Here is a 57,671-nt window from a genome sequence, read left to right as displayed (position 1 = left end):
TGCTTGCCCATTTTTTGCCACAGCACTTCGCCGGCGCGCGGATCGTAGCCGGCGCGCGCCGCCAGGTCCATGCCGACCAGGTCGGCCTCGCGCTCGTCGTCGCGCGAATACTTGAGCGCCAGACCCTGCGTCACCACGCTGCTACCCACTTCACCCAGGCGCGGATCGACACCGAAATAGGCCGATAGCCCGGCGCCGGCCAGGCGCGTCAGCGCGGACGTGGTGGCGGTCTTGCCGGCCTGCGCCCGCGCGTGTTCGCGCAGCGCGTGGGCGATTTCGTGGCCCATGACCATGGCCACTTCATCGTCGGTCAGGTTCAGCTTGGTGAGGATGCCGCTGTAGAAGGCGATGCGGCCGCCCGGCATGCAAAAAGCGTTGACGGTGGGCGCGTCCAGCAGGTTGACCTGCCATTTCCAGTTCGCCGCGTCCGGGTTCCAGCGCGTGGCGAAGGGCACGATGCGGCGCGCGATGGCGCGCAGGCGCACCACTTGCGGGTCGCTGTCGGGCACCAGAGCGCCCTTTTTCTGGGCTTCGCTCATCAGCTGCAGGTATTGCTGCCTGGACTGGGCGTCGAACTCCTCCGCGCTGGCCAGGCCGCGCAGCTTGGACATACTGGTGACGGGGATGCCGTCCTGGGCGGCAGCAGGGGCAGGGGCAGCCGCACTGGCCGGCAGGCCAAGGCCGGCGCAGGAGAACACCAGCGCCAGCAGCAAGGGTTTCATGTTCGGGTAGTTCATTGTCTGCTATTCCATGGGGCGATTTTCGGCAGCATCATCATCGCGGGCGCTGCCAGCAAAAAGCACAGTATAAAGAAATTAAACCAGCCGGTCTGTGACACAACGAACCCTACGGAGGCGTTGATGAACGTGCGCGGCACGGCGGCCAGGCTGGAAAACAGTGCGTATTGGGTAGCAGTGTAGCGCGGGTCGGTGGAACGCGAAATGAACGCCACCAGCGCGGCCGAGCCCAGGCCGAGGCTGGCGAACGCTTCAAAGCCGAACACGGCCGCCAGCAGCGTGGTGTCTGGCCCGGCCTTGGCCAGCCAGGCGAAGCCCAGGATGGCCAGCGCCTGCAGCACGCCGAACACCCACAACGCACGGTTTATGCCCAGCTTGACCATCCACACGCCGCCGACGATGCCGCCGGCCAGGCTGGCCCACAGGCCGGTGGCGTTGGCCGCCAAGCCGATTTGCTTGGTGGAAAAGCCCAGGTCGAGGAAGAACTTGGTGGACAGCGCAGTGGCCATGCTGTCGCCGATCTTGTAGAGCAGGATGAAGCCGACGATCAGCAGCGCCTTGCGCCAGCCGTCGCGCTCGATGAATTCGCGGAACGGCAGGATGATGGCTTGCTGCAAGTTGCGCGGCGGTTCGCCGTACACAGCCGGCTCCTTCGCCAGCAGGGTGCATGCCAGGCCCGGCAGCATGAAGGCCGCCACGATCCAGAACACGGTGGCCCAGGGCAGCGTGTCGGCCAGCACCAGGCCGATGGCGCTGGGCACCAGGCTGGCGGCCTTGTAGGCGTTGACGATGACGGCCGCGCCCAGTCCCTGTTCGCTGTCGGACAGGATCTCGCGCCGGTAGGCGTCGATCACCACGTCCTGGCTGGCGGACAGGAAGGCCACCGCCACCACGGCGGCGGCCACCAGCGCCAGCTGTTCGCGCGGGTCCAGCATGCCCATGGCGCCCATGCACAGGAACAGCGCCAGCTGGGTCAGCGCCATCCAGCCGCGCCGCCGCCCCAGGGCGCGCCACAGCGTGTAGCGGTCCATGAAGGGCGCCCACAGGAACTTGAAGGTGTAGGGGAACATCACGACCGCGAACAGGCCGAGTTCCTTCAACCCCAGGCCGGACTTGGCCAGCCAGGCCTGGGTGAGATACAGCAGGGTGTATAGCGGCAGGCCGGAGCTGAAGCCCAGGAACAGCACCGCCAGCACGCGCGCGTTGAAGTACGCGCGCCAGCCGGACGGGCCTTGGAGGTTGGCGCCGGCCTGCGCCATCAGTGCGCCGTCTTCTTACGCAGGCGGAACACTGCCAGCTCGCCGCGCAGGTTGGGCAGCACGGTGACGATCCGGCCTTCGGCCAGCGCCACGCATTCCATCACTTCCAGGCCCACCTCTTCCGCCAGTTCGCGGAAGTCGCTGATGGTGGCGCAGCGCACGTTGGGCGTGTCGTACCACTCGTAGGGCAGCGACTCGGACACCGGCATGCGGCCTTTCAGCAGCGCCACGCGGTGCGGCCAGTAGGCGAAGTTGGGGAAGGAGACGATGGCTTCCTTCCCCACCCGCACGATGTCGCGCAGCAGCGGCTCCACATGCTTCATCATCTGCAGCGAGGACAGGCACAGCACCGTGTCGAAGGAATTGTCGCCGAACAGGCCCAGGCCGTTTTCCATGTCGTGCTGGATCACCTGCACGCCGCGCCGGGTGCTTTCCAGGACCTTGTCGTCGGCGATCTCGATGCCGTAGCCGCTGCAGCGCTTGTCGCTTTGCAGGTAGTCCATCATCACGCCGTCGCCGCAGCCCACGTCCAGCACGTGCGCGCCCTGCCCCACCCAATGGGCGATAAAGGCCAGGTCCGGCCGCGCGCTGCTCAAATCATCGAATGTCATGCCAGTTCCTTCTGCTGTTCTTTCCACACGCGCTCGTAGTAGGCGCGCACCATGCTCATGTAGCGTTCATCTTCCAGCAGGAAGGCGTCGTGGCCGTGCGGCGCGTCGATCTCGGCGTAGGTGACTTCGCGCCGGTTACTGATCAGTGCCTGCACGATTTCACGGCTGCGTTCCGGCGAAAAACGCCAGTCGGTGGTGAAGGAAGCCAGGAAGAACTTGGCCTTGGTGCCGGCCAGCGTCTTGGCCAGGTCGCCGCCATGGCGGCGCGCCGGATCGAAATAGTCCAGCGCCTTGGTAATGAGCAGATAGGTGTTGGCGTCGAAGTACTCGGAGAACTTGTCGCCCTGGTAGCGCAGGTAGGACTCGATCTCGAAATCGATGCCGAAGCCGAACTTGTAGTCCTCCACGCCGCGCAGCTTGCGGCCGAACTTCTCGGCCATGTCGTCGTCCGACAGATAGGTGATGTGGCCTATCATGCGCGCCACCTTCAGGCCGTTCTTCGGCACCACGCCGTGCTCGTAGAAGTCGCCGCCGCGGTAGTCCGGGTCGGTCAGGATGGCGGTGCGCGCCACGTCGTTGAAGGCGATGTTCTGCGCCGACAGCTTGGGCGTGGAGGCGATCACCACGCAGTGGCGCAGGCGGTCCGGATGCATGATGGACCAGGCCAGCGCCTGCATGCCGCCCAGCGAGCCGCCCATGACGGCGGCGAACTGGGTGATCCCGAGCTGGTCGGCCAGGCGCGCCTGCGCGGCCACCCAGTCCTCCACCGTCACCACGGGGAAGGCGGCGCCATAGGGCTTGCCGGTGGCCGGATTGTTGTGCATCGGCCCGGTCGAGCCGAAGCACGAGCCCAGGTTGTTCACGCCGATGACGAAGAAGCGGTCGGTGTCGAGCGGCTTGCCGGGACCGACCATATTGTCCCACCAGCCCACGTTCTTGGGCTGGTCGGCATACACGCCGGCCACGTGATGGGAGGCGTTCAGTGCGTGGCACACCAGGACCGCGTTCGATTTGTCCGCGTTCAGGGTGCCGTAGGTTTCATACATGAGCATATAGTCGCGCAGCTGTGCGCCGCTTTGCAGCTGCAGCGGCTCCGCGAAATGCATGGTTTTCGGCGATACGATTCCTATGGAAGGCATGGGTGGTCAGAATAAATACTGCGCGGCCCCACGGGCCAATGATCAATGCGGAACCGCGAGGATGGGTTCCGCAGGCTTGCGTTATTGTTGTTACATCGCCTGCAGTGCGGCCACGGCGTCGGCAATGGCGCCCGGCTCCATCGAGCGCAGCACCTTGCGGGTTTGCGGCACGATCAGATTCAGGTCGCTGTTGAGGATCTCCTGCTTGACCGACAGCAGCTGCGCCGGATGCATGGAGAACTCGCGCAGCCCCATGCCGAGCAGCAGGCGGGTGAGCTTGACGTCGCCCGCCATTTCGCCGCACACGGCCACGTCGATGCCGGCCTTGTGGCCGGCCGAGATGGTCATGGCGATCAGCTGCAGCACTGCGGGATGCAGAGGATTGTAAAGGTGCGCCACCTCATAATCAACCCGGTCGATCGCCAGCGTATATTGGATCAGGTCGTTGGTGCCGATGGATAGGAAGTCCATGCGCTTGACGAACATCGGCAGCGCCAGGGCGGCGGCCGGGATTTCGATCATGGCCCCCACTTCCACGTCCGGGTCGAACTTCACGCCGGCCTCGCGCAGCTGGTTCTTGGCCTGCTCTATCATCGCCAGCGACTGGTCGATCTCGAAGGCGTGCGCCAGCATGGGGATCAGGATGCGCACCTTGCCGAAGGCGGAGGCGCGCAGGATGGCGCGCAGCTGGCTCAGGAAAATCTGCGGCTCGGCCAGGCAGTAGCGGATGGCGCGCAGGCCCAGCGCCGGATTGAGCGCCGTGTGCTCGGACTGGTCGAGCGGCTTGTCGGCCCCGATGTCCAGCGTGCGGATGGTGACCGGGCGGCCCTTCATGGCCACCACGGCTTTCTTGTACTGCTCGAACTGCTCGTCCTCGGACGGGATGCGCGCATCGCGCCCCATGAACAGGAATTCGGAGCGGAACAGGCCCACGCCGTTGGCGCCGGCCTCCATGGCGGCCGCCGTATCCTCCGGCAGCTCGATATTGGCCAGCAGCGTGATGACGGTGCCGTCCTTGGTCACCGCCGCGGTTTTCTTCAGCTTGTTGAGCTTCTTGCGCGCGCGCGCCTGCGTGGCCTGGCGTTCGCGGTACTGCTCCAGCACCAGCGCGCTCGGATTGGCGATCACCACGCCGGCGTCCCCGTCGATGATGATCCAGTCGTCCTGCTCGATCAGCGTGGAGGCCTGCGACATCCCGACCGCCGCCGGGATGTCCAGGCTGCGCGCCACGATGGCCGTGTGCGAGTTCTGGCCGCCCACGTCGGTGACGAAGCCGATGAAGGAGCGGTCGCGGAACTTGAGCATGTCGGCCGGCGAAATATCGTGCGCCACCACGATCATCTGGGCCTGGAAATCGTCGTCGCCCGCAACGCCCTTGGCCGGCAGCGGCTCGCTGCCCATCAGCACCTTCAGCACGCGCTCGGCCACCTGCTGGATGTCGGCCTTGCGCTCGCGCAGGTAGGGGTCTTCGATTTCGTCGAACTGCGCCGACAGCTCGTCGATCTGGGTCAGCAGCGCCCACTCGGCGTTGTAGTGGCGGGTGCGGATGATGTCCAGCGGCGCTTCGGAGATCAGCGGGTCGGACAGGATCAGCGCGTGCACGTCGATGAAGGCGCCCAGCTCGGTCGGCGCGTCCTTCGGCAGTTCGTTCCACAGCGTTTGCAGCTCGCGGTGCACGGCGGCCAGCGCCTCCTGCAGGCGCACCACTTCGGCCTCCAGGTGCTCTTCCGGCACCAGGTAGTGCTTAACGTCCAGCGCCGCCGGCGCCAGCAGATGCGCGCGGCCGATGGCGATGCCGCGTGAAACAGGAATACCGTGGAGGGTGAACGATGCCATGGGCGGACCTGTCAGAGAGCGGAAATGGCTGCGGTCATCCGGCATTTACTCGCCTTCGCCGAACTTGTCGTTGACCAGCGCGGACAAGGCGGCGATGCAATCGCTCTCGTCGGCGCCGTCGGCCTCCAGCGTCACTTTGGCGCCCTTGCCGGCTGCCAGCATCATCACGCCCATGATGGACTTGGCGTTGATGCGGCGCGCGTTGCGGGTGAGCCAGACGTCGCTTTTGTACTTTGCTGCCAGTTGGGTGAATTTAGCGGATGCGCGCGCATGCAGACCGAGCTTGTTGATAATTTCGAGTTCTTGTTGAATCATTTTTTATAGTCGTCTCAAAATAGGGCTAAACCACCCTGATCCGGTTGTCCACCCTGACGGCGCCGCTCTGCGCGCCGGCCAGGGCCATTTCCACTACCACGTCCAGCGTATCGCGGCGGTAGGTGATGGCGCGCAGCAGCATCGGCAGGCTGATGCCCGCGATCACCTCGACCCGGCCCGCGTCGGCCAGCTTGTTGCAGCAATTGGCGGGCGTGCCGCCTTTCACGTCCGTGATCACCAGCACGCCGTCGCCCTCGTCCAGGCGCTTGATGGCGGAAGCCGCCAGGCCCTGCACCTCCTCCAGGTCCTGGTCCGCCACCACGTCGATCGCTTCCAGCCGTTCCGTCACGCCGCGAAACACGTGGTTGCAGGCCGCGATGAAAGCCTGGCCCAGCGGCGCGTGCGTCATAAGCAGTATGCCTACCATATTCGCCTTCTTATACCTGTGCCGCCTGGCTGTGGGCCTCGACCGCGTCGATGAACATGGCCGCCACCTGGAAACCGGTCTGCTGCGTGATCTCCTGGAAGCAGGTCGGGCTGGTGACGTTCACTTCGGTCAGGTTGTCGCCAATGACATCTAATCCTACCAGCAACAGTCCACGCGCCGCCAGTACCGGGCCAAGGGTTTCGGCAATTTCCAGGTCGCGCGCGGTCAGCGGCTGGGCCACGCCGGTGCCGCCGGCGGCCAGGTTGCCGCGCACTTCGCCCGCCTGCGGGATGCGCGCCAGCGAATACGGCACCGGTTTGCCGTCGATCACCAGGATGCGCTTGTCGCCCTTGACGATCTCGGGGATGTAGCGCTGCGCCATGATGGTGGTCTTGCCATTGGCGGTCAGCGTTTCGATGATGGCGCCCAGGTTCAAGCCGTCGGACTTGACGCGGAACACGCCGGTGCCGCCCATGCCGTCCAGCGGCTTGAGAATCACGTCCTCGTGCTCGGCGTGGAAGGCGCGCAGGCGCGCTTCGCTGGAGGTGACCAGCGTGGGCGCGGTGAACTGAGAAAACTGGGCGATGGACAGCTTTTCGTTATGGTCGCGGATGGCGGACGGCTTGTTGAACACGCGCGCGCCCTGCTTCTCGGCCAGCTGCAGCAGATAGGTGCCGTACACGTATTCCATGTCGAACGGCGGGTCCTTGCGCTGGATGACCGCGTCGAACGCATCCAGGCCGGTCTCCTCCTGCGGCGAGGCGCGGAACCAGTCGTAGGCGTCGCCGGTCAGCGTGATGTGCGACACCAGGGCCGTCACTTTGCCCCCGGTCAGCGCCAGGTCCTTTTGTTCAAAAGCGTACACCGCGTGGCCGCGGCGGGCCGCCTCCACCATCATGGCGTAAGTCGAATCCTTGTAGGTCTTGAAGCCTGCCAGCGGATCGGCAAGGAATGCAATTTTCATGGGCGCGTCCAGTCGAGGTAATGCCTGATTTTAGCCGAGTTTGGCCGGACGCACCGGCAAGCCGGGAGGCCCGTAGGGCGGGTTAGCGTAGCGTAACCCGCCGCGCCTCAATACACTTCCGGATTCGGATCAGTGCGCTCCATCTCCAACGACGCCGCCAGCAGCGCCAGGCGCGCCACCACGCCGTACACATAGAAGCGGTTCGGCGCCGCCGTCCCCGGCTTGGCGCGCAGGTCCGGCACCGCGTGCTGCTGCGCGAAGGCCAGCGGCACGTATTGCGAACCGGGCGCGTTCAGGTTCTGGTCCACGCCGCGCTCGGCGTGCACACGGTAGTAACCGCCCACCACGTAGCGGTCTATCATGTACACCACCGGCTCGGCCACCGCGTCCTTGATGGACTCGAAAGTGGGCACGCCCTCCTGGATATTCAGGTCCGACACCACGCGCCCGTCCTTGATGACTGCCATCTTGTCGCGCTGCGCCGCCGACAGGTCCTTCAGCTCGGCCGCGTCGCGGATCGAGATGATGCCCTTGCCATAGGTGCCCGCGTCCGGCTTGATGATGACGAACGGTTTCTGGTCCTTGATGCCGTATTCCTTGTACTTCTTGCGGATCTTGGCCAGCACCGCGTCCACATTGGAGGCCAGGCAATCAAGGCCCTCGCCGCTGTGGAAATCCACCTCGCCGCACTTGGCGTGGAAAGGATTGAGCATCCACGGGTCGACGCCGATCAGCTTGCCGAACTTCTTGACCACCTCATCATAGGCGGTGAAATGGTTGCTCTTGCGGCGCAGCGCCCAGCCGGCGTGCAGCGGCGGCAGCAGGCTCTGCTCGTGGATGTTCTGCAAAATGTCCGGTATGCCGGCCGACAAGTCATTGTTCACCAAAATGGTGCAGGGGTCGAAATCCTTCAGGCCCAGGCGGCGGCCGTTGCTCGAACGGACCAGCGGCTCGATGACCAGCATATTCCCGTCAGGCAATGCCAGCGGCGTCGGCTGGGTGATCTCCGGGTTCAGCGTCCCGAGGCGTACGTGCAAGCCGGTCTGGCGGAAGATCTGCATCAGGCGCGCCACGTTTTCCAGATAGGTCGGGTGGCGGTCGTGCACTTCCGGGATCAGCAGCAGGTTGCGCGCATCCGGGCAGTATTTGTCGATGGCGGCCATGGCGGCCTGCACGGACAGCGGCAGCATCTCGCTGGCCAGGTGGTTGAAGCCGCCCGGGAACAGATTGGTGTCGACCGGGGCCAGCTTGTAGCCGGCATTGCGCAAGTCCACCGAGCAATAGAACGGCGGCGTATGTTCCTGCCACTCGAGGCGGAACCAGCGCTCAATGGCCGGCGTGGCGGCCAGGATTTTTTCTTCGAGGTCGAGCAGCGGTCCGGTCAGGGCCGTGACGAGGTGGGGAACCATGGCTACATCCTTAACAACTGGGGAAACTGTCTAATCTTACCGTGCGAGCTCCCCAAATCGGGGCAAAAACGCCAATTTAAAGGCCGGGAAATGCAAAAAGGCGCCCCGGAGGGCGCCTTTTGCTGCAAATTCAGCGAAAAACCGGCGTCGTTTATGCGTGATATGCCGATTCGCCGTGGCTGGTGATGTCCAGGCCTTCGCGTTCCTCTTCTTCCGGCACGCGCAGGCCGATGGCGATGTCCACCAGCTTGTAGGCGACGACGGACACGATGGCCGACCAGGCGATGGTGATGCCGACGGCGGTCAGCTGGGTGATCACCTGGCCGCTGATGGAGTAGTCGGCCGATGCCTTGTTGGCAACGTAGTCGAAGATGCCCTGGCCGCCCAGCGATGGCGCAGCGAACACGCCGGTCAGGATGGCGCCCAGGATACCGCCCACGCCGTGCACGCCGAACACGTCCAGCGAGTCGTCGGCGCCGATCAGGCGTTTCAGGCCGTTCACACCCCACAGGCAGACGATGCCGGCCAGCAGGCCGATCACCAGCGCGCCCATCGGGCCGACAAAACCGGCCGCCGGGGTGATGGCCACCAGGCCGGCCACGGCGCCGGACGCGCCGCCCAGCATGGAAGGCTTGCCCTTGGCGATCCATTCGCCGAACACCCACGACACGGTGGCGCAGGCGGTGGCCAGCAGGGTATTGATGAAGGCCAGCGCGGCGATGTCGCCCGCTTCCAGGGCCGAACCGGCGTTGAAGCCGAACCAGCCCACCCACAGCAGCGAGGCGCCGACCATGGTCATGGTCAGCGAGTGCGGGGCCATGGATTCGCGGCCGTAGCCGACGCGCTTGCCGATCATGATGGCGCCCACCAGGCCCGCCACGGCGGCGTTGATGTGCACCACGGTGCCGCCGGCGAAGTCCAGCGCGCCTTTCTGGAAGATGAAGCCGGCTTTCGCGCCTTCAACGGCGGCGGTGGCGGCGTCCTTGATCGCGTCCGGGCCGGTCCAGAACCAGACCATGTGGGCGATAGGCAGATAAGAGAAGGTGAACCACAGCACCATGAAGGCCAGCACGGCGGTGAACTTGGCGCGCTCGGCAAAGGCGCCGACGATCAGACCGCAGGTGATGGCGGCGAAGGTGCCCTGGAAAGCCACATAGATGAACTCGGGGATCACCACGCCCTTGCTGAAGGTGGCGGCGACGCTGAAGGCGCCCTTGACAGGGTCCCAGATGCCGTTCAGGAACAGGCGGTCGAACTTGCCGTACACCGCGTTGCCCTCGGTGAACGCCAGCGAGTAGCCGTAGCAGCACCACAGCACGATGATCAGGGAGAACACCATGAACACCTGCAGCAGCACGGACAGCATGTTTTTCGAGCGTACCAGGCCGCCGTAGAACAGGGCCAGGCCGGGGATGGTCATCAGGATTACCAGCAGGGTGGACACGAACATCCAGGCGGTGTCGCCCTTGTTCGCCACCGGCGCCGGAGCGGCTGGCGCTTCGGCTGGCGCAGCGGCAGCCGGCGCGGCGGCCGGCGCTGCTGCGGGAGCCGCCGCTGCAGCAGCGGCCGGTGCACTGGCGGCGGCCTCGGCAGGCTTGGCGTCTTGCGCGTAGCCCGGCAGAGACGCGCTAAAGGCAAACAGGACAGCTGCCCCAGCCAGCAGTTTTGTTATCGTTTTCTTCATTTCAAAGTTCCCCTTAGGCTTAGAGAGCGTCGTTGCCGGTTTCGCCGGTGCGGATACGGATAACCTGTTCCAGGTTGTAGACAAAAATCTTGCCGTCGCCGATCTTGCCGGTGCGGGCCGCGCCTTCGATGGCTTCGATGGCCTGCTCGACCACGGCATCGTCCACCGCCGCTTCGATCTTGGTCTTGGGCAGGAAGTCGACCACGTATTCAGCGCCGCGATACAACTCGGTGTGTCCCTTCTGGCGGCCGAAACCCTTCACCTCGGTGACGGTAATGCCCTGCACGTTAATCGCCGACAAGGCCTCACGGACCTCATCCAGCTTGAAGGGCTTGATAATGGCGGTAATCAGTTTCATGGGAGCCTCGCTTAGAAAGTTTTCGAAACAGTCAGCACAGCGCCCAGCTTGGCCAGGTCTTTGCCGTTGTGCGCCGAGGTGTAGACGTCGGTGGTGGCCTTGACGGCGGCCAGCGACACGGTGACCACGCCGTAATCCTTGGTCACGCCCACTTTCCAGTCGGTGTAGCTGAAATCGCTGTTGTGTTTCACCTTCTGGTGGCCCACGTGCAGGTTCAGGATGTAGCCGTCGGTGATTTCCTGGTTCACCGAAGCGTCAACATAACCGCTGTTCTTGCTGTCGGCAAAGCCGAACAGATTGGTGGTCGAGTGCGAGTACTTCAGCGTGGCCGGGCCGTAGCTGACCGCGCCGTACACTTCGAAGGTGTTGGCGCTGGGATGCAGGCCATTCGACGGGTAGAAGTAGTACAGGCCGCCCACGTCATAGCTGAAGCCGCCGCCGATGTCGCCGCGCTTGCCGCCGTAGATATCCCATTCCAGGTTCACGTCGCCGCCCGCGTCGTCGATCCACTTGATGCTGGAGGCCCAGGTGCCGACGTAGAAGCCGGTCGGATTGTTCACCCAGTCGGCGCCTGCCTGCAAGGCCGGCTTCAGGCGGGATTGCGAAATGCCGCGATAGCGGTAGTCGCTGGTCAGTGCCGCGTTGAACGACACTTCGTTGTCCGGTTTCGCCGCTGGCGCGTCTTCCGCGCGGGCCACACCGGCTCCCAGACTAGCCATCGCGAGTGTGATTGCTGCTGCAAGAGTCAGGTGCTTGGTCATGTATTTCATGGCGATATCCTTTAGTTTGAACTTTTGTAGCGGTTGCGGTTTAAAATCCAGGCTAAGCCTAAGCGTTCTACACCTCTTTAGCAGAATGCGTGCCAGCTGAGTTCTTGCAAGCTTGCAAGATAGTTAGTGGCAATTGCCTGCATGGCGGCGGGTTGCGGCGATTATCCCGCACCATATTAATGCTTAATTTACAGGCATCGCACCGGAATGGTGCGTGCCAGCCTCACACCTAGGAAATATCATGGACATGAACAACTTCTTCAACGACTTGCAAGGCAAGATCAACCAGGCCATCGAAAATTCGCCGGCCAAGGACATCGAGAAAAACGTGAAATCGATGATGACCCAGGGCTTCGCCAAGCTGGACCTGGTCACGCGCGAGGAATTCGACATCCAGGCGCAGGTGCTGGCCAAGACCCGCGCCAAGCTGGAAGCGCTGGAAACGCGCCTGGCGGAACTGGAAGCGAAGGCCGCCGCACCAAAATAAGCCAGCCTTGCGTGGCGTCAAAACGCCCTCCGGCTTGCGCGCTAAGATGGCTGATCGCGCTTTGCCGCAGGGAGGACGCCATGAGCCTTGCCGTTCTGAGAAGCCGCGCGCTGGCGGGCATGGAAGCCCCGGAAGTCAGCGTGGAAGTCCACCTGGCCAACGGCCTCCCCGCCTTCGCCATGGTGGGCCTGCCGGAAACCGAAGTGAAGGAAGCGCGCGACCGCGTGCGCGCGGCCATCCACAACGCCGGCTACGAAATGCCGGCCCAGCGCATCACCGTCAACCTGGCCCCGGCCGACCTGCCCAAGGAATCCGGCCGCTTCGATCTGCCGATCGCACTCGGCATCCTGGCCGCCTCCGGCCAGATTCCCACCTCCCCCTTGCGCGACTATGAATTCGCCGGCGAACTCTCGCTGTCGGGCGAACTGCGCCCGATACGCGGCGCGCTGGCCATGACTTACGCCATGCACCGCGCCGCGTGCGGCGCAGCCAAAAGCCGGCGCGCCTTCATCCTGCCGCTGGCCAACGCCGACGAGGCGGCGCTGGTGCGCGACGCGCACGTCTATCCCGCCACCACGCTGACGCAGGTGTGCGCCCACTTCGCCTGCCACGACGGTGCCGGCACGCTGCAGCGCCACCTGGGCGCCGCGCCGGAACTCCCGCCCGACTACCCGGACTTCTCCGACGTCAAGGGCCAGGCCACCGTCAAACGCGCGCTGGAAGTGGCGGCGGCCGGTTGCCACAGCGTGCTGCTGGTGGGGCCGCCGGGCACCGGCAAGAGCATGCTGGCGGCGCGCTTCCCCGGCTTGCTGCCCGCCATGACGGACGAGGAAGCGCTGGAGGCAGCCGCCGTGCAGTCGCTCAGCGGGGAATTCAGCGCCGCCAGCTGGAAGACCCGTCCCTTCAGGTCGCCGCACCACACCTCATCCGGCGTGGCGCTGGTGGGTGGCGGCAGCGTGCCGCATCCCGGCGAAATCTCAATGGCGCACCGGGGCGTGCTGTTTCTCGACGAGTTGCCGGAGTTCGACCGGCGCGTACTGGAAGTGCTGCGCGAGCCCATGGAGTCGGGGCGCGTCACCATTTCCAGGGCCGCGCACCGGGCCGACTTCCCGGCCCGCTTCCAGCTGCTGGCGGCCATGAACGGCTGCCCCTGCGGCTACCACGGCCATCCCGGCGGGCAGTGCCGCTGCCCGCCCGACGTCATCTCGCGCTACCAGGGCCGCATCTCCGGTCCGCTGCTGGACCGCATGGACCTGCTGCTCTCGGTCAACCCGCTCTCGCCCGAGGAGCTGGAGGCGCCTCCGGACGGCGAAAGTTCGTCCGTCATCGCCGCGCGCGTGCAGCAAGCCTGGGCCATCCAGCAGGCACGCCAGGGCAAGAGCAACCAGCTGATGGGCACGCGCGAGATCGAGCGCTATTGCAGGCTGGACCGGGCAGGCAAAGCGGTGCTGCGCGCCAGCATGCTGAAGTTCCACTGGTCGGCGCGCGCTTATCACCGGATTTTGCGGGTGGCACGCACCGTGGCGGACCTGGATCAGTCGGCCGCCATTACCGAGGCGCACGTAAGCCAGGCCATCCAGTTTCGCCGTGCCTTGCTCGATTTGTAGCGGCGATAGCGCCAATGCTTGCCGCCTGCTACCATCACAGCATGCATACCAACATTGCCACGCTCATGCGTCTCACCGCGGGCGCCGCACTGACTGCCGCCGTGCTCAGTGCCTGCAGCCCCAAATTCGACTGGCGCGACTTCCGCAGCACGGAAGCGCCCTATGCCGTGCTGTTCCCGTCCAAACCGGCCACGCACACGCGCAGCATCAGCCTCGGCGGCGAGAAGGTGAACATGCAGATGGCGGCGGCGGAAGTGGACGGCGTGACCTTTGCCGTGGGGGCCGCCGAGCTGGCCGACGCAGCCCGCGCGCAGGCTGCGATTACGGCGATGAAAACCACCATGGTGGCCAATATCGGCGGCACCATCACGTCGGAGAAGCAGGCCAGCGCGGCCTCCTCGGCCGGCGGCGCGAGCCACCAGCAGCAGTCGATCGACGTGGACGCGAAAGGCTCGCGCAACGGCGAACCGCTGCGCATGGTCGGGCGCTTCATTGCCAGGGACAAACGGGTCTATCAGCTGGTTGTGATAGGTCGGGAGAAGCACATGCTGGACGACGAGATCGATACGTTCATGCGTTCATTCAAGCTGAACTAATGTGCGATTAAGGAAGTCGTGTTATCGTTTGAACACGCACAACAAGAGTGGGGAAAGCGCCATGTTGATCACATTCAAATCCAAATCCTCTCCTGCGGTCATGATGTACAAAGAGCACGCCGAGCGCATTCTTGAGCTGTTGAACAAGAGTCCCACGCGCGGCGTGATCACGGCGGCCGAAGCGGCCGGCGCCCTGGCGGCACTGGAGCACGAAGTCGCGCTCAGCAAGCTGCACCCCGACCAGGACATTGAGCACCACCAGGACAAGACCCACTCCACCGAGGCGCTGGAAGACGACGCCGCGCTGGTTGAAAAACAGCACATCGGCTTCGCGGCCCGCGTGTTTCCCTTGCTGGAGATGCTGCGCGCCGCCATTTCGGATGGGCACGACATTGTTTGGGGAGTCTAGACGAAAAAAAGCCCCACCGGCACTGAGCGCGATCTTGAGCGCGTTCAGGCTGATGGGGCTTTTTAATATAACTAGCCTGACGATAACCTACTTTCACACTGGTTGCAGCACTATCATCGGCGCAAAATCGTTTCACGGTCCTGTTCGGGATGGGAAGGGGTGGGACCGATTTGCTATGGTCATCAGGCTTTGACTTGTCAGCTTTGCGGCGCTTGGGCGCCGCAACAGCAAAATTTGGAAGAATTCAGATTTATTAGTAGCGATTGCGTATCAACTACGCACAACATGCGCACTTCTCGCCTACAACTTATCAATGTTATAGGGACAAGCCTTACGGGCAATTAGTACTGGTTAGCTTAATGCATTACTGCACTTCCACACCCAGCCTATCAACGTCCTGGTCTCGAACGACCCTTCAAGGAGCTTAAAGCTCCGGGAAATCTCATCTCAAGGCAAGTTTCCCGCTTAGATGCTTTCAGCGGTTATCTCTTCCGAACTTAGCTACCCGGCAATGCCACTGGCGTGACAACCGGTACACCAGAGGTTCGTCCACTCCGGTCCTCTCGTACTAGGAGCAGCCCCCTTCAAATTTCCAACGCCCACGGCAGATAGGGACCAAACTGTCTCACGACGTTTTAAACCCAGCTCACGTACCACTTTAAATGGCGAACAGCCATACCCTTGGGACCGGCTACAGCCCCAGGATGTGATGAGCCGACATCGAGGTGCCAAACTCCCCCGTCGATATGAACTCTTGGGAGGAATCAGCCTGTTATCCCCAGAGTACCTTTTATCCGTTGAGCGATGGCCCTTCCATACAGAACCACCGGATCACTATGTCCTACTTTCGTACCTGCTCGACTTGTCGGTCTCGCAGTTAAGCACGCTTATGCCATTGCACTATTAGCACGATGTCCGACCGTACCTAGCGTACCTTCGAACTCCTCCGTTACACTTTAGGAGGAGACCGCCCCAGTCAAACTGCCTACCATGCACTGTCCCCGATCCGGATCACGGACCAAGGTTAGAACCTCAAACAAACCAGGGTGGTATTTCAAGGTTGGCTCCACGGGAACTGGCGTCCCCGCTTCAAAGCCTCCCACCTATCCTACACAGATTGGTTCAAAGTCCAATGCAAAGCTACAGTAAAGGTTCATGGGGTCTTTCCGTCTAGCCGCGGGTAGATTGCATCATCACAAACACTTCAACTTCGCTGAGTCTCGGGAGGAGACAGTGTGGCCATCGTTACGCCATTCGTGCAGGTCGGAACTTACCCGACAAGGAATTTCGCTACCTTAGGACCGTTATAGTTACGGCCGCCGTTTACTGGGACTTCAATCAAGAGCTTGCACCCCATCATTTAATCTTCCAGCACCGGGCAGGCGTCACACCCTATACGTCCACTTTCGTGTTTGCAGAGTGCTGTGTTTTTATTAAACAGTCGCAGCCACCAGTTTATTGCAACCCTTTCGCCCTACTGAAGTAAATCAGCCAAGCTACCGGGGCGTACCTTTTCCCGAAGTTACGGTACCAATTTGCCGAGTTCCTTCTCCCGAGTTCTCTCAAGCGCCTTAGAATACTCATCTCGCCCACCTGTGTCGGTTTGCGGTACGGTCTCGTATGACTGAAGCTTAGAGGCTTTTCTTGGAACCACTTCCGATTGCTACGCGAACAAGTCCGCTCGTCCCGCTCCCTTGAATTGCGCACCCGGATTTGCCTAAGTGCCTTCTATGAAGCAGAAACTGACTATTCCAACAGTCAGACAACCTTCCGCGATCCGTCCCCCCATCGCATCATACGACGGTGCAGGAATATTAACCTGCTTCCCATCAGCTACGCATCTCTGCCTCGCCTTAGGGGCCGACTCACCCTGCTCCGATGAACGTTGAACAGGAAACCTTGGGCTTACGGCGTGGGGGCTTTTCACCCCCATTATCGCTACTCATGTCAGCATTCGCACTTCTGATACCTCCAGCATCCTTTACAAGACACCTTCGCAGGCTTACAGAACGCTCTCCTACCATATGCTTACGCATATCCGCAGCTTCGGTGACTGGCTTAGCCCCGTTACATCTTCCGCGCAGGACGACTCGATCAGTGAGCTATTACGCTTTCTTTAAATGATGGCTGCTTCTAAGCCAACATCCTGACTGTTTTAGCCTTCCCACTTCGTTTTCCACTTAGCCAATCTTTGGGACCTTAGCTGGCGGTCTGGGTTGTTTCCCTCTTGACGCCGGACGTTAGCACCCGACGTCTGTCTCCCAAGCTCGCACTCATCGGTATTCGGAGTTTGCAATGGTTTGGTAAGTCGCGATGACCCCCTAGCCATAACAGTGCTCTACCCCCGATGGTGATACTTGAGGCACTACCTAAATAGTTTTCGGAGAGAACCAGCTATTTCCAAGTTTGTTTAGCCTTTCACCCCTACCCACAGCTCATCCCCTAATTTTTCAACATTAGTGGGTTCGGTCCTCCAGTGCGTGTTACCGCACCTTCAACCTGGCCATGGGTAGATCACTTGGTTTCGGGTCTACACCCAGCGACTGGCGCCCTGTTCGGACTCGATTTCTCTACGGCTCCCCAATCTGGTTAACCTTGCCACTGAATGTAAGTCGCTGACCCATTATACAAAAGGTACGCAGTCACGGAACAAGTCCGCTCCTACTGTTTGTATGCACACGGTTTCAGGATCTATTTCACTCCCCTCCCGGGGTTCTTTTCGCCTTTCCCTCACGGTACTGGTTCACTATCGGTCGATTACGAGTATTTAGCCTTGGAGGATGGTCCCCCCATCTTCAGACAGGATTTCTCGTGTCCCGCCCTACTTGTCGCATACTTAGTTCCACACGTCGCATTTCGTGTACGGGGCTATCACCCGCTATGGCCGCCATTTCCAGGGCGTTCCACTATGCGTCATGCTAAATCATGCAGGCTCATCCCATTTCGCTCGCCACTACTTTGGGAATCTCGGTTGATTTATTTTCCTGCAGCTACTTAGATGTTTCAGTTCGCCGCGTTCGCTTTGCATGCCTATGTATTCAGCATGCAATGACCTATAAGGCCGGGTTTCCCCATTCGGAAATCCTCGGATCAAAGCTTGTTTGTCAGCTCCCCGAGGCTTATCGCAGACTTCTACGTCCTTCATCGCCTGTAATCGCCAAGGCATCCACCATGTGCACTTATTCACTTGTCCCTATAACATTGATTCCTTGCGACTAACAAAGAACCGTTACAAAGCAAGAAGTACTACGTTGTTGCGTTTGTTGATACATACAATCACTACCCTCGTTTAATCTTGCGATCAAACGAAAATAATAAATCTTTACTTCTTCCAAATTTTTAAAGAACGATTACTACACTTACCGAAAACCCGTAGTCTTGAGTAAATGCAGTGGTGGAGGATGACGGGATCGAACCGACGACCCCCTGCTTGCAAAGCAGGTGCTCTCCCAGCTGAGCTAATCCCCCAATGGCATTACCAATGAGACTGGTAGGGCTGGTTGGACTCGAACCAACGACCCCCGCGTTATCAACACGGTGCTCTAACCAGCTGAGCTACAGCCCCATTACTGTTCCTTAATCTTCAACAGCCGATAAGTGTGAGCGTTTGGCGTGGCGCCATACTCTAGAAAGGAGGTGATCCAGCCGCACCTTCCGATACGGCTACCTTGTTACGACTTCACCCCAGTCACGAATCCTACCGTGGTAAGCGCCCTCCTTGCGGTTAAGCTACCTACTTCTGGTAAAACCCGCTCCCATGGTGTGACGGGCGGTGTGTACAAGACCCGGGAACGTATTCACCGCGACATGCTGATCCGCGATTACTAGCGATTCCAACTTCATGCAGTCGAGTTGCAGACTACAATCCGGACTACGATACACTTTCTGGGATTAGCTCCCCCTCGCGGGTTGGCGGCCCTCTGTATGTACCATTGTATGACGTGTGAAGCCCTACCCATAAGGGCCATGAGGACTTGACGTCATCCCCACCTTCCTCCGGTTTGTCACCGGCAGTCTCATTAGAGTGCCCTTTCGTAGCAACTAATGACAAGGGTTGCGCTCGTTGCGGGACTTAACCCAACATCTCACGACACGAGCTGACGACAGCCATGCAGCACCTGTGTAAAGGTTCCCTTTCGGGCACTCCCCAATCTCTCGGGGATTCCTTCCATGTCAAGGGTAGGTAAGGTTTTTCGCGTTGCATCGAATTAATCCACATCATCCACCGCTTGTGCGGGTCCCCGTCAATTCCTTTGAGTTTTAATCTTGCGACCGTACTCCCCAGGCGGTCTACTTCACGCGTTAGCTGCGTTACCAAGTCAATTAAGACCCGACAACTAGTAGACATCGTTTAGGGCGTGGACTACCAGGGTATCTAATCCTGTTTGCTCCCCACGCTTTCGTGCATGAGCGTCAATCTTGACCCAGGGGGCTGCCTTCGCCATCGGTGTTCCTCCACATCTCTACGCATTTCACTGCTACACGTGGAATTCTTACCCCCCTCTGCCAGATTCTAGCCTTGCAGTCTCCATCGCCATTCCCAGGTTGAGCCCGGGGATTTCACGACAGACTTACAAAACCGCCTGCGCACGCTTTACGCCCAGTAATTCCGATTAACGCTTGCACCCTACGTATTACCGCGGCTGCTGGCACGTAGTTAGCCGGTGCTTATTCTTCAGGTACCGTCATTAGACATGGATATTAGCCACGCCCGTTTCTTCCCTGACAAAAGAGCTTTACAACCCGAAGGCCTTCTTCACTCACGCGGCATTGCTGGATCAGGCTTGCGCCCATTGTCCAAAATTCCCCACTGCTGCCTCCCGTAGGAGTCTGGACCGTGTCTCAGTTCCAGTGTGGCTGGTCGTCCTCTCAGACCAGCTACTGATCGATGCCTTGGTAGGCCTTTACCCTACCAACTAGCTAATCAGATATCGGCCGCTCCAGGAGCACAAGGCCTTGCGGTCCCCTGCTTTCATCCTTGGATCGTATGCGGTATTAGCGTAACTTTCGCTACGTTATCCCCCACTCTTGGGTACGTTCCGATATATTACTCACCCGTTCGCCACTCGTCAGCGGAGCAAGCTCCCTGTTACCGTTCGACTTGCATGTGTAAAGCATGCCGCCAGCGTTCAATCTGAGCCAGGATCAAACTCTTCAGTTCAATCTCTGTTTTTCGATATCTCTATCGAGGTCGCTCACTCAAAATACTGACGATTCCTTCTTTCGAAGGTCACGTTTAATATATTGTGTAAGCGTTTAATAATTTGAGCTAAGAGGCTTGCGCCTCCGGCATCATCATCAAACGCCCACACTTATCGACTGTTAATTTTTAAAGATCTGCTGCGCTTGACAAAGCGTTTTGTTTGTCAGCAGCGAAGAAGGAAGAGTATGAAGCGTTTCGCTTTCTTCGTCAACCCCCTCTTTTTCGCCTGCGCTGCGAAGTTCAGTAGCGCGGGGACAGAACTATAGCAAGTCCCTGTCCCATAGGCAAGCGCTATTTCAGGTTCATGTAAGGTGATGGCATCAGGCTTGCTAAGTAGAAGGAAACGGCACGGCTAACGGCCCTGGCGTGGCATTTGATCCGTCCCGGCTGTACCAGAACGGATCAAATGCTCCATTTAGCAACACCCGGCAGTAAAAAAAACGCCGCGTCAGACGGCCCATTAAAGGAATCGGAGATATGTACCAGCCAACCGCCACCAATGCCGCTCCAGATATGGCCGGCATCATCAGTACTTCGCACGAGCGCTCGCTCGCCTTTGGGCTCTGCCCTGAAAGCAAGCTGGAATTAAGCGCGCTCCCCAACAGCGAACTGTCGCTGCTGATAGAGCAGAACAAGATGCTGCATACCCATGCGCTGCCCGCCATGGAGACGCTGTACCAGCAAATCATCAACACCCACAACATGGTGCTGCTGACCGATGCGAACGGCGTCATCCTGCATTCGCTGGGCGATGCCGACTTTCTGGAGAAGGCCAACCGCGTGGCGCTGCAGCCCGGCGCGGCGTGGTCCGAGCAGTGCCGGGGCACCAATGCGATCGGCACCGCCATCGCGGAAAAGAGCCCGGCCCTGGTGCATGCGGACCAGCACTACCTGCAGGCCAATCATTTCCTCACCTGCTCCGCCGCGCCTATCACCGACCACCACGGCAACGTGGTCGGCGTGCTGGACGTCTCTGGCGACCAGCGCAGCTACCACAAGCACACCATGGCGCTGGTGCGCATGTCTGCGCTGATGATAGAGAACCAGCTGTTCCAGGCCACGTTCGAAGATTCGATCACGCTGCACTTCCATACGCGGTCCGAATTCATCGGCACGCTGATGGAGGGCATCGCCTCCTTCACGCCCGGCGGGCGCTTCCTGTCCGCCAACCGCAGTGGCCTGTTCCAGCTGGGCCTGAGCTACGCAGCGCTGCAGACGCACACTTTCAACTCGCTGTTCGGCCTGCCTGTGTCCGCGCTGTTCGACCACTATCGTACCGCCGCCCCCAGCCTGCTCAACCTGTGCATGCACAACGGCGTGCGCGTGTACGGCCGCGCCCAGCTGCGCCTGGGCAGCAGCCACTTCCAGCATGTGCTGGCCACGCCGCAGGAGGGCGATGCGGCGGCGCCGGCCTGCAGCGCCGCCATCCGCGCTGCATGCGGCGAACGCTGCGCGCAAGCTGTCCGGCCTGCGGTACCTGCGCACCGGCGATCCGCAGCTGGAACTGGTGATCGACAAGGTAACGCGCGTGCTGGGCAAGGACATCCCCATCATGATCATGGGCGAAACCGGCACCGGCAAGGAGTTGCTGGCCCAGGCCATCCACAACGACTCGCCGCGCGGCCAGGGGCCGTTCATCCCTGTCAACTGCGCGTCGATCCCGGAAACGCTGATCGAATCCGAACTGTTCGGCTACGAGGATGGCGCCTTTACCGGCGCCCGCAAAAAAGGCGCGGTGGGCCGCATCCTGCAGGCCAACGGCGGCACGCTGTTCCTGGACGAGATCGGCGACATGCCATACAGCCTGCAGGCCAGGCTGCTGCGCGTGCTGCAGGAACGCATGGTGACGCCGCTGGGCAGCAGCAAATCCATCCCGGTCAACGTGGAAGTGATCTGCGCCACCAACCACAACCTGCGCGAGCGCATCGCCAAGGGCCTGTTCCGGGAAGACCTTTACTACCGCCTGAACGGCCTGGTGGTGAAGCTGCCGCCGCTGCGCGAGCGCACCGACCTGGAAACGGTGGTGAAGAAGATTATCGCCATCGAGTCAGGCAGCACGCACTACACGGTGGCGCCGGAGATGCTGCAGCTGTTCCGCTGCCACAAATGGCCGGGCAACTTCCGCCAGTTGACCAATCTGCTGCGCACGGCCATCGTGATGGCGGGCGACGAGCGCGAGATCTCGCAGCGTCATATGCCGGACGACTTCCTCGACGATATCGCCGCAGCAGACCCGCCATGCGCCGCCGAGCCGCCGGGCGCGGCGGCGCATGTGCACCTGATGGCCAGCGGCGCTAGACTGGAGGACGTGGAATACTCGCTGATCCAGAAGACGCTGGCGGCGCACGGCGGCAACGTGTCGGCCACGGCGCGCGCGCTGGGTGTCTCGCGCAACACCATCTACCGCAAGATGCCGCATCTGAAATAGAAGGCTCATGCGCGCCCCGCTGCGGCGGCGAAACCGGCGGTGCGGCGCGCGTGTCCCTGCTTGTCCACGGTGAGCAGGTCGATGCCGGGCAGGCGGCCGGCCAGCGCATGCGCCTTCTTCTCCCCCATCACCATGAACGCCGTGGACAGGCCGTCCGCCAGCAGCGCGGACGGCGCCAGCACAGTGGCGCTGGCCAGCTCGGGCGGCGAGTCGCCGCGCTCAGGGTCCAGGATGTGGTGGTGCACGCGGTCCTGTGTAAACACGGACTCGTAGTCGCCAGAGGTGGCAATGCAGCGGTCGCGCGCCAGCAGGATGTCGGTGCAAGCCTGCGCGTCGCGCGGGTCGCGTATGCCCAGCGTCCACGGCGTGCCGGACGGCTTGGCGCCGCTGGCGGCGAATTCGCCCGTATCCAGCAACGCGTTGCGGATGCCGTGGCGGCGCAGCGCCGCCAGCGCCAGGTCGGCGGCATAGCCCTGGGCCAGGCCGTTGAGTGTGAGCGCCATGCCGGGCTGCAGGAAACGCACTTCGGCGCGCCGGAACGCAAGCTGGCGCCAGCCCACCAGCGCACGCGCCTGGCGCAGCGCCGCAGCATCGGGGAGCGCTCCGCGCTGCGCGGCTTCCGCGTACGCCAGCCACAGCGGCTGTACCGTGACGTCGAACGCGCCGTCCGTCATCTGCGACAGCGCGCGCGCCTGCGCCAGTACCAGCAGCAGGCGCGCGTCCGGAGCGCGCAGCACGCCGTCCCGGTTCAGCTGGTAGACCTGGCTGGCGGTATGGTAAATCGACATCAGGCGGTCCACGGACTGGGCTTCGTGCAGGGCCGCACTCATCGCTGCCTGCGCGGCGGCGCCGTCGGTGTGGACCACGGTGACCGTCACCGTCGTGCCGAAGGCCTGGGCAGCGTCGGTGTACAGCCGGGCGCCGTTTGCAGCCGCCCCGCCCCCGGCGCCGGCCAGCACGCCCATGGACGCGGCCAGGAATGTCCGTCTCTTCATGATGCCCTCTCCCTCGCGCTTTCGCGCACAATCGGAATGAAATTGCTACGCTTGCGCTCCAGCAGCAACGGCGCGCACAGGTCTTCGCTGTCATGGATGACGACGCAATCCAGGCACTGGAAGCACTCGTCGTAGTCGATGCGCCCGGCCGGCGCAATGGCCTGGTAGCCGCAGCGGTGGCGGCAGGTCTGGCAGGGCTGGCCGCATTCGCTGCGGCGCGGCAGCCAGTCCAGCAGCCTGCTGCGCCCGAGCAGCGCGAGGCCGGCGCCCAGCGGGCACAGATAGCGGCAGAAGGCGCGGAACCAGACGGCGCTCAACAGCACCATGCCGGCGGCGTAGGCCGCGTAGGGCCAGCTACGCACGAAGCTCAGCGTGATGGCGGTCTTGAAGGGTTCGAGCTCCAGCAGCTTATCCAGTGTGGCGGCCGCCGGCGCGGTGGCCGGCGCCACGACAGCAGCAGCAGCAGCGCCTCCGCCAGTGCCAGCGGCGGGGACAGCGGCAACCGTGGTGCGCGTGCCGCCGGCGGCGTCCGCCAGCGTCCCTTCCAGCGCGGCACTGGATGCGATCGCCACGTTAACAGCGATGGCAGCAAGCGCCACGAACTTCAGCCATTTGATCTGCCGGTCCGCCTTGCTGCGCAAGCGTATCTGCGGCAGCCGCAGCCAGCGCCCGAGCCGCGCACCGAATTCCTGCAGCGCGCCGAAGGGGCACAGCCAGCCGCAATAGGTGCCGCGTCCCCAGAACAGCAGCGCCAGCAACGCAAACGTCCATACCATCAGCGTAGCCGGATCGAACAGCAGATACTCCAGGCTGCGGCCCGCCGCCAGTGCCTGTGCCGCGCCGGTGAGGTTGACGATGGACAGCTGCGCCTGCGCCCAGTAGCCGATAAAGCCCACGGTGAACAGCAGGTAGGCGGTGCGGAAGCGCGCCAGCCACAGGCTGCGCGCGGCCAGGCGGCGCTGCAGCGCCAGCGCGACGGCCAATACCAGCAAGCCTGCGGCAAGCACGCCCAGTTCCGTTCCCTGCGCGCGCCACACGCTGCGCCACGGCGTTTCGGCCGGCGCACCGACGATATAGAAGCGTTCCGGCAAGCGGTATTGCAGGGGCAGCTCGCGCGTGATGCGCTCGGGGTAGACGATGCCTTTGCTGCGCGTGATGGGCAGCGCAAAGTCGAGCGCCAGGCCGGGGTCCAGGCCGGCTTGCGAAATGACGCGGAATACCGCGATGCGGGCGTCGCCGAAGGTGGCGCCTTCCTTCAGCGCCATCTCCATGTCCAGGTCGCGCAGTTCGAGCGGCAAGCCGTGCTGGCGCAGGACCAGCCGTTCAGGCACGCTGCCTGGGACGAATTCTTCCGGCATCAGCGTGTGGCGTCCGGACCAGATCGCGAGCACGGCGTGGTCGCCCGGTTCGAGCCGCGCCGCCAGCTTGTTCCAGCTGCGCGGGGCCAGCAGGCTGCGGCCCACTGCGGGAAGGGACACATAGGCCAGGCGCAAGTCCATGAACACGGCATCCGGATTGCGCAGCGCTTCCGCATCCAGCCCGGCGCCGGCCGTGTCGCGGAACATCGCCTCCACCTGCCGGTTGGTCACACGCAGCTGTTGCACCAGCCCCTGCGCCACCATGCGGTCGAGGCTGAGCGTCTCGTCCAGGTCCGTGCGCAGGCGGGCGGAATGCGCCGGGTCACGCCCGGCGGCAAAGCCGAGCCGCGCGCGCGCCACTTTCAGCGCAGAAGACAGCACGCTCTGGTTGATGATGCGCACCGATGCCGTGGCCTTGGCCACGCCGTCCAGGTGCACTTCCCGCGCGGCGCTGCTGCCGTCCTTGCCGCCAATGCGGATGGAACTGGCCAATGGCACGCCTTTGTACTGCGACAGGAACTGGGCCAGCGGCGCTTCGCCCAAGCCTTCCAGGAATACCGGTTCGTGGTGCGACAGCACGGACACGCCGAGAAACGCGCCCTTCGCGTCCAGCGCGATCAGCAAATTGGGCGGCACGCCGGCAAAGCCGGGCACCGGCGCCAGGTCGAGCGACTCGAACACGTAGCCAACCAATTCGGTTGCCGTGGCGTTCTGCCGGTACAGCGGCCAGACCGGCAGCGCCGCGTCGCGCTCGCCCACCATCAGCGGCGCGGGAAAGCGCTGCGCCACGGCGGCGCGGTCCAGCACACCGGCCGCCGCCGGCGCGGCCGGGGCCAGCGCCAGCAAGACGAGTGCCAATCCGAGCACCAGCGCGAATGCCTGCGGCACCATGCGGCGCAGGAAGACGGGCAGTGAGTGTGCCATGGCCGCGCCCCGGTACATCAGAAGAAGATGATGCCGCCGAGCGAAGCGCCGCTCATCTTCGCTTCGCTGCCGTTGAAGCCCTTGGAGCGGGTCTGCCCCACTTCGCCCACCAGCGTAATGGCGCTGTTGAGCGTGTAGTACGCGCCCAGCGTGAGGTTGGCGTTCGACTTCAGGCCGCCCGTGCCGACGTTGTTGTCGCTGTTCTTGCTGATGCCGTAGCCCAGGCCCAGCTTCATCTTGTCGGTGGCCTTGTAGGTGCCCTGCACGAAGTAGTTGCGCGCCTTGGTTTCACCCTGGTCCGCATCGGACAGCACGCCCAGGCCCTTGCCGCCCTGGAAGTTGGCCAGCAAGCCAAGCGCGCCTTCGTTGTACGAGGCGCCCGCCTCGTAGGCGCTCATGGTGAAGTCCTTCACCCCGGCCGTGACCGATTCGAACTTCTGGCCCTTGGCGCCCAGCCATGCCTTGATGCCGCCCGCGCTCCAGGTCAGCTGCCCTTGCAGCTGCGGGCTGGTCTTGGTCGAATACACCGAAGGCGTGAGCAGGGGCGTATCCGACACGGGGCTCACCAGGGCCACATCGACGCCGAAACCGCTGCTCTTCGGCGAGCTGTAGGCGATCTGGCCGTAGTAGCCGACGTAGCTGTAGCCGGCGCCGATGTGGCCCAGCGTGACGCGGCCGCGCTGCGTGGCCTGGACCGGTGCGCCGGCGCCGATCAGCGTCATGTCGCCGAAGATGGCGCCGGCGCCAAACAAGCCGTTGTCGCGGCCCATCTTGATGGTGCCCATTTCAGCGGTGCCGAAGGTGAAGTAGGCCTGACGCACGTCCACGTTGCTGTTCTGGCTGATGGCGCTGTCGGTGGCGGTGGCGTGGTAGATGCCGATCAGCGCCTTCACGTCGTAGCCGCCGAGGTTGGAGCTGGCGGACGTCACGAGGCCATTGGGCAGCAGGCCGTTGCCGATGGTGCTGCGGTCATCCTGTCCGCCGCAACCCAGGCCTTTGCTGGCCAGCGCCAGCCCGCCGACCGCGTCGCCGGAGCAGGACACCTGGGTGTAGTAGGCGTTGACGATGCCGCCCACGCCGACGGTCCAGTCGCCTGCCTTGAAATCCACTGCACCGGCGTGCTGCGCTGCGAACGTGGCTGCGGCCATGCCGCCCATGATGATCTTTTTCATTCCAGTCTCCCTTGGTTTTATGGTTGGATACATCTCGATTGATGTACCCGTCCAAGGGCAATTAGCGTGCCGGGTTCGCGGCAGAGGGAAAGTCCTGCGGCGCGGCGCTGTTCCTGTGCTGTTTCTGTGCCATTACGGACCAGCAGCGCGCCGCAGGTGTCCCTATTTTCTACACCGCCTTGGCCAGCTGATCGAGGATGGCGGGGTTCTCCAGCGTGGACACGTCCTGCGTCACTTCACCGCCCTGCGCCAGCACGCGCAGCAAGCGGCGCATGATTTTTCCGGAGCGGGTTTTCGGCAGCTGGTCGCCGAAGCGCACGTCCTTGGGCTTGGCGATCGGGCCGATTTCCTTGGCCACCCAGTTGCGCAGCTCCTGCGCCAGCGCCTTCGCATCCGCGCCGCCGGGCCGCGCCTTCTTCAGCACAACGAAGGCGCAGATCGATTCGCCGGTGGTGTCGTCGGGCTTGCCCACCACGGCCGCTTCGGCCACCTGCGGATGCGCCACCAGCGCGGACTCGATTTCCATCGTGCCCATGCGGTGGCCGGAGACGTTGAGCACATCGTCGATGCGGCCGGTGATGGTGAAGTAGCCGCTGTGCTGGTCGCGCACGGCGCCGTCGCCGGCCAGGTACAGCGTGCCGCCCAGCTCCTCCGGGAAGTAGCTGCTGCGGTAGCGCTTGGGGTTGTTCCAGATGGTGCGTATCATCGACGGCCACGGACGCTTCACCACCAGGATGCCGCCCTGCCCGTCCGGCACGTCGTGTCCCGCCTCGTCCACGATGGCGGCCATGATGCCGGGCAGCGGCAGCGTGCACGAACCCGGCACCAGCGGCGTGGCGCCCGGCAGCGGCGTGATCATGTGGCCGCCCGTTTCGGTCTGCCAGAAGGTATCGACGATGGGGCAGCGCTCGCCGCCCACGTTGACGTGATACCAGCGCCAGGCCTCGGGGTTGATCGGCTCGCCGACGGAGCCGAGCAGGCGCAGAGTGGACAGGTCGTAATTGCGCGGATGCGTGGCGGGGTCCATGTCGGAGGCCTTGATCAGCGAACGGATCGCGGTGGGCGCGGTGTAGAAGATGCTCACGCCATGGCGCGCAATGGTCTGCCAGAAGCGGCCCGCGTCCGGATAGGTCGGCACGCCCTCGAAGATCACCTGCGTGGCCGCCACCGCCGTCGGACCGTAGGCAATGTAGCTGTGACCTGTGACCCAGCCGATATCGGCGGTGCACCAGTACACGTCGTCCGGCTTGATGTCGAAGCTCCACTTCATCGTCAGCGCGGCCCAGAGCAGATAGCCGCCGCTGGAATGCTGCACGCCCTTGGGCGTGCCGGTGGAGCCGGAGGTGTACAGGATGAACAGCGGATGCTCGGCCTCCACCCACTCCGGTTCGCATTGCTCCGGCTGGTCAGCCATCAGGTCGTGCAGCCAGATATCGCGGTCCGACACGTGCGTGACGCCGCCGCCGGTGCGCTGGTACACCACCACGTGTTTGACGCAGCCGCAACCGCCCAGCGCCAGCGCCTCGTCCACGATGGATTTCAGCGGCAGGCGCTTGCCGCCGCGCAGTTGCTCGTCCTGCGTGATGACGGCCACCGCGCCGGCATCGACGATGCGCTCCTGCAGCGCCTTGGCGGAGAAGCCGCCGAACACCACCGAGTGCGTGGCGCCGATGCGCGCGCAGGCCAGCATGGCAGCCACGCCCTCGACCGACATGGCCATGTAGATCACCACCCGGTCGCCCTTGCCGACGCCGCGCGCGCGCAAGCCGTTGGCGATGCGGCACACCCGGGCGTGCAGGCCACGGTAGGTGACGTGCGAGAAAGCGCCGTCGTCGGCTTCGAAGATGATGGCGGTCTTGTCGCCCAGGCCGTTTTCGATGTGGCGGTCCAGGCAGTTGTAGGAAACGTTCAGGCGGCCGTCGTCGAACCAGCGGTAGAACGGCGCGCCGCTTTCGTCCAGCACGCGCGTGAAGGGCACCTGCCAGTCCAGGTTGGCGCGGGCCAGCATGCCCCAGTAGCCTTCGTAATCCTTCTCGGCGTGCGCGCACAAGGCCTCGTAGGCGGCCATGTCGGGAATGGCCGCGTGCGCGGAGAATGCGCGCGGCGGCATGTAAGTCGTTTGCATTTGCTACCCTCTCAAAAAAAACTGACGACCGAAGCCGTCAGAAAAAGACACCAGGCACTTGGATTCGTTTATTTCATCAGCTTGAACACCCACACCGAGCCGCCCTGCTCCAGGAAGTTGACCTTCTTGGCCACTTCCCCGCCCCACAGCGGCACCGCGCCGCCCCAGCCGGAGACCACGGCCACGTATTGCACTCCGCCGTCCTGCCAGGTGACCGGGGGCGCCACCACGCCGGAGCCGGTCTGGAACTTCCACAGTTCCTTGCCGGTCTTGGCGTCCAGCGCTTTCAGGTAGCCTTCCGGCGTGCCGTAGAAGACCAGGCCGCCGGCCGTGGTCATCACGCCGCCCCACAAGGGCGCGGTGTTCTTCACTTCCCAGGCGATCTTGCCGGTCTTGGGGTCGATCGCGCGCAGCGCGCCGATGTAGTCGTCAAACAGCGGCCGGATGGTGAAGCCCGCGCCCAGGTAGGCGCCGCCTTTCTTGTAGCTGATCGGCTCATTCCAGATGTCCATGCCCCACTCGTTGGCGGGCACGTAGAACAGCTTGGTCTGCGGGCTGTACGCCATCGGCATCTGGTTCTTCGCGCCCAAGAAGGCCGGCGCGGCGAACACGGTCTTGCCCTTCTTGCCTTCCTCGCCCTTGGTCGGGTCGCCGGGGCGGCCGTCAGGGGTGTACTTGGGACGGCCGGTTTCCAGGTCGATGCCGGTGGCCCAGGTGATTTTCTTCACGTAGGGGAAAGCGTTCTGCAGCTTGCCGGTGGCCGCGTCGTTCACGTAGAAGAAGCCGTTGCGGTCGGCCTTGCCGCCGTAGCGCTTGCCGTCCATGTCGAAGGTGACGAACTCGTTGGCGCCATCGAAGTCCCAGGCGTCGTTCGGCGTGTTCTGGTAGCTCCACTTGATCTGGCCCGTGGTCACGTCCAGCGCCACGGTGGACGAGGAGTACAGGTTGTCGCCGGGGCGCAGGTGGCTGTTCCACGGGGCCGGATTGCCGGTGCCGAAGTAGGCCAGCCCAGTGGCGGGATCGTAGGTGCCGCCCATCCAGGTGGACGCGCCGCCGGTTTTCCACAGGTCGCCCGGCCAGCTCTTGTTGGGCGTACCGGTGACGCCGTTATCGCTGGCGTTGCCGTCCTTGTCGTACTTGTGGCCCATATGGCCTTCCACCGTGGGGCGCGACCATACCAGCTCGCCCGTCCTCGGATTGCGCGCCTCCACGCGGCCGACGATGCCGAACTCGCCGCCGGAGACGCCGGTCAGCAGCAGGCCCTTGGCGATCAGCGGCGCGGCCGTCATTGAGTAGCCGGCGGCGTAATCGTCCACCTTCTCCTTCCAGACGATCTTGCCCGTGTCCTGGTCCAGCGCCACCAGCTGCGCGTCCAGCGTGCCGAAGATGACCAGGTTGTCGAACAGCGCGGCGCCGCGGTTGACCACGTCGCAGCACGGCATGATGCCGTCCGGCAGGCGGTGCTCATACTTCCACAGCTTGGCGCCGGTCTTCAGGTCCACCGCGAAGATGCGCGAGTACGATGCGGTGACGAACATTTTGCCGTTGTGGATCAGCGGCTGCGACTCCTGGCCGCGCTGCTTCTCGCCGCCGAAGGAGAACGACCAGGCCGGCGTCAGCCTGGCCACGTTGCCGGTGTTGATTTGCGCCAGCGGCGAATAGCGCTGTCCCTCCGAGCCCATGCCGAACGACAGCACCGACGAGGTATTCTTTGACGCCGCTTCCAGCATGCCGGTGGTGACAGCCGCGCCGCCCGCCGCAGACGCCAGGCCCATGCCGCCTGACGCCAGCAGCGCAGCCGATAACGATGCGATGACAGTTTTTTGCATTTTTATCTCCTCAATTCTTCCCATGTTTTTATAAAAGACCCAGTTCCTTGCATTCCTCGTCGGTGAACAGGCGCGAGCGCGTGAGAAAGCGGCGCCCGGTGCCGTTATCGAGTGAAAACATGCCGCCGTTGCCCGGCACCACGTCGATAATCAATTGCGTGTGCTCCCAGTAGCCAAACTGCTCCAACCCCATGTAGAACGGCGCGCCGCCCAGGTTGCCCAGATAGACGTCGGTGTCGCTCAGATTGAATTCGCCGGCCTGGTAGCACATCGGCGTGCTGCCGTCACAGCAGCCGCCGGACTGGAAGAACATGATCGGTCCGTGACGGTGACGCAGTTCGGCGATCATTTCCAGTGCGGGGCCAGTCGCGAGAACGCGGGCTACGGCTGCTTTCATGGCTGCCTCTCAGAAGAAGCCCAGCGCGTTCGGGCTGTAGCTCACCAGCAGGTTCTTGGTCTGCTGGTAATGGTCCAGCATCATCTTGTGGTTTTCGCGGCCGATGCCGGACTGCTTGTAGCCGCCGAAGGCAGCGTGCGCGGGATACAGGTGGTAGCAGTTGGTCCATACGCGGCCGGCCTGGATGCCGCGGCCGATGCGGAAGGCGCGCGCGCCGTCGCGGGTCCACACGCCGGCGCCCAGGCCGTACAGCGTGTCGTTAGCGATGCGCAGCGCATCCGCCTCGTCCTTGAAGGTGGTCACCGACACCACCGGTCCGAAGATCTCTTCCTGGAAGATGCGCATGGTGTTGTCGCCCTTGAACACGGTCGGGGTGACGTAGTAGCCGCCTTCCAGGTCGCCGTTCTGCACATTGCGCGCGCCGCCGGCCAGCAGCTGGGCGCCTTCCTGCTTGCCGATGTCCATATAGGACAGGATCTTCTCCAGCTGCTCCAGCGACGCCTGCGCACCGATCATGGTGGACGAGTCGAGCGGGTTGCCCTGCTTGATGGCGGCCACGCGCTTCAGCGCGCGCTCGATGAACGCTTCGTAGATCGATTCCTGGATCAGCACGCGCGACGGGCAGGTGCACACCTCGCCCTGGTTCAGCGCGAACATGGCGAAGCCTTCCAGGCATTTATCGAAGAATTCGTCATCGGCGGCCATCACGTCTTCGAAGAAGATGTTGGGCGACTTGCCGCCCAGTTCCAGCGTGACCGGGATCAGGTTCTGCGCGGCGTATTGCATGATCAGGCGGCCGGTGCCGGTTTCGCCGGTGAAGGCGATCTTGGCGATGCGCTTGCTGGAGGCCAGCGGCTTGCCCGCTTCCAGGCCGAAGCCGTTGACGATATTCAGCACGCCCGGCGGCAGCAGGTCGCCGATCAGTTCCACCAGCACCATGATGGAAGCAGGCGTCTGCTCGGCCGGTTTCAGCACCACGCAGTTGCCGGCCGCCAGCGCGGGCGCCAGCTTCCACACCGCCATCAGGATGGGGAAGTTCCACGGGATGATCTGGCCGACCACGCCCAGCGGCTCATGGAAGTGGTAGGCATAGGTGGTGTCGTCGATCTGCGCGACCGAGCCTTCCTGCGCGCGGATGCAGCCGGCGAAATAGCGGAAATGGTCGATCGCCAGCGGAATGTCGGCCGCCAGGGTTTCGCGGATAGGCTTGCCGTTGTCGATGGTTTCGGCCGTGGCGATGAGCTGCAGGTTCTGCTCCATGCGGTCCGCGATGCGGTTCAGGATATTGGCGCGCTCGGCCTGCGAGGTCTTGCCCCAGGCTTCCTTGGCGGCGTGCGCGGCATCCAGCGCGATCTCCACGTCTTCCGCCGTGGAGCGCGCGATCTCGCAGAACGGCAGGCCGGTGATCGGAGTCAGGTTGGCGAAGTACTCGCCTTTCACCGGCGCGACGAACTTGCCGCCGATGTAGTTGTCGTAGCGTTGCTTGAAAGGGTTGGCGACGCCCAGTTTGTTGATATCCGCGAGATTCATGTCATCCTCTTTCTTCAGTGTGGGTTGGACTTACACCCTCTATTCCGCAAACACCGTGCCAGCCCCGCCTGGGGCAAAAACGGCAGCGGCGCTGTTGCAGGCTGCTCCAAAGTTGAACAGGTGTTGCGCAGCGGCTGTGGCAAGTGTCACGCTCAGGGAATCGCCACGCCCCAGGGCAGCTCGCCCACGGCGATGTCGGCCACCTTGCGCGCGGAGGCAGTGTCGATGACGGAAACACTGTTGGAGCGGCCATTGGCCACATACAGCTTGGCGCCGTCCGGCGTGAGCGCCATGTTCCACGGCCGCTTGCCCACCGCCACCGTGGCGCTGACGGTATGGCTGGCGGTATCGATCAGCATCACGCTGCCGTCGGCTCCGTTGGATACGTACACTTGCCTGCCGCTGGGATGCACGGCAATGCCGTTGGCGTTGCGCCCGGCCGGTATCTTCGCCAGCGTGGCGCGGGTGGCGGTGTCCACTACGTACACGGTGTTCACCAGCTCGCAGGCGATGTAGGCGCGGCTGCCATCGGGCGAGAAGCCGATGCCGCGCGGGCGCAGCCCGACCGCCACGGCGCCGGTCTGGCGCCGCTGCGCCACGTCGATCACGTCCACCTGCTCGGCCTCTTCCGCGCTCACATAGAGCCAGCGGCTGTCCGGACTGAACACCGCATGCTCGGGGTTGCGGCCCTGGACCGGGATGTCGGCCAGGCGCGCGCCGCTGCGGGCATCCACCAGCGTGACGCTATTGCCCTCCTCTACCGCGACGGCCGCGTAGCGCCCGTCCGGCGACACACTCACCCCTTCAGGCGATTTGCCCAGCGCCAGCGCCGCTGGCACCTCTCCGCCCGCGCTGTCGAGCATCAGCAGGGTATTGCTGCCGGCGTCGGTAACGAACAAGCGCGTTCCGCCGGGGGCAACGGCAATGCCGCGCGGGCGCTTGCCGGCCGCCAGGCTGCGCAGCACCGTGTCGGTGCCGGTATCGACCACGCTGACCGTGCCGGACTTCTCGTTCGGCACGAAGGCGAGCGAAGAAGCCTGTGCTGCGGGCGCAAGCTGCGCCAGCGTGGCGGCAAGGGTTGCAAACACGCCTGCGGCGCGCAGACAATAGGGGATGTTCATGGCAGCCTCTCGAAAAATGGAAGAATGCGCCCGCATCCTGCGCGCGCGTACGCAAGACGATGCAATCCCCGTGCCACGCGCGTGGCGCGCCGCTGCCATGGCAGGTATATTGCTTACGGGTTGAAGCAGACTTGCCGGCCCCCGCCAGGCAGGCGCGGAACTCAACCAAGGAGACACACATGCAGTACCGATTTCGTTTGAATGCAGTCGCAGCCCTGTTCGCCGCCGGCGCGCTGCCGTTCTCGCCGGCCGCCCTGGCAGCGGATGCGGAAAATGCGGTGGCGGCAGTTGCAGCCGATGCCCCCGCCGCCGCCGGCAGCACCGCTGCGCCGGCCGCGGCAGGCGCTGTCGTCATCGTCAGCGGCAGCCGGGTGGAGCACAGCAGTTTCGACTTCCCCGCCGCCATCGACGTAATCGGCGCCGACCGCATCCGCGACAGCCAGATGCGCGTGAACGCTTCCGAAGCGCTGGCCTCCGTGCCTGGCCTGGTGGCGCAGAACCGCCAGAACTACGCGCAGGACCTGCAAATTTCCTCGCGCGGCTTCGGCGCCCGTTCAGCCTTCGGCGTGCGCGGCGTGAAACTGGTGGCCGACGGCATCCCGGCCAGCATGCCGGACGGCCAGGGCCAGGCTGCCACCTTCAACCTGGACATGGCAGAGCGAATCGAAGTGCTGCGCGGCCCGTTCTCCGCTGTGTACGGCAACCATGCGGGCGGCGTGGTGCAGCTGTTCACGCGCGAAGGCGAAGGCGCGCCGAGCGTGGAGAGCGGCCTTTCCGCCGGGAGCGACGGCGCCCGCAAGCTGGACGTGAATGCCCAGGGCAAGTCCGGCGGCGTCGGCTACGTGCTGGACGCCTCCCGCTTCGATACCGACGGCTACCGCGACCACAGCGCCGCGCGGCGCGACCAGGCCTACGCCAAGCTGACCCTGGCGCCCGGCGCCGGCGCCAAGCTGACCGTCACCGCCAGCGGCTTGCGCCAGAAAGACACGCAAGACCCGCTCGGCGTCACCTGGGCCACCTGGCAGCGCGACCCGCGCGCCGGGGAAACCGATGCCACCGACACCGCGTCGCCCAAGCGCACCTTCGCCGAGCGCTACAACACGCGCAAGAGCATCGACCACCAGCAGATCGGCGCCGCATGGGAACAGCAGCTGGGCAGCGGCCAGGATGGCGGCAAGCTGCGCGTCACCGTCTACGGCGGCAACCGCCAGGTGATCCAGTACCAGGCCTTCTCGCGCGCTTTCCAGGCCCCGGCCAGCCATTCCGGCGGCGTGGTCGATTTCGACCGCGACTTCAGCGGAACCGACATCAGCTGGGTGGACGTGCGCCCGCTGGCCGGAGGCAAGCTGACCTCCACCGTCGGCATCGAATACGGGCGCTCCAGGGATGACCGCAAGGGCTACGAGAACTTCATCGCCACGGAACTGGGCGTCAAGGGCAAGCTGCGGCGCGATGAAACGGATAAGGTGAGCAGCACAGACCCTTATCTGCAAGCCGAATGGGCGCAAGGCCCATGGGTGCTGAACGCCGGCCTGCGCCACAGCCGCTTCAAGGTGGACGTGAGCGACCGCTATCTGTCCAACGGCAACGACAGCGGCGGCCTGCGCTACAGCCGCACTACGCCGGTGGCGGGACTGCTGTACAAGGTGTCGCCGGTGCTGAACGTGTACGCCAGCGCCGCGCGCGGCTTTGAAACGCCCACGCTGAATGAGCTGTTCTATTCCGGCACCGGCGGCGGTTTCAACTTCGGACTGCAGCCGGCGCGCAGCACGCATGTCGAAACCGGCGTGAAAGCGCTGCTGGGCACCACCCGCATCGACGCGGCCGTGTTCCAGGTGAAGACCGGCGACGAACTGGTGGTCGATGCCTCCAGCGGCGGCCGCACCAGCTATCGCAACGCCGGCAAGACGCTGCGGCGCGGTGCCGAAGTATCCGCCGACACCAGCCTGGGCCACGGCTTCAGCACCCGCGTGGCGCTGACAGCGCTGCGTGCCGTGTACGACCAGGTCTTCGGCAATGTGCTGAAAGGCAGCCGTCTGCCAGGCGTGCCGAATGCCTATGCCTACGGCGAACTGGCCTGGCAGGCACCGTCGCGCGCGCTGGGCGCCGCCATCGAAACCGTGGCCAGCGCGCGTGTCTATGCGGAAGACAGCAACACGGAGAAAACCGCCCCCGGCTACGCCATCGTCAACCTGCGCCTGACCGCGCAGCAGGAAACCGGTGGCTGGCGCTTCAAGCAGTTCGCGCGCCTGAACAACGCGGCAGACCGCGCCTATGTAGGCTCGGTGATCGTGGGCGACACCAACAAGCGCTACTACGAAGGCGCGCCGGGCCGCAACTGGCAACTGGGCGCCAGCGCGCAATACCAGTTCTGATGAACGAATACCCCGGCTGCTGGTTGCAGCCGGGGGACGGCCGGGAATCCGATCCGGCGCGGAGCGGACGAGAGGTCAGAAGCGGTAGCGCAAGCCCGCAGAGATGGAACGCGGCGCGCCCGGCGCCACAAAGCGCGCCAGTTCCGCCTCGCCGCCGGCGCCGTGCGGACTGGCCAGCTGCCCGCCCGGGAACATGTCCGCCCCGATGGCGCCGAAGGTTTCATACCGGCGGTTGGCCACGTTGTTCACGCGTGCAAATACCTCCCAGTCCCGCTGCGGCTTGTAGCTGAGCCGCAGCGCCAGCAAGGCATAGCCGCGCGTGCGCAAATCCGCGCGCTGCGGTGCCTGCCCTGCTTCCAGGTCGGCAGCCAGGCCGTCCTCATTGCCCTGCGTGCCCTGGCTGGAGAACGCGCGCAACTCGGCGCCCAGCGTCAGTCCATTGCCCGCCTTCCAGTCCAGCGCCAGCTTGGCGCTATGCCTGGGCAAGCCGGCGATACGGGTGCCTGGCGCCACCGCCACATTGCGCGTCCCGGTGAACAGCGAACCGTCGGCGGCATACACGGCATCGAGCCAGCTGTAGCTGAAGCGCGCGGCAAACGGACCGCGCTCCGCAGTGGCGCTCAGATCCAGCCCCTGGTGGCGGGTGCGCGGGAAATTGGAAAAATAGCCGTGCTGGGTCAGCCCCGCGCTGCGGAACAGGATGTCGTCCCGGTTGCTGGTGCGGTAGATGGTAGCCGTGACCGAATCGCGGCCGGCCTGCCAGCGCGTGCCCGCCTCCACGGTGCGCGACACCACCTGCTTCAGATAGGGGTCGGACTGCAGCCCGACCGGCAGGCGGCACGGCTGCTCTGGATCGGCGCAACCGAGTTCGATCACGGTCGGCACGCGGTTGCTCTGCGCGGCGTTGGCGAACACGGTCCAGCCGGGTGCAAGCTCATGCGCGATGCCAAGCGCAGGGTTGAATTTGCGGTAGCTGAAGGCCTCGCGCGGCTGGGCCACGCCAGCGTTGCTGATGGTGCTGGCCACGCGCGCTTGACCATAACGGGCGGACGCTGTAATCCACGTGCCCGGCATGGCGGTCCAGGTGCCGCTGGCGTAGGCACTGCTGTTGCGCGCGCGGCCATCCACGGCGGCATCGAGCTCGCGCTCGCTGTCATCGTCGGCCAGTACGCCGCGCATGGCGTCAAAGCCGGCTTCGCGCTCGTACTGTGCGAATGCCACCTTGCTGCGGTCATGCGACAAGCCGGCCATCAGTTGATAGCGCGGCAGATGGGCAGACCATTGCACGCTGAAGCCCTGGCTGCGCTGGCGCGTGCTGGTGGTGTTCAGCGAGGCGGTATGCAGGGCTGCGCCCTGCGCCCGCGTGTACGGACACTCGTCGGGTTCGTGGGGCAGTCCGCTGGTGCGGAAACCTTCGGCGCACGCCTCCACGTAGTCCGCGTAGGTGTCGCTGACATCGCCGTTCACGGTGTCGCGCCGGCTGTTGCGCAGGTAAGCGGCGGCAGTCAGTTGCATGTCCGGCGTGAGGCGGTGCGTTGCGCTCAGCTGCGCCTGGCGCAGCCGGTTGCGCGTTTCGTCCGGCCAGGTGTAGACGGCGCGGCGGTCGTCCTCGTACAGCTCGTCGGGCAGCAGCCCGTTGCCCACCAGGCGGCTCTGCCCGGCCAGCATGGTGAGCTGCCACTCGGTATCGCGCTGCACGCGGCCCAGCTTGACGAAGAGATTGCCCAACCGGCCGTCCGAATGCGCCCGCCAGCCGCCGTCGCTGAACAAGGTGGCCGCGGTGAACACGTGCCAGCCGTCGCGCGCGGCACCGTACGCCAGGTCGGCGCGGCGCTGGCGGTGGCTGCCGCCGCTGACCGTGCCCGAAAAGCCTGGATCGCTGGCGCCGGAACGGGTATTGAGCGCCAGGGCGCCACCCAGCGTGTTCAAGCCGTACAAGGGATTCGAGCCGGGCGCCAGCAGCACGCTACCGATCGCCGCCTCCGGCAGCATGTCCCAGTTGACCACGTCGCCAAAGGGCTCGTTGACGCGCACGCCGTCCAGGTAGACGGAAATGCCTTGCCCCGTCCCCAGCACCGGCGAAGCGCGGTAGCCCCGGTAGGTCAGGTCGTTCTGGAAAGGGCTGCCGGAAATTTCGTTCACGTTGATGCCGGCGAAGCTGCGCGCCAGCAGTTCGCTCAGGTTGCCGCCATCGGCCCGCGACAGCACGGCGTCGGACGCGGTTTGCACCGCGTACGGCAGCGTCTTGCGTTCCACGCCCAGCCCCGGCAGCGGCGCCATGCCGACGATTTCCACGCTGGCCATCGGCGAAGCATAAGCGCCCGACAGTCCTGCGCCATGCCCCAGCGCCGCGACGGCCAGCGCCAGCTGCGTGCGGCGGGCCGCTGCCGCGCCGCGCAGGGCAGCGCTGCGGATCGTGCTGCCATGGCTCATGGCTGCACCATGTGCACGCCGTGCTTCGCGAAAATGGCCTGCAGTTCGCCGCTGGCGCGCATCTCGTTCACTGCCGCCTGCAGCAGGCGCGCCACGTCCTCGTCATCCTTGCGCACCGCCATGCCCACGGCCCAGCCATTGCGCGGCAGGCGCTGGAATGTCGCCTGCTCGAGCGGGAAGGCGGGATCGCCCTGGAACACGGCCTCGATCTCGGAGCGGTTGGCCAGCACGGCATCCAGCCGGCCCGCCTTCAGCTCCTGCAGTGCAGCGGCGGCAGTGGGAAAGATGCGCACGTCGTCGCGGAAGCGGCCATTGCCTTCGCCCAGCAGCACCATGGCGGCGATCGATATCTGCTCCACTCCCACGCGCTTGCCGGCCAGCGCATCAATGCTGTCGAACGCCGGTATGGCTTGCGCGCTGCGCACCAGGCGCACGGCCTCCACGTGATAAGGCGCGAAGATCCGCACCTTGTCGTTTTCCGCCATCAGCCGCGTGTCCACCGGCACGTGCAGCAGCACGTCCGCCGGTCCGTAACCAAGATAATGACCCTTCCACACCATGTTGCGCAGGTCGTCGCCCAGGTTCTCGCCGGCCGGGAACGGCAGCAGCGTGAGCCTGAGCTTGAGCTTCTTCGCCAGCGCTTCCGCCAGATCGATGTCGATGCCCGCGCCATGGTCGGAAAACGGCGCGAACTCGTTGTACACCGCCACCTTCAGCGCGCCCGTTTGCTGCAGCTTGTTCCAGTCGGCCTTGGCCGGCAGCATGGCGGCGCCGGCGAGCGCCAGCGCCGCAGCGGCCTTGCGGTAAAAACAGGACATGGCATCCCCCGGCATTAGTTGAATAGTTGGTTAGTTGGTTTCGCGGCGCGTTTCCAGATAGGTCTTGATGGCCCACATGGCTTCCTGGTTGAAGATGCCTTCGAACGGCGGCATGTAGACCGCGCCATTGCGCACCTTGCCGGCGCGGATGGAGCTCAGGTAATAGGCATCCACGTCCTTGTAGCAGGCGGCCTTCTTGGCGGCGTTCTTGACGGTGGCGCAGTCGCGGTCCAGCAGGCGCAGGTCGGGCGCGATGCCGCCCGATACCGCCTCCAGTCCGTGGCAGCGGGCGCAGTTCTGGTTGTAGGCGGACGAGCCGATCTTGAGCGCCAGCTTGTTGCCCTTGTAGGGATTCTCGTCACGCCATTTGTCGCCCAGCGGCGTGAGTCCGGTAGTGTCGACCGCCTGCGGCGTGACTGCGCCGTGTGCCTGGGCGCCGAGGGAAGTGATCAGGGCTGCCGCCGCGAGGCAGAGGGTGAGTGCGCGTTTCATGATGCTGTCTCCTGTAGTTGTGAATAGCTGCTGATCCACTAGGAGCAATTGGCGTGCCACGCGGTTTTACCTCATGGGCACCCGGCACGGTGTGCCAGTTTGGAACAGGTGTGCCACCGCGTGCAACACCTGTTCACTCAGCATGCGAGATGGTGCAGGCGCAGTGCCTCAGGTCCGCCATCGTCAACCCTTGACGCAGACGACCTGCTTCAGCGTGTGCACCACTTCCACCAGGTCGCGCTGGGCGTGCATCACCGCGTCAATGTCCTTGTAGGCCATCGGGATCTCGTCGATCACTGCGGCGTCCTTGCGGCACTCAACGCCCTGCGTGGCGCGCACCTGGTCCTCCAGCGTGTAGCGGCGCTTGGCCTCGTTGCGGCTCATGGTGCGGCCAGCGCCGTGGCTGCAGCTATTGAAGCTCTCCGGGTTGCCCTTGCCGCGCACGATGAAGCTCTTGGCGCCCATGGAGCCGGGAATGATGCCCAGCTCACCTTCGCGCGCCGACACCGCGCCCTTGCGTGTCACCAGCACCTCCTTGCCGAAGTGGCGCTCCTTCTGCACGTAGTTGTGGTGGCAATTGACGGCTTCCACATGCGTCTCGAAAGGCTTGGCGATCACCTTGCGCACCGCAGCGATCAGGTTCTGCATCATCACCTCGCGGTTCATGCGCGCGAACTTCTGCGCCCAGCCCACGGCTTCCACGTAATCGTCGTAGTGTTGCGTGCCTTCGTTCAGATACGCAAGGTCCTTGTCCGGCAGGTTGGCGATGTGGGTGCGCATGTCCTGCTGCGCCACTTCGATGAAGTGCGTGCCAATGGCATTGCCCACGCCGCGCGAGCCCGAGTGCAGCATGAACCACACCGCCCCCTGCTCGTCCAGGCACACTTCCACGAAGTGGTTGCCGGTCCCCAGCGTACCCATATGGTAGTGGTTGTTGGTCTTTCTGAGCCGGGGCGTCTTCTGGCAGATGACGTCGAATTCATCCTTCAGCTGCGACCACGCGGCGTCCACCGCCGAGGGCGGGTTATGCCAGGAACCCTCGTCGCGGCCCTTGTAGCCGCGCGTCTTCGGCGTCATGCCGTGCGGGATGGCGCGCTCGATTGCGCTGCGCAGCGGCCCCAGGTTGTCCGGCAGGTCGCGCGCGTTCAGCGTGGTCTTGGCCGCCATCATGCCGCAGCCGATGTCCACGCCCACCGCCGCCGGAATGATGGCGCCCAGTGTCGGGATCACGCTGCCTATGGTCGAGCCCTTCCCGAGATGTACATCCGGCATCACCGCGATGTGCTTGTAGATAAACGGCATCTTCGCCGTATTGGCCAGCTGGGCTTTGGCCAGCGCCTCCACCGGTACGCCGCCAGTCCACATCTTCACCGGGCTGCCATCCCGGTTGCCCAGCAATGCGTAACTGTTGTTCTCGTCACTGTTGTTCTTCATGATTTGTCCAATTTAATCCGGTTTCCCCTGCATTGCAAACGACGCTGCCTTAACGCGGGCGCGGCCAAGCCCGGCTTGCTGCTACAGTAGAGCCAACCCGGGAGGATGGAATGAACAAGGAACTTGAACTGCAAAAGTCCAAGCGCACCGCCCTGCTGTTCCTGGCCTGCGCGGCCTTGGTCTTTATCGTCACCGCTTTCCTGCCGCGCAGCTTCGCGGTCGATTGCGTAAAGGCGGTGTCGGAAGCGGCGATGGTGGGTGCGCTGGCCGACTGGTTTGCCGTAGTGGCGCTGTTCCGCCGGGTGCCGATCCCGCTCATCGCCGCGCACACCAACATCATCCCCAACAACAAGGACCGCATCGCGGACAACCTGGCGCGCTTCGTGCAGGAGAAGTTTCTCGATCCGGCGTCGCTGGTGGAGCTGATCCGCAAGCACGATCCCATCGCCAAGCTGGGCACCTGGCTGGCCGAGCCGGCCAACGACCGCATTCTCGGCGCTTACGTGGTGCGGCTTGCAGCAGGGGTGCTGGATATGGCGGAAGACGCACGCATCCAGCGCTTCCTGAAAGATGCCTTTCACGCCATGCTGGGCAAGCTCGATCTGTCGCGCTCCCTGGCCACTGTGCTCGACGCGCTGACCAGGGACGGCCGCCACCAGGAGGTGCTGGACGATGTGATCGACGCGGCACTGCTGCATCTGCGCGCGCCGGAAAACCAGGAGCTGATCGCCAACAGCATCATCCAGTGGCTCAAGCGCGAGCACGCGGCGATGGAGAAGGTGCTGCCGACGGCGTGGCTAGGCGAGAAAGGCGCGGACTGGGTGACGGAAGCGCTCAACACGCTGCTGCTGGAAGTGGCGGAAGACCGTTCGCACAAGCTGCGCCGGCGGCTGGACCGCATGATCGCCGAGTTCATCGTGCGCCTGCGCGACGATCCCTCCTTCCACGAGCGCGCGGAGGAAATCAAACGCTACATCCGCGATGGCGAAGCGGTGAACGCCTATCTGGCGGAGATCTGGAACGGCTTGCGCAACTGGATGCGGCAGGATCTGATGGCGGAAGAATCGGAGCTGCACCAGCGCGTGGCGGCGATGAGCAAATGGCTGGGCGAGGAACTGGGCCGCAACGCAGGCTTGCGCGAGTCGCTCAGCCGGCACATGGAAGATGCGGCACGCGCCATGGCGCCGGACTTCGCCGACTTCCTCACCCGCCACATCAGCGACACGGTGAAGAAGTGGGACACCGAGGACATGTCGCGCCAGATCGAACTGAACATCGGCAAGGACTTGCAGTACATCCGCATCAACGGGACCATCGTTGGCGGATGCATTGGCCTGCTGCTATTCCTGTCCTCGCACCTGATCGGCCTGGCGCGCCTGCAATGACGGTTTAGTAGGCCGTGAGCGCCTTGCCGAACTTGATCAGCCACAGGCGGCTGGGGCGCTCGCGGTCGTCGCCGCGCGCCACGCGGATAGTGTTGGCGGCGTTGCAGCCTGCGCTGGTGCTGGTGATGATGGCGCCGTTCGCATCCACATTGCACTTCGTGACATCGGCGTCGGCCACCGCCACGCCGTCCGGCGTGAAGATCCTGGTCTTCAGGCCGAAGTCGTTGTCGTTCGCCAGTGCCAGCGTGTTGCCGTCGACGATGGTCAAGCCTTCCGCTTTTTCAGCCAGCCAGCCGATCGCGTTCAAATCCAGCAGCACGGTCTTCTTCAGCGCGACGACCTTCGACCAGTCCGCGCCGTTCACCGCCACGCCGCCCATCGAACTCTTCTCCAGGTCGGAGCTGGCGGCGTTGAAGGCGGCCGCGTTGATGTCGGTCGCGTTGGCGATCTCCACCAGCATCAGCTTGTTGAACACTTTGCCGCTTGGCGCCGCGCCCTGCTCGATGACGATGAACTTGCCGTTGCCCAGTGCGACCACATCGCCCAGCTTGGCGTTGCCGGTGCGGCCGTCCTGGTAGTCGGCGCCGTTCAGCGGATAGGCGTACATCTTCGACGTGGTGCCGGTGGCCGGATCGAATTCCACCCAGCGCGTAAAGCGCGCAAAGCGCTCCACCTGCTCGTTCTTGCCGGTGACCGTGTACGGCGCGCTGCCGTCGGAGAGAGGGCTTTGCAGGAAGGTGTGCAGCTTGTCGGTCGTGGTGTCGAGCGCCATGCCTTCGATGCCGCGGTTGGCGCGGCGCTTGCCGAAGATGGCCGGCAGGCCGCTGCCCGCGGCGTATTTGTTCTGGATGATGCCGGTGGCCGGGTCGATTTTCACGATGAAGGGACCGTATTCGTCGGCCACCCACAAGGCACTGCGCTTCTTATCCAGCACTACCGCTTCGCTGTCCAGGCCATTGGCGTTGAACACGGCCTTGCCGTTGGCATCGAACTTCATCGCATCCATGACGGGGATCTCGGCAGAGTTGCCCAGCGTCCCGGCAGGCAGCGGCAAGCCGGTGGCGTTGGCCGTGGCGGACGCCTTGATGGGCTGTACGGATGTCAGCACGGCGCCGTTTTTGCCAACGGTGACGATGCCGATCGATGGCGTGAAGCTGGGCGACGGGAAAATCTTGGCGCCCATGGTACCGCTGCCGGTCAGCGCCGGCACGTCGGGACCGTCGCCGTTCGGACCGCGGTCGGTCAGGCCGTAGAATTCCAGCTCGCCGTTGGCGTTGGTGCCCTTGAAGGCCAGCGAGGAGCCGAATGATGGCAGGAAGCCGAGCGGGAAGTCCTCCTTCACCTTGGCGTTACTGCCTTCGTATGGAATGTAGTATTTAGGGTCTGCCTGTACCTGGTAGCGGGTGACGGCCACACTCACGTCGCCCTGCGTGTAGGCTTGGCTGACCGGCGTGCCGAGCTTGGATGCCATCGTGTCCTCAAAGTGCTCGCGTACGAGGGCGCGGCGCTCGTCGTCCACGCTGCGTGCGGCGTATTTTACGCCGGCGGCGGACAGGTTGGCGCTCATTGCGGTATTGAAGGCAGCGGCGGCCAGGGTAAAGTCGGCACTCTTGGCGGCCAGCGCGGTCTTTACGTCGGCAGTGATCTTGATGCCGTTCTGCGGATCGCTATCCTCATCGAGCAGCTGCAAGGCCAGCAGGCGGTTCACCACTTTCAGGTCGCCCACGTCGGTGGCGCCGGCCAGCTGCAGCGGCGTGATGGTGGCAGCGCAGGCGGCGCTACCCAGCGCGATGCCGCCGATGCTGAAGCTCACGGTGTCGCCCGTGGTGCAAGTGAATTCGCCTTTCGGACCGGTGCTGGCCTTGGCGGCGGTGCCGGCCACATAGTCCAGGCCTTCAACTGCGCCGTCCAGGAACACGCCGCTGATCTGCGGCTTGGCCGGCGCTACAACAGCCGGTGTATCGTCGCTGCTGCCGCAGGCGCTCAGCGCGACGGCAACAGCCAGGGACAACAGGGAGAGTTGGGGGAGCTTCATGCTGCGGACCTCTTCTGATTGAAAAGGCGCAGTCTACTGAGCAGTTATGACAACCTTATGACGCTGCAAAACAAAAAAGCCCACCAGATCACTGGTGGGCTTTTTCTTTATAACTAGCCTGACGATAACCTACTTTCACACTGGTTGCAGCACTATCATCGGCGCAAAATCGTTTCACGGTCCTGTTCGGGATGGGAAGGGGTGGGACCGATTTGCTATGGTCATCAGGCTTTGACTTGTACGCTGCGTGCTATGGCACGCAGCTGCAATCTGGAAGAAGTAAATTGGGTAGTAATTCAAACACAGGCAAATGCGATATAACCGTCAAGGTTATAGGGACAAGCCTTACGGGCAATTAGTACTGGTTAGCTTAATGCATTACTGCACTTCCACACCCAGCCTATCAACGTCCTGGTCTCGAACGACCCTTCAAGGAGCTTAAAGCTCCGGGAAATCTCATCTCAAGGCAAGTTTCCCGCTTAGATGCTTTCAGCGGTTATCTCTTCCGAACTTAGCTACCCGGCAATGCCACTGGCGTGACAACCGGTACACCAGAGGTTCGTCCACTCCGGTCCTCTCGTACTAGGAGCAGCCCCCTTCAAATTTCCAACGCCCACGGCAGATAGGGACCAAACTGTCTCACGACGTTTTAAACCCAGCTCACGTACCACTTTAAATGGCGAACAGCCATACCCTTGGGACCGGCTACAGCCCCAGGATGTGATGAGCCGACATCGAGGTGCCAAACTCCCCCGTCGATATGAACTCTTGGGAGGAATCAGCCTGTTATCCCCAGAGTACCTTTTATCCGTTGAGCGATGGCCCTTCCATACAGAACCACCGGATCACTATGTCCTACTTTCGTACCTGCTCGACTTGTCGGTCTCGCAGTTAAGCACGCTTATGCCATTGCACTATTAGCACGATGTCCGACCGTACCTAGCGTACCTTCGAACTCCTCCGTTACACTTTAGGAGGAGACCGCCCCAGTCAAACTGCCTACCATGCACTGTCCCCGATCCGGATCACGGACCAAGGTTAGAACCTCAAACAAACCAGGGTGGTATTTCAAGGTTGGCTCCACGGGAACTGGCGTCCCCGCTTCAAAGCCTCCCACCTATCCTACACAGATTGGTTCAAAGTCCAATGCAAAGCTACAGTAAAGGTTCATGGGGTCTTTCCGTCTAGCCGCGGGTAGATTGCATCATCACAAACACTTCAACTTCGCTGAGTCTCGGGAGGAGACAGTGTGGCCATCGTTACGCCATTCGTGCAGGTCGGAACTTACCCGACAAGGAATTTCGCTACCTTAGGACCGTTATAGTTACGGCCGCCGTTTACTGGGACTTCAATCAAGAGCTTGCACCCCATCATTTAATCTTCCAGCACCGGGCAGGCGTCACACCCTATACGTCCACTTTCGTGTTTGCAGAGTGCTGTGTTTTTATTAAACAGTCGCAGCCACCAGTTTATTGCAACCCTTTCGCCCTACTGAAGTAAATCAGCCAAGCTACCGGGGCGTACCTTTTCCCGAAGTTACGGTACCAATTTGCCGAGTTCCTTCTCCCGAGTTCTCTCAAGCGCCTTAGAATACTCATCTCGCCCACCTGTGTCGGTTTGCGGTACGGTCTCGTATGACTGAAGCTTAGAGGCTTTTCTTGGAACCACTTCCGATTGCTACGCGGACAAGTCCGCTCGTCCCGCTCCCTTGAATTACGCACCCGGATTTGCCTAAGTGCCTTCTATGAAGCAGAAACTGACTATTCCAACAGTCAGACAACCTTCCGCGATCCGTCCCCCCATCGCATCATACGACGGTGCAGGAATATTAACCTGCTTCCCATCAGCTACGCATCTCTGCCTCGCCTTAGGGGCCGACTCACCCTGCTCCGATGAACGTTGAACAGGAAACCTTGGGCTTACGGCGTGGGGGCTTTTCACCCCCATTATCGCTACTCATGTCAGCATTCGCACTTCTGATACCTCCAGCATCCTTTACAAGACACCTTCGCAGGCTTACAGAACGCTCTCCTACCATATGCTTACGCATATCCGCAGCTTCGGTGACTGGCTTAGCCCCGTTACATCTTCCGCGCAGGACGACTCGATCAGTGAGCTATTACGCTTTCTTTAAATGATGGCTGCTTCTAAGCCAACATCCTGACTGTTTTAGCCTTCCCACTTCGTTTTCCACTTAGCCAATCTTTGGGACCTTAGCTGGCGGTCTGGGTTGTTTCCCTCTTGACGCCGGACGTTAGCACCCGACGTCTGTCTCCCAAGCTCGCACTCATCGGTATTCGGAGTTTGCAATGGTTTGGTAAGTCGCGATGACCCCCTAGCCATAACAGTGCTCTACCCCCGATGGTGATACTTGAGGCACTACCTAAATAGTTTTCGGAGAGAACCAGCTATTTCCAAGTTTGTTTAGCCTTTCACCCCTACCCACAGCTCATCCCCTAATTTTTCAACATTAGTGGGTTCGGTCCTCCAGTGCGTGTTACCGCACCTTCAACCTGGCCATGGGTAGATCACTTGGTTTCGGGTCTACACCCAGCGACTGGCGCCCTGTTCGGACTCGATTTCTCTACGGCTCCCCAATCTGGTTAACCTTGCCACTGAATGTAAGTCGCTGACCCATTATACAAAAGGTACGCAGTCACGGAACAAGTCCGCTCCTACTGTTTGTATGCACACGGTTTCAGGATCTATTTCACTCCCCTCCCGGGGTTCTTTTCGCCTTTCCCTCACGGTACTGGTTCACTATCGGTCGATTACGAGTATTTAGCCTTGGAGGATGGTCCCCCCATATTCAGACAGGATTTCTCGTGTCCCGCCCTACTTGTCGCATACTTAGTTCCACACATCGCATTTCGTGTACGGGGCTATCACCCGCTATGGCCGCCATTTCCAGGGCGTTCCACTATGCGTCATGCTAAATCATGCAGGCTCATCCCATTTCGCTCGCCACTACTTTGGGAATCTCGGTTGATTTATTTTCCTGCAGCTACTTAGATGTTTCAGTTCGCCGCGTTCGCTTTGCATGCCTATGTATTCAGCATGCAATGACCTATAAGGCCGGGTTTCCCCATTCGGAAATCCTCGGATCAAAGCTCGTTTGTCAGCTCCCCGAGGCTTATCGCAGACTTCTACGTCCTTCATCGCCTGTAATCGCCAAGGCATCCACCATGTGCACTTATTCACTTGTCCCTATAACCTTGACGGCTATCGGTATCAAGCATTTACTACTGTGTTTGATGATTTATCTACTACCCTGAATATCTTGCGATATTCAATAAATCTTTACTTCTTCCAAATTGTTAAAGAACGATACTACTTTTATCTAAAGCTCAGGCCTTAGATAAAAGCAGGTAACTGGTAGGGCTGGTTGGACTCGAACCAACGACCCCCGCGTTATCAACACGGTGCTCTAACCAGCTGAGCTACAGCCCCAGAAAACGTTCTCTTTAAAAACAGCCGATAAGTGTGAGCGTTTGGCGTGGCGCCATACTCTAGAAAGGAGGTGATCCAGCCGCACCTTCCGATACGGCTACCTTGTTACGACTTCACCCCAGTCACGAATCCTACCGTGGTAAGCGCCCTCCTTGCGGTTAAGCTACCTACTTCTGGTAAAACCCGCTCCCATGGTGTGACGGGCGGTGTGTACAAGACCCGGGAACGTATTCACCGCGACATGCTGATCCGCGATTACTAGCGATTCCAACTTCATGCAGTCGAGTTGCAGACTACAATCCGGACTACGATACACTTTCTGGGATTAGCTCCCCCTCGCGGGTTGGCGGCCCTCTGTATGTACCATTGTATGACGTGTGAAGCCCTACCCATAAGGGCCATGAGGACTTGACGTCATCCCCACCTTCCTCCGGTTTGTCACCGGCAGTCTCATTAGAGTGCCCTTTCGTAGCAACTAATGACAAGGGTTGCGCTCGTTGCGGGACTTAACCCAACATCTCACGACACGAGCTGACGACAGCCATGCAGCACCTGTGTAAAGGTTCCCTTTCGGGCACTCCCCAATCTCTCGGGGATTCCTTCCATGTCAAGGGTAGGTAAGGTTTTTCGCGTTGCATCGAATTAATCCACATCATCCACCGCTTGTGCGGGTCCCCGTCAATTCCTTTGAGTTTTAATCTTGCGACCGTACTCCCCAGGCGGTCTACTTCACGCGTTAGCTGCGTTACCGAGTCAATTAAGACCCGACAACTAGTAGACATCGTTTAGGGCGTGGACTACCAGGGTATCTAATCCTGTTTGCTCCCCACGCTTTCGTGCATGAGCGTCAATCTTGACCCAGGGGGCTGCCTTCGCCATCGGTGTTCCTCCACATCTCTACGCATTTCACTGCTACACGTGGAATTCTACCCCCCTCTGCCAGATTCTAGCCTTGCAGTCTCCATCGCCATTCCCAGGTTGAGCCCGGGGATTTCACGACAGACTTACAAAACCGCCTGCGCACGCTTTACGCCCAGTAATTCCGATTAACGCTTGCACCCTACGTATTACCGCGGCTGCTGGCACGTAGTTAGCCGGTGCTTATTCTTCAGGTACCGTCATTAGACATGGATATTAGCCACGCCCGTTTCTTCCCTGACAAAAGAGCTTTACAACCCGAAGGCCTTCTTCACTCACGCGGCATTGCTGGATCAGGCTTGCGCCCATTGTCCAAAATTCCCCACTGCTGCCTCCCGTAGGAGTCTGGACCGTGTCTCAGTTCCAGTGTGGCTGGTCGTCCTCTCAGACCAGCTACTGATCGATGCCTTGGTAGGCCTTTACCCTACCAACTAGCTAATCAGATATCGGCCGCTCCAGGAGCACAAGGCCTTGCGGTCCCCTGCTTTCATCCATAGATCGTATGCGGTATTAGCGTAACTTTCGCTACGTTATCCCCCACTCTTGGGTACGTTCCGATATATTACTCACCCGTTCGCCACTCGTCAGCGGAGCAAGCTCCCTGTTACCGTTCGACTTGCATGTGTAAAGCATGCCGCCAGCGTTCAATCTGAGCCAGGATCAAACTCTTCAGTTCAATCTCTGTTTTTCGATATCTCTATCGAGGTCGCTCACTCAAAATACTGACGATTCCTCTTGCGAGGTCACGTTTAATATATTGTGTAAGCGTTTAATAATTTGAGCTAAGAGGCTTGCGCCTCCGGCATCATCATCAAACGCCCACACTTATCGACTGTTAATTTTTAAAGAACCTGCTGTTTTCGACAAAGCGTTTTGTTTGTCAGCAGCAGAGAAACGAGAGTATGGGGCTTGTGCATCATTCCGTCAACCCCCTGTTCCGATAATTGCTGTCGGCACGCATCTGCTCCTGACTAAATGGCATCGGAACCAAGCGCTTGGCGGCGTACAGCGGTACCTGATCGCCATAGTAGGCCGACTTCGGATCGGTCGATTGACCATACACCAGCAGGCCTTGCGCCACCGGCCCCGCCGCGTCGAAGCTGACCAGCTGTATGTAGCTCGTACCCCACACGATATTGCGGTAGCCATCCGCGCTTAATGCGGAACCCATGTGTACCGAGTTGTAGGAGCCATCGATATCGCCTATCCCGCCATGGACCGGCACCCGGACCCCATTGCGGATATCGGCCTGGTAATCACCTAGCCGGCTATCGAGCGGAACACCCAGCGATTGCATCTTCTGCGCGGCCGACTTTAATGCGTTCAGCATTGCCTGCATCGCGGATGGCGCAACGCCATAGGGCGTATTCACCGGGTCGGCTGGATCCAACGCCACGCGCCACCGGCCCGGTATGCGCGCGGCGGTGTTCCAGAATTCACGGAACAGAATGGCGCCACGGCTATCCAGGTCCGCCCGCCTGTCCCACGCCGACAGCACCCCGCAGGCGGAGGCCAGCAGCGTGTCCGGCCCGGTGCATGCCGCCAGCAGATCCGGCAGCACCAGTTCCGCTGCATAGACGCGGTTCGCATATAGCATGCCGCGCAAGTCTTCCGGCGCCAGCCTCGGCTTCAACGCCAGCGCCACGTCCACCTGGCTGAAGCCGATACGCGTGCGCAGCCCCTGCTCGATACCGACCGCGCCGTACAGCGGCGAGTAGCCGAACGGCGACGGGCCTAGCAGGAGAGACTTGGAGTTGCTTAGCCAATATCCGTCATTGGAATTGGCCACGTAGTCGCTCCGCAGCAGCGAGGGCGCGTTGGCCGGACTAAAGATGCCTTCCGGGGCGCTGTCTTCCCTGGCCCAAGCGCAGCTGGTGCGCGCGCCGTCGAAGGTCAACAGCTCGGGAAACACCAGACAGTCCGACAGGAAGCGCTCGGTGCTGACCGCCGGCACGGCGCTGGCGTCGGCGTACATGGTGGCGCCCTCGCGGTCGGCGGCTATCGTGTTTACCCAGGGCAGTCCGGCGATGCGGTCCAGTGCTGTCTTCATGCCGGCGACGCTGGCGGCCCGTCCCATGGCCAGCCACTGCTCCAGCAACCGCGTATTATTTCGGTTGGCATCCGCCAGAACATAAGCCTGCGTGGCGGTCCAATTGACGCCAGCCTCCGGCTTGACCAAGACGGCGCCATGCTTGCTGAAGTAGAACACCTTGCGCTTGGTGGCGATGCTGCCGTCCGGCTGCAGCAGCTCGACGGCCACCGTTTTCGCAGTCATTTTCACGGGTGCGCCGTCGACCAGGTAAGTCGTTCCAGCAGGATCGGCCGCGTCAAGCGCCAAGCGGAAGGTGGTGAAGTGCGCGGCCTTGGTGACGGTATGCGTCCAGGCCACGTCCTTGTTAAAGCCGATCACGATAATCGGCAAACCGCCCAGGATCGCCCCCATCGCATCGTAGGAACCGGGCACTGTCAGATGCGCTTGGTAGAAGCGGTCGGTGCTGGTCCATGGATAGTGAGGATTGCCGAGCAGCATTCCGCGCCCGTTCTGGCTGGCATCCTTGCCGATGGCCAGGCCATTACTGGCCAGCCGCGGCTTGAACAGCCCTGCCAGCCTGGCAGCATTGGGGCCGCCCTTATGGGTGCGGCGCGCCAATGCGGCGCCGGGTTCGCGCGCGGCAGCCAGTATTTCCCTGGCGAAGACCTGGCCGGACGCATGCAGCGCTTTTTCCGCAACCAGCAGATACAGGTCGTCCACGGAAATTGGCCGCACCCATTCCTTGCCGTTGCACGCGGCGGGCAGCGCGCCGGCGTGGTCGCGCAGATAGCGGTTATAGCCGGCAGCGTAGCCTTCCAGCAAGTCGCGGACTTCCTGGCTGCCGGCAGTGTAGCCGGCGCGCAGCTGGTCGAGGTCGAGATAGCCCTTGAAGAAGAAGTCGCTATCCTCGTTTTTCAGGTCGAAGCCGTGCTCGTCGAGGTAGTCTATGGCCACGCTATATTCCCCGTCGGCGCCTTTGGTGGGCATGGCCGCGCCGCCAAAGTACCGCGAGCGTTCGCCGCGCACGGTCAGCATGCTGTCGGCCAGCATGCAAACATTGTCTTCAGTATAGGCATAGGCCAGGCCGTAGCCGAGTCCGAGGAAGTTCTCGGCGCGGACGTGGGCCACGCCATGGCTGGTGCGCGCCAGGTCGGCGCTGAATCGAGGCGCGGGCTGGGGCGCCGTGACCGGGGTTTGCTTGTCGCCGCAGGCGGTAAGCAGAGCGGCACAGACTAGAAGCGGGCTGAGCAGTTTCATATGCGACCTTTCGACGGGTGGTCGAAACATCATCGCTGGCTATGCTCTATTGCGATTTGCGCAAACGCAAAAAAGCCCGCCAAGATCACTTGGCGGGCTTCTTTATATAACTAGCCTGACGATAACCTACTTTCACACTGGTTGCAGCACTATCATCGGCGCAAAATCGTTTCACGGTCCTGTTCGGGATGGGAAGGGGTGGGACCGATTTGCTATGGTCATCAGGCTTTGACTTGTCAGCTTTGCGGCGCTTGGGCGCCGCAACAGCAAAATTTGGAAGAATTCAGATTTATTAAGGTGTGATTGCGTATCAACTACGCACAACATGCGCACTTCTCGCCTATAACTTATCAATGTTATAGGGACAAGCCTTACGGGCAATTAGTACTGGTTAGCTTAATGCATTACTGCACTTCCACACCCAGCCTATCAACGTCCTGGTCTCGAACGACCCTTCAAGGAGCTTAAAGCTCCGGGAAATCTCATCTCAAGGCAAGTTTCCCGCTTAGATGCTTTCAGCGGTTATCTCTTCCGAACTTAGCTACCCGGCAATGCCACTGGCGTGACAACCGGTACACCAGAGGTTCGTCCACTCCGGTCCTCTCGTACTAGGAGCAGCCCCCTTCAAATTTCCAACGCCCACGGCAGATAGGGACCAAACTGTCTCACGACGTTTTAAACCCAGCTCACGTACCACTTTAAATGGCGAACAGCCATACCCTTGGGACCGGCTACAGCCCCAGGATGTGATGAGCCGACATCGAGGTGCCAAACTCCCCCGTCGATATGAACTCTTGGGAGGAATCAGCCTGTTATCCCCAGAGTACCTTTTATCCGTTGAGCGATGGCCCTTCCATACAGAACCACCGGATCACTATGTCCTACTTTCGTACCTGCTCGACTTGTCGGTCTCGCAGTTAAGCACGCTTATGCCATTGCACTATTAGCACGATGTCCGACCGTACCTAGCGTACCTTCGAACTCCTCCGTTACACTTTAGGAGGAGACCGCCCCAGTCAAACTGCCTACCATGCACTGTCCCCGATCCGGATCACGGACCAAGGTTAGAACCTCAAACAAACCAGGGTGGTATTTCAAGGTTGGCTCCACGGGAACTGGCGTCCCCGCTTCAAAGCCTCCCACCTATCCTACACAGATTGGTTCAAAGTCCAATGCAAAGCTACAGTAAAGGTTCATGGGGTCTTTCCGTCTAGCCGCGGGTAGATTGCATCATCACAAACACTTCAACTTCGCTGAGTCTCGGGAGGAGACAGTGTGGCCATCGTTACGCCATTCGTGCAGGTCGGAACTTACCCGACAAGGAATTTCGCTACCTTAGGACCGTTATAGTTACGGCCGCCGTTTACTGGGACTTCAATCAAGAGCTTGCACCCCATCATTTAATCTTCCAGCACCGGGCAGGCGTCACACCCTATACGTCCACTTTCGTGTTTGCAGAGTGCTGTGTTTTTATTAAACAGTCGCAGCCACCAGTTTATTGCAACCCTTTCGCCCTACTGAAGTAAATCAGCCAAGCTACCGGGGCGTACCTTTTCCCGAAGTTACGGTACCAATTTGCCGAGTTCCTTCTCCCGAGTTCTCTCAAGCGCCTTAGAATACTCATCTCGCCCACCTGTGTCGGTTTGCGGTACGGTCTCGTATGACTGAAGCTTAGAGGCTTTTCTTGGAACCACTTCCGATTGCTACGCGGACAAGTCCGCTCGTCCCGCTCCCTTGAATTGCGCACCCGGATTTGCCTAAGTGCCTTCTATGAAGCAGAAACTGACTATTCCAACAGTCAGACAACCTTCCGCGATCCGTCCCCCCATCGCATCATACGACGGTGCAGGAATATTAACCTGCTTCCCATCAGCTACGCATCTCTGCCTCGCCTTAGGGGCCGACTCACCCTGCTCCGATGAACGTTGAACAGGAAACCTTGGGCTTACGGCGTGGGGGCTTTTCACCCCCATTATCGCTACTCATGTCAGCATTCGCACTTCTGATACCTCCAGCATCCTTTACAAGACACCTTCGCAGGCTTACAGAACGCTCTCCTACCATATGCTTACGCATATCCGCAGCTTCGGTGACTGGCTTAGCCCCGTTACATCTTCCGCGCAGGACGACTCGATCAGTGAGCTATTACGCTTTCTTTAAATGATGGCTGCTTCTAAGCCAACATCCTGACTGTTTTAGCCTTCCCACTTCGTTTTCCACTTAGCCAATCTTTGGGACCTTAGCTGGCGGTCTGGGTTGTTTCCCTCTTGACGCCGGACGTTAGCACCCGACGTCTGTCTCCCAAGCTCGCACTCATCGGTATTCGGAGTTTGCAATGGTTTGGTAAGTCGCGATGACCCCCTAGCCATAACAGTGCTCTACCCCCGATGGTGATACTTGAGGCACTACCTAAATAGTTTTCGGAGAGAACCAGCTATTTCCAAGTTTGTTTAGCCTTTCACCCCTACCCACAGCTCATCCCCTAATTTTTCAACATTAGTGGGTTCGGTCCTCCAGTGCGTGTTACCGCACCTTCAACCTGGCCATGGGTAGATCACTTGGTTTCGGGTCTACACCCAGCGACTGGCGCCCTGTTCGGACTCGATTTCTCTACGGCTCCCCAATCTGGTTAACCTTGCCACTGAATGTAAGTCGCTGACCCATTATACAAAAGGTACGCAGTCACGGAACAAGTCCGCTCCTACTGTTTGTATGCACACGGTTTCAGGATCTATTTCACTCCCCTCCCGGGGTTCTTTTCGCCTTTCCCTCACGGTACTGGTTCACTATCGGTCGATTACGAGTATTTAGCCTTGGAGGATGGTCCCCCCATATTCAGACAGGATTTCTCGTGTCCCGCCCTACTTGTCGCATACTTAGTTCCACACGTCGCATTTCGTGTACGGGGCTATCACCCGCTATGGCCGCCATTTCCAGGGCGTTCCACTATGCGTCATGCTAAATCATGCAGGCTCATCCCATTTCGCTCGCCACTACTTTGGGAATCTCGGTTGATTTATTTTCCTGCAGCTACTTAGATGTTTCAGTTCGCCGCGTTCGCTTTGCATGCCTATGTATTCAGCATGCAATGACCTATAAGGCCGGGTTTCCCCATTCGGAAATCCTCGGATCAAAGCTTGTTTGTCAGCTCCCCGAGGCTTATCGCAGACTTCTACGTCCTTCATCGCCTGTAATCGCCAAGGCATCCACCATGTGCACTTATTCACTTGTCCCTATAACATTGATTCCTTGCGACTAACAAAGAACCGTTACAAAGCAAGAAGTACTACGTTGTTGCGTTTGTTGATACATACAATCACTACCCTCGTTTAATCTTGCGATCAAACGAAAATAATAAATCTTTACTTCTTCCAAATTTTTAAAGAACGAGACTACTTTTATGTAAGCTCTCAAGCTTACATAAAAGCAGTGGTGGAGGATGACGGGATCGAACCGACGACCCCCTGCTTGCAAAGCAGGTGCTCTCCCAGCTGAGCTAATCCCCCTAGGTGTTCTCTAATCTTCAACAGCCGATAAGTGTGAGCGTTTGGCGTGGCGCCTACTCTAGAAAGGAGGTGATCCAGCCGCACCTTCCGATACGGCTACCTTGTTACGACTTCACCCCAGTCACGAATCCTACCGTGGTAAGCGCCCTCCTTGCGGTTAAGCTACCTACTTCTGGTAAAACCCGCTCCCATGGTGTGACGGGCGGTGTGTACAAGACCCGGGAACGTATTCACCGCGACATGCTGATCCGCGATTACTAGCGATTCCAACTTCATGCAGTCGAGTTGCAGACTACAATCCGGACTACGATACACTTTCTGGGATTAGCTCCCCCTCGCGGGTTGGCGGCCCTCTGTATGTACCATTGTATGACGTGTGAAGCCCTACCCATAAGGGCCATGAGGACTTGACGTCATCCCCACCTTCCTCCGGTTTGTCACCGGCAGTCTCATTAGAGTGCCCTTTCGTAGCAACTAATGACAAGGGTTGCGCTCGTTGCGGGACTTAACCCAACATCTCACGACACGAGCTGACGACAGCCATGCAGCACCTGTGTAAAGGTTCCCTTTCGGGCACTCCTCAATCTCTCAAGGATTCCTTCCATGTCAAGGGTAGGTAAGGTTTTTCGCGTTGCATCGAATTAATCCACATCATCCACCGCTTGTGCGGGTCCCCGTCAATTCCTTTGAGTTTTAATCTTGCGACCGTACTCCCCAGGCGGTCTACTTCACGCGTTAGCTGCGTTACCAAGTCAATTAAGACCCGACAACTAGTAGACATCGTTTAGGGCGTGGACTACCAGGGTATCTAATCCTGTTTGCTCCCCACGCTTTCGTGCATGAGCGTCAATCTTGACCCAGGGGGCTGCCTTCGCCATCGGTGTTCCTCCACATCTCTACGCATTTCACTGCTACACGTGGAATTCTACCCCCCTCTGCCAGATTCTAGCCTTGCAGTCTCCATCGCCATTCCCAGGTTGAGCCCGGGGATTTCACGACAGACTTACAAAACCGCCTGCGCACGCTTTACGCCCAGTAATTCCGATTAACGCTTGCACCCTACGTATTACCGCGGCTGCTGGCACGTAGTTAGCCGGTGCTTATTCTTCAGGTACCGTCATTAGACATGGATATTAGCCACGCCCGTTTCTTCCCTGACAAAAGAGCTTTACAACCCGAAGGCCTTCTTCACTCACGCGGCATTGCTGGATCAGGCTTGCGCCCATTGTCCAAAATTCCCCACTGCTGCCTCCCGTAGGAGTCTGGACCGTGTCTCAGTTCCAGTGTGGCTGGTCGTCCTCTCAGACCAGCTACTGATCGATGCCTTGGTAGGCCTTTACCCTACCAACTAGCTAATCAGATATCGGCCGCTCCAGGAGCACAAGGCCTTGCGGTCCCCTGCTTTCATCCATAGATCGTATGCGGTATTAGCGTAACTTTCGCTACGTTATCCCCACTCTTGGGTACGTTCCGATATATTACTCACCCGTTCGCCACTCGTCAGCGGAGCAAGCTCCCTGTTACCGTTCGACTTGCATGTGTAAAGCATGCCGCCAGCGTTCAATCTGAGCCAGGATCAAACTCTTCAGTTCAATCTCTGTTTAAAGTCATTGCTGACTTGGTCGCTCACTCAAAATACTGACGATTCCTCTTGCGAGGTCACGTTTAATATATTGTGTAAGCGTTTAATAATTTGAGCTAAGAGGCTTGCGCCTCCGGCATCATCATCAAACGCCCACACTTATCGACTGTTAATTTTTAAAGAATTCTGCGCTACTTGCTGAAGCGTTTTGTTCAGCAGCAGAGAAGGAAGATTATGAGGCTTGGCGTCGTTTCGTCAACCCCT

At 61.6% G+C, this 57,671-nt stretch carries 32 protein-coding genes, 4 tRNA genes, 9 rRNA genes and 1 pseudogene (1 of these 46 running past the window's edge); 7 read left to right on the top strand and 39 right to left on the bottom strand.

Features of this window, described 5'->3' with window-relative positions:
* The 12 genes from ACFJI2_RS00230 to ACFJI2_RS00175 form a co-directional block, all read right to left on the bottom strand.
* Nucleotides 1–737: the 5' portion of a M48 family metallopeptidase gene (locus ACFJI2_RS00230; RefSeq protein ID WP_377703247.1), read on the bottom strand. 166 nt of this gene lie to the left of the window's left edge; the window shows 737 of its 903 coding nt (coding positions 1–737); its start codon is at nucleotides 735–737; the stop codon falls past the left edge of the window.
* Entirely contained in the window at nucleotides 734–1,996 is a 1,263-nt protein-coding gene (locus tag ACFJI2_RS00225; protein ID WP_377703246.1) for an AmpG family muropeptide MFS transporter, read from the bottom strand. The genes ACFJI2_RS00230 and ACFJI2_RS00225 overlap by 4 nt, the downstream gene beginning before the upstream one ends.
* Complete coding sequence (gene metW / locus ACFJI2_RS00220) at nucleotides 1,996–2,607, bottom strand: methionine biosynthesis protein MetW (RefSeq protein WP_107878139.1); 612 nt, start codon at nucleotides 2,605–2,607, stop codon at nucleotides 1,996–1,998. The genes ACFJI2_RS00225 and metW overlap by 1 nt, the downstream gene beginning before the upstream one ends.
* Nucleotides 2,604–3,746, bottom strand: coding sequence for a homoserine O-acetyltransferase (locus tag ACFJI2_RS00215; RefSeq protein WP_107878141.1), 1,143 nt, complete (start codon nucleotides 3,744–3,746; stop codon nucleotides 2,604–2,606). The genes metW and ACFJI2_RS00215 overlap by 4 nt, the downstream gene beginning before the upstream one ends.
* A 90-nt stretch (nucleotides 3,747–3,836) precedes the next feature.
* Nucleotides 3,837–5,582: a phosphoenolpyruvate--protein phosphotransferase gene (gene ptsP, locus ACFJI2_RS00210; RefSeq protein ID WP_377703245.1), complete on the bottom strand. Its 1,746-nt coding sequence runs from the start codon at nucleotides 5,580–5,582 to the stop codon at nucleotides 3,837–3,839.
* Nucleotides 5,583–5,627: 45 nt separating this feature from the next.
* Nucleotides 5,628–5,897 carry an HPr family phosphocarrier protein gene (locus ACFJI2_RS00205; RefSeq protein WP_056398190.1) on the bottom strand — a complete coding sequence of 90 codons (270 nt, stop codon included), beginning with the start codon at nucleotides 5,895–5,897 and terminating at the stop codon, nucleotides 5,628–5,630.
* A gap of 25 nt (nucleotides 5,898–5,922) precedes the next feature.
* Nucleotides 5,923–6,324, bottom strand: a complete 402-nt coding sequence (locus ACFJI2_RS00200) for a PTS sugar transporter subunit IIA (RefSeq protein WP_377703244.1) — start codon at nucleotides 6,322–6,324, stop codon at nucleotides 5,923–5,925.
* Nucleotides 6,325–6,334: 10 nt separating this feature from the next.
* Nucleotides 6,335–7,288: a glutathione synthase gene (gene gshB, locus ACFJI2_RS00195; RefSeq protein WP_107878145.1), complete on the bottom strand. Its 954-nt coding sequence runs from the start codon at nucleotides 7,286–7,288 to the stop codon at nucleotides 6,335–6,337.
* Nucleotides 7,289–7,395: 107 nt separating this feature from the next.
* Entirely contained in the window at nucleotides 7,396–8,697 is a 1,302-nt protein-coding gene (gene gshA / locus ACFJI2_RS00190; RefSeq protein ID WP_107878147.1) for a glutamate--cysteine ligase, read from the bottom strand.
* 151 nt (nucleotides 8,698–8,848) lie between these two features.
* Nucleotides 8,849–10,381 carry an ammonium transporter gene (locus tag ACFJI2_RS00185; protein WP_377703243.1) on the bottom strand — a complete coding sequence of 511 codons (1,533 nt, stop codon included), beginning with the start codon at nucleotides 10,379–10,381 and terminating at the stop codon, nucleotides 8,849–8,851.
* Between the two features lie 19 nt (nucleotides 10,382–10,400).
* Entirely contained in the window at nucleotides 10,401–10,739 is a 339-nt protein-coding gene (locus ACFJI2_RS00180; RefSeq protein ID WP_107878151.1) for a P-II family nitrogen regulator, read from the bottom strand.
* An 11-nt stretch (nucleotides 10,740–10,750) separates the two neighbouring features.
* Nucleotides 10,751–11,509 carry a TorF family putative porin gene (locus ACFJI2_RS00175; protein ID WP_107878153.1) on the bottom strand — a complete coding sequence of 253 codons (759 nt, stop codon included), beginning with the start codon at nucleotides 11,507–11,509 and terminating at the stop codon, nucleotides 10,751–10,753.
* A 241-nt stretch (nucleotides 11,510–11,750) separates the two neighbouring features.
* Here ACFJI2_RS00175 and ACFJI2_RS00170 point away from each other — a divergent pair, with 241 nt between their 5' ends.
* The 4 genes from ACFJI2_RS00170 (at nucleotide 11,751) to ACFJI2_RS00155 (ending at nucleotide 14,608) form a co-directional block, all read left to right on the top strand.
* The gene (locus ACFJI2_RS00170) at nucleotides 11,751–11,996 is read left to right on the top strand and encodes an accessory factor UbiK family protein (RefSeq protein ID WP_028833888.1); all 246 of its coding nucleotides are present in this window, start codon (nucleotides 11,751–11,753) and stop codon (nucleotides 11,994–11,996) included.
* An 80-nt stretch (nucleotides 11,997–12,076) separates the two neighbouring features.
* Nucleotides 12,077–13,603 carry a YifB family Mg chelatase-like AAA ATPase gene (locus ACFJI2_RS00165; RefSeq protein WP_377703242.1) on the top strand — a complete coding sequence of 509 codons (1,527 nt, stop codon included), beginning with the start codon at nucleotides 12,077–12,079 and terminating at the stop codon, nucleotides 13,601–13,603.
* A 41-nt stretch (nucleotides 13,604–13,644) separates the two neighbouring features.
* Nucleotides 13,645–14,199, top strand: a complete 555-nt coding sequence (locus ACFJI2_RS00160) for a hypothetical protein (protein ID WP_377703241.1) — start codon at nucleotides 13,645–13,647, stop codon at nucleotides 14,197–14,199.
* Between the two features lie 61 nt (nucleotides 14,200–14,260).
* Nucleotides 14,261–14,608, top strand: coding sequence for a DUF1840 domain-containing protein (locus ACFJI2_RS00155; protein WP_028833891.1), 348 nt, complete (start codon nucleotides 14,261–14,263; stop codon nucleotides 14,606–14,608).
* 74 nt (nucleotides 14,609–14,682) lie between these two features.
* On the opposite strand, the gene rrf (ACFJI2_RS00150) is transcribed toward ACFJI2_RS00155, so the two are convergent.
* The 5 genes from rrf (ACFJI2_RS00150) to ACFJI2_RS00130 all read right to left on the bottom strand — a co-directional run bounded on the left by rrf (ACFJI2_RS00150) (nucleotide 14,683) and on the right by ACFJI2_RS00130 (nucleotide 19,769).
* A 5S ribosomal RNA gene (gene rrf / locus ACFJI2_RS00150) occupies nucleotides 14,683–14,795 on the bottom strand.
* Nucleotides 14,796–14,928: 133 nt separating this feature from the next.
* Nucleotides 14,929–17,801, bottom strand: a 23S ribosomal RNA gene (locus ACFJI2_RS00145).
* A gap of 199 nt (nucleotides 17,802–18,000) precedes the next feature.
* Nucleotides 18,001–18,076 (bottom strand) — tRNA-Ala (locus ACFJI2_RS00140).
* Nucleotides 18,077–18,096: 20 nt separating this feature from the next.
* A tRNA-Ile gene (locus ACFJI2_RS00135) sits at nucleotides 18,097–18,173 on the bottom strand.
* A gap of 64 nt (nucleotides 18,174–18,237) precedes the next feature.
* Nucleotides 18,238–19,769: ribosomal RNA gene (locus ACFJI2_RS00130) — 16S ribosomal RNA — on the bottom strand.
* The 16S, 23S and 5S rRNA genes sit together here with 2 tRNA genes alongside, the layout of an rRNA operon.
* A 555-nt stretch (nucleotides 19,770–20,324) precedes the next feature.
* Here ACFJI2_RS00130 and ACFJI2_RS00125 point away from each other — a divergent pair.
* Nucleotides 20,325–22,239 (top strand): annotated as a pseudogene (locus ACFJI2_RS00125) (sigma-54-dependent Fis family transcriptional regulator).
* Nucleotides 22,240–22,244: 5 nt separating this feature from the next.
* On the opposite strand, the gene ACFJI2_RS00120 reads toward ACFJI2_RS00125, so the two are convergent.
* The 8 genes from ACFJI2_RS00120 to ACFJI2_RS00085 all read right to left on the bottom strand — a co-directional run bounded on the left by ACFJI2_RS00120 (nucleotide 22,245) and on the right by ACFJI2_RS00085 (nucleotide 33,690).
* Nucleotides 22,245–23,234: an FAD:protein FMN transferase gene (locus ACFJI2_RS00120; protein ID WP_377703240.1), complete on the bottom strand. Its 990-nt coding sequence runs from the start codon at nucleotides 23,232–23,234 to the stop codon at nucleotides 22,245–22,247.
* Nucleotides 23,231–25,516: a 4Fe-4S binding protein gene (locus ACFJI2_RS00115; protein ID WP_377703239.1), complete on the bottom strand. Its 2,286-nt coding sequence runs from the start codon at nucleotides 25,514–25,516 to the stop codon at nucleotides 23,231–23,233. Before ACFJI2_RS00115 ends, ACFJI2_RS00120 begins: the two co-directional genes overlap by 4 nt.
* Before the next feature lie 17 nt (nucleotides 25,517–25,533).
* Nucleotides 25,534–26,688, bottom strand: a complete 1,155-nt coding sequence (locus ACFJI2_RS00110; RefSeq protein WP_377703238.1) for a porin — start codon at nucleotides 26,686–26,688, stop codon at nucleotides 25,534–25,536.
* A gap of 169 nt (nucleotides 26,689–26,857) precedes the next feature.
* Nucleotides 26,858–28,813: an acetate--CoA ligase gene (gene acs, locus ACFJI2_RS00105; protein ID WP_377703237.1), complete on the bottom strand. Its 1,956-nt coding sequence runs from the start codon at nucleotides 28,811–28,813 to the stop codon at nucleotides 26,858–26,860.
* A gap of 68 nt (nucleotides 28,814–28,881) precedes the next feature.
* Nucleotides 28,882–30,642, bottom strand: a complete 1,761-nt coding sequence (locus ACFJI2_RS00100; RefSeq protein WP_377703236.1) for a PQQ-dependent methanol/ethanol family dehydrogenase — start codon at nucleotides 30,640–30,642, stop codon at nucleotides 28,882–28,884.
* A gap of 28 nt (nucleotides 30,643–30,670) precedes the next feature.
* Complete coding sequence (locus tag ACFJI2_RS00095; RefSeq protein WP_107878112.1) at nucleotides 30,671–31,039, bottom strand: DUF779 domain-containing protein; 369 nt, start codon at nucleotides 31,037–31,039, stop codon at nucleotides 30,671–30,673.
* A gap of 9 nt (nucleotides 31,040–31,048) precedes the next feature.
* Nucleotides 31,049–32,569 carry an aldehyde dehydrogenase gene (gene adh / locus ACFJI2_RS00090; protein ID WP_107878110.1) on the bottom strand — a complete coding sequence of 507 codons (1,521 nt, stop codon included), beginning with the start codon at nucleotides 32,567–32,569 and terminating at the stop codon, nucleotides 31,049–31,051.
* A 152-nt stretch (nucleotides 32,570–32,721) separates the two neighbouring features.
* Entirely contained in the window at nucleotides 32,722–33,690 is a 969-nt protein-coding gene (locus ACFJI2_RS00085; RefSeq protein ID WP_377703235.1) for a beta-propeller fold lactonase family protein, read from the bottom strand.
* A gap of 179 nt (nucleotides 33,691–33,869) precedes the next feature.
* Between ACFJI2_RS00085 and ACFJI2_RS00080 the strand changes: the two genes are divergently transcribed.
* Nucleotides 33,870–36,065, top strand: coding sequence for a TonB-dependent receptor family protein (locus tag ACFJI2_RS00080; RefSeq protein ID WP_377703233.1), 2,196 nt, complete (start codon nucleotides 33,870–33,872; stop codon nucleotides 36,063–36,065).
* A 75-nt stretch (nucleotides 36,066–36,140) separates the two neighbouring features.
* Here the strand turns inward: ACFJI2_RS00080 and ACFJI2_RS00075 are convergent, their stop codons facing one another.
* The 4 genes from ACFJI2_RS00075 to ACFJI2_RS00060 all read right to left on the bottom strand — a co-directional run bounded on the left by ACFJI2_RS00075 (nucleotide 36,141) and on the right by ACFJI2_RS00060 (nucleotide 41,242).
* The gene (locus tag ACFJI2_RS00075) at nucleotides 36,141–38,498 is read right to left on the bottom strand and encodes a TonB-dependent receptor (protein WP_377703232.1); all 2,358 of its coding nucleotides are present in this window, start codon (nucleotides 38,496–38,498) and stop codon (nucleotides 36,141–36,143) included.
* Nucleotides 38,495–39,316 (bottom strand): transporter substrate-binding domain-containing protein, encoded by an 822-nt coding sequence (locus ACFJI2_RS00070; protein ID WP_049817612.1) that lies wholly within the window; start codon nucleotides 39,314–39,316, stop codon nucleotides 38,495–38,497. The genes ACFJI2_RS00075 and ACFJI2_RS00070 overlap by 4 nt, the downstream gene beginning before the upstream one ends.
* Before the next feature lie 30 nt (nucleotides 39,317–39,346).
* The gene (pedF, locus tag ACFJI2_RS00065) at nucleotides 39,347–39,808 is read right to left on the bottom strand and encodes a cytochrome c-550 PedF (RefSeq protein WP_377703231.1); all 462 of its coding nucleotides are present in this window, start codon (nucleotides 39,806–39,808) and stop codon (nucleotides 39,347–39,349) included.
* A 183-nt stretch (nucleotides 39,809–39,991) separates the two neighbouring features.
* Complete coding sequence (locus tag ACFJI2_RS00060; RefSeq protein ID WP_377703230.1) at nucleotides 39,992–41,242, bottom strand: RtcB family protein; 1,251 nt, start codon at nucleotides 41,240–41,242, stop codon at nucleotides 39,992–39,994.
* 110 nt (nucleotides 41,243–41,352) lie between these two features.
* On the opposite strand from ACFJI2_RS00060, the gene ACFJI2_RS00055 reads away from it, so the two are divergent.
* The gene (locus tag ACFJI2_RS00055) at nucleotides 41,353–42,627 is read left to right on the top strand and encodes a DUF445 domain-containing protein (RefSeq protein WP_377703229.1); all 1,275 of its coding nucleotides are present in this window, start codon (nucleotides 41,353–41,355) and stop codon (nucleotides 42,625–42,627) included.
* Nucleotides 42,628–42,631: 4 nt separating this feature from the next.
* On the opposite strand, the gene ACFJI2_RS00050 is transcribed toward ACFJI2_RS00055, so the two are convergent.
* The 10 genes from ACFJI2_RS00050 to ACFJI2_RS00005 form a co-directional block, all read right to left on the bottom strand.
* A complete protein-coding gene (locus ACFJI2_RS00050) occupies nucleotides 42,632–44,662 on the bottom strand; it encodes an esterase-like activity of phytase family protein (protein ID WP_377703228.1) in 2,031 nt (676 codons plus the stop codon).
* Between the two features lie 116 nt (nucleotides 44,663–44,778).
* A 5S ribosomal RNA gene (rrf, locus tag ACFJI2_RS00045) occupies nucleotides 44,779–44,891 on the bottom strand.
* A 105-nt stretch (nucleotides 44,892–44,996) separates the two neighbouring features.
* Nucleotides 44,997–47,869, bottom strand: a 23S ribosomal RNA gene (locus ACFJI2_RS00040).
* Nucleotides 47,870–48,035: 166 nt separating this feature from the next.
* Nucleotides 48,036–48,112 (bottom strand) — tRNA-Ile (locus ACFJI2_RS00035).
* A 63-nt stretch (nucleotides 48,113–48,175) separates the two neighbouring features.
* A 16S ribosomal RNA gene (locus ACFJI2_RS00030) occupies nucleotides 48,176–49,706 on the bottom strand.
* A gap of 240 nt (nucleotides 49,707–49,946) precedes the next feature.
* Nucleotides 49,947–52,319 (bottom strand): penicillin acylase family protein, encoded by a 2,373-nt coding sequence (locus tag ACFJI2_RS00025; RefSeq protein WP_377703227.1) that lies wholly within the window; start codon nucleotides 52,317–52,319, stop codon nucleotides 49,947–49,949.
* Between the two features lie 113 nt (nucleotides 52,320–52,432).
* A 5S ribosomal RNA gene (rrf, locus tag ACFJI2_RS00020) occupies nucleotides 52,433–52,545 on the bottom strand.
* A 134-nt stretch (nucleotides 52,546–52,679) separates the two neighbouring features.
* Nucleotides 52,680–55,552: ribosomal RNA gene (locus tag ACFJI2_RS00015) — 23S ribosomal RNA — on the bottom strand.
* A gap of 197 nt (nucleotides 55,553–55,749) precedes the next feature.
* Nucleotides 55,750–55,825, bottom strand: a tRNA-Ala gene (locus tag ACFJI2_RS00010).
* Nucleotides 55,826–55,887: 62 nt separating this feature from the next.
* Nucleotides 55,888–57,417, bottom strand: a 16S ribosomal RNA gene (locus ACFJI2_RS00005).
* Between the last annotated feature and the right edge of the window lie 254 nt (nucleotides 57,418–57,671).

The sequence above is a fragment of the Pseudoduganella sp. UC29_71 genome (genome assembly GCF_042693265.1).
Taxonomy (GTDB): Bacteria; Pseudomonadota; Gammaproteobacteria; order Burkholderiales; family Burkholderiaceae_D; genus Rugamonas.
This window is presented reverse-complemented; position numbering and strand designations above follow the sequence as displayed.

Excerpts from the sequence above, each read along its gene's own strand:
- ACFJI2_RS00110 (WP_377703238.1), bottom strand. The coding sequence starts at position 26,688 with ATGAAAAAGATCATCATGGGCGGCATGGCCGCAGCCACGTTCGCAGCG.
- ACFJI2_RS00115 (WP_377703239.1), bottom strand. The coding sequence starts at position 25,516 with ATGGCACACTCACTGCCCGTCTTCCTGCGCCGCATGGTGCCGCAGGCA.
- ACFJI2_RS00055 (WP_377703229.1), top strand. The coding sequence starts at position 41,353 with ATGAACAAGGAACTTGAACTGCAAAAGTCCAAGCGCACCGCCCTGCTG.
- adh (WP_107878110.1), bottom strand. The coding sequence starts at position 32,569 with ATGAATCTCGCGGATATCAACAAACTGGGCGTCGCCAACCCTTTCAAG.
- ACFJI2_RS00025 (WP_377703227.1), bottom strand. The coding sequence starts at position 52,319 with ATGAAACTGCTCAGCCCGCTTCTAGTCTGTGCCGCTCTGCTTACCGCC.
- ACFJI2_RS00085 (WP_377703235.1), bottom strand. The coding sequence starts at position 33,690 with ATGAACATCCCCTATTGTCTGCGCGCCGCAGGCGTGTTTGCAACCCTT.
- ACFJI2_RS00060 (WP_377703230.1), bottom strand. The coding sequence starts at position 41,242 with ATGAAGAACAACAGTGACGAGAACAACAGTTACGCATTGCTGGGCAAC.
- ACFJI2_RS00180 (WP_107878151.1), bottom strand. The coding sequence starts at position 10,739 with ATGAAACTGATTACCGCCATTATCAAGCCCTTCAAGCTGGATGAGGTC.
- ACFJI2_RS00215 (WP_107878141.1), bottom strand. The coding sequence starts at position 3,746 with ATGCCTTCCATAGGAATCGTATCGCCGAAAACCATGCATTTCGCGGAG.
- ACFJI2_RS00050 (WP_377703228.1), bottom strand. The coding sequence starts at position 44,662 with ATGAAGCTCCCCCAACTCTCCCTGTTGTCCCTGGCTGTTGCCGTCGCG.
- ptsP (WP_377703245.1), bottom strand. The coding sequence starts at position 5,582 with ATGGCATCGTTCACCCTCCACGGTATTCCTGTTTCACGCGGCATCGCC.
- ACFJI2_RS00185 (WP_377703243.1), bottom strand. The coding sequence starts at position 10,381 with ATGAAGAAAACGATAACAAAACTGCTGGCTGGGGCAGCTGTCCTGTTT.
- ACFJI2_RS00200 (WP_377703244.1), bottom strand. The coding sequence starts at position 6,324 with ATGGTAGGCATACTGCTTATGACGCACGCGCCGCTGGGCCAGGCTTTC.
- acs (WP_377703237.1), bottom strand. The coding sequence starts at position 28,813 with ATGCAAACGACTTACATGCCGCCGCGCGCATTCTCCGCGCACGCGGCC.
- ACFJI2_RS00070 (WP_049817612.1), bottom strand. The coding sequence starts at position 39,316 with ATGTCCTGTTTTTACCGCAAGGCCGCTGCGGCGCTGGCGCTCGCCGGC.
- metW (WP_107878139.1), bottom strand. The coding sequence starts at position 2,607 with ATGACATTCGATGATTTGAGCAGCGCGCGGCCGGACCTGGCCTTTATC.
- ACFJI2_RS00205 (WP_056398190.1), bottom strand. The coding sequence starts at position 5,897 with ATGATTCAACAAGAACTCGAAATTATCAACAAGCTCGGTCTGCATGCG.
- ACFJI2_RS00160 (WP_377703241.1), top strand. The coding sequence starts at position 13,645 with ATGCATACCAACATTGCCACGCTCATGCGTCTCACCGCGGGCGCCGCA.
- ACFJI2_RS00165 (WP_377703242.1), top strand. The coding sequence starts at position 12,077 with ATGAGCCTTGCCGTTCTGAGAAGCCGCGCGCTGGCGGGCATGGAAGCC.
- pedF (WP_377703231.1), bottom strand. The coding sequence starts at position 39,808 with ATGAAACGCGCACTCACCCTCTGCCTCGCGGCGGCAGCCCTGATCACT.
- ACFJI2_RS00100 (WP_377703236.1), bottom strand. The coding sequence starts at position 30,642 with ATGCAAAAAACTGTCATCGCATCGTTATCGGCTGCGCTGCTGGCGTCA.
- ACFJI2_RS00095 (WP_107878112.1), bottom strand. The coding sequence starts at position 31,039 with ATGAAAGCAGCCGTAGCCCGCGTTCTCGCGACTGGCCCCGCACTGGAA.
- ACFJI2_RS00155 (WP_028833891.1), top strand. The coding sequence starts at position 14,261 with ATGTTGATCACATTCAAATCCAAATCCTCTCCTGCGGTCATGATGTAC.
- ACFJI2_RS00170 (WP_028833888.1), top strand. The coding sequence starts at position 11,751 with ATGGACATGAACAACTTCTTCAACGACTTGCAAGGCAAGATCAACCAG.
- ACFJI2_RS00080 (WP_377703233.1), top strand. The coding sequence starts at position 33,870 with ATGCAGTACCGATTTCGTTTGAATGCAGTCGCAGCCCTGTTCGCCGCC.
- gshA (WP_107878147.1), bottom strand. The coding sequence starts at position 8,697 with ATGGTTCCCCACCTCGTCACGGCCCTGACCGGACCGCTGCTCGACCTC.
- ACFJI2_RS00225 (WP_377703246.1), bottom strand. The coding sequence starts at position 1,996 with ATGGCGCAGGCCGGCGCCAACCTCCAAGGCCCGTCCGGCTGGCGCGCG.
- ACFJI2_RS00075 (WP_377703232.1), bottom strand. The coding sequence starts at position 38,498 with ATGAGCCATGGCAGCACGATCCGCAGCGCTGCCCTGCGCGGCGCGGCA.
- gshB (WP_107878145.1), bottom strand. The coding sequence starts at position 7,288 with ATGAAAATTGCATTCCTTGCCGATCCGCTGGCAGGCTTCAAGACCTAC.
- ACFJI2_RS00120 (WP_377703240.1), bottom strand. The coding sequence starts at position 23,234 with ATGAAGAGACGGACATTCCTGGCCGCGTCCATGGGCGTGCTGGCCGGC.
- ACFJI2_RS00175 (WP_107878153.1), bottom strand. The coding sequence starts at position 11,509 with ATGAAATACATGACCAAGCACCTGACTCTTGCAGCAGCAATCACACTC.